Origin of the sequence: Cytobacillus sp. T106, assembly GCF_040492155.1 — a bacterium.
Classification (GTDB): Bacteria; Bacillota; Bacilli; order Bacillales; family Cytobacillaceae; genus Bacillus_AB; species Bacillus_AB infantis.
Genome location: NZ_JBEUMK010000018.1, coordinates 1 through 57,671, shown reverse-complemented (window position 1 = coordinate 57,671; position 57,671 = coordinate 1). Strand labels below are relative to the sequence as shown.

55 protein-coding genes and 2 pseudogenes (1 of these 57 running past the window's edge) are annotated in these 57,671 nt (G+C 38.1%); 47 read left to right on the top strand and 10 right to left on the bottom strand.

Annotation, left to right across the window (positions count from 1 at the left end; translation table 11 throughout):
• Positions 1 to 183: the 3' end of an AraC family transcriptional regulator gene (locus ABU165_RS22090; RefSeq protein ID WP_047957217.1), read on the top strand. Its footprint begins 663 nt before the window's first position; the window shows 183 of its 846 coding nt (coding positions 664-846); its start codon lies off the left edge, out of view; it ends in the stop codon at positions 181 to 183.
• A gap of 397 nt (positions 184 to 580) precedes the next feature.
• Here ABU165_RS22090 and ABU165_RS22085 read toward each other — a convergent pair whose 3' ends face one another.
• Entirely contained in the window at positions 581 to 1,792 is a 1,212-nt protein-coding gene (locus ABU165_RS22085; RefSeq protein ID WP_318060974.1) for an IS4 family transposase, read from the bottom strand.
• Positions 1,793 to 2,414: 622 nt separating this feature from the next.
• Here ABU165_RS22085 and ABU165_RS22080 point away from each other — a divergent pair.
• From ABU165_RS22080 to ABU165_RS22065, 4 genes are all read left to right on the top strand, one after another.
• Entirely contained in the window at positions 2,415 to 3,494 is a 1,080-nt protein-coding gene (locus ABU165_RS22080; protein WP_318060973.1) for an endospore germination permease, read from the top strand.
• A 3-nt stretch (positions 3,495 to 3,497) separates the two neighbouring features.
• Complete coding sequence (locus tag ABU165_RS22075) at positions 3,498 to 5,033, top strand: spore germination protein (protein WP_318060972.1); 1,536 nt, start codon at positions 3,498 to 3,500, stop codon at positions 5,031 to 5,033.
• On the top strand, positions 5,030 to 6,184 hold the full coding sequence (locus ABU165_RS22070; RefSeq protein WP_318060971.1) for a Ger(x)C family spore germination protein: 1,155 nt from the start codon (positions 5,030 to 5,032) through the stop codon (positions 6,182 to 6,184). The genes ABU165_RS22075 and ABU165_RS22070 overlap by 4 nt, the downstream gene beginning before the upstream one ends.
• Positions 6,185 to 6,414: 230 nt before the next feature.
• Positions 6,415 to 6,912, top strand: coding sequence for a hypothetical protein (locus ABU165_RS22065; RefSeq protein ID WP_318060970.1), 498 nt, complete (start codon positions 6,415 to 6,417; stop codon positions 6,910 to 6,912).
• 58 nt (positions 6,913 to 6,970) lie between these two features.
• Here ABU165_RS22065 and ABU165_RS22060 read toward each other — a convergent pair whose 3' ends face one another.
• A complete protein-coding gene (locus ABU165_RS22060) occupies positions 6,971 to 7,561 on the bottom strand; it encodes a PBECR4 domain-containing protein (RefSeq protein ID WP_318060969.1) in 591 nt (196 codons plus the stop codon).
• 1,001 nt (positions 7,562 to 8,562) lie between these two features.
• On the opposite strand from ABU165_RS22060, the gene ABU165_RS22055 reads away from it, so the two are divergent.
• The 14 genes and pseudogenes from ABU165_RS22055 to ABU165_RS21990 all read left to right on the top strand — a co-directional run bounded on the left by ABU165_RS22055 (position 8,563) and on the right by ABU165_RS21990 (position 18,923).
• Positions 8,563 to 9,429 (top strand): ArdC family protein, encoded by an 867-nt coding sequence (locus ABU165_RS22055; protein WP_318060968.1) that lies wholly within the window; start codon positions 8,563 to 8,565, stop codon positions 9,427 to 9,429.
• Between the two features lie 99 nt (positions 9,430 to 9,528).
• Positions 9,529 to 10,089, top strand: coding sequence for a hypothetical protein (locus tag ABU165_RS22050; RefSeq protein ID WP_318060967.1), 561 nt, complete (start codon positions 9,529 to 9,531; stop codon positions 10,087 to 10,089).
• A 143-nt stretch (positions 10,090 to 10,232) separates the two neighbouring features.
• Positions 10,233 to 10,544: pseudogene (locus ABU165_RS22045) on the top strand (ATP-binding protein); the annotation flags it as partial.
• A 520-nt stretch (positions 10,545 to 11,064) separates the two neighbouring features.
• The gene (locus ABU165_RS22040; protein WP_009336488.1) at positions 11,065 to 11,271 is read left to right on the top strand and encodes a DUF1657 domain-containing protein; all 207 of its coding nucleotides are present in this window, start codon (positions 11,065 to 11,067) and stop codon (positions 11,269 to 11,271) included.
• A gap of 82 nt (positions 11,272 to 11,353) precedes the next feature.
• The gene (locus tag ABU165_RS22035; protein WP_318060966.1) at positions 11,354 to 11,806 is read left to right on the top strand and encodes a YhcN/YlaJ family sporulation lipoprotein; all 453 of its coding nucleotides are present in this window, start codon (positions 11,354 to 11,356) and stop codon (positions 11,804 to 11,806) included.
• Between the two features lie 17 nt (positions 11,807 to 11,823).
• Positions 11,824 to 12,303, top strand: a complete 480-nt coding sequence (gene spoVAC, locus ABU165_RS22030) for a stage V sporulation protein AC (protein WP_009336486.1) — start codon at positions 11,824 to 11,826, stop codon at positions 12,301 to 12,303.
• The gene (gene spoVAD, locus ABU165_RS22025) at positions 12,303 to 13,322 is read left to right on the top strand and encodes a stage V sporulation protein AD (protein WP_306010623.1); all 1,020 of its coding nucleotides are present in this window, start codon (positions 12,303 to 12,305) and stop codon (positions 13,320 to 13,322) included. Before spoVAC ends, spoVAD begins: the two co-directional genes overlap by 1 nt.
• Entirely contained in the window at positions 13,319 to 13,669 is a 351-nt protein-coding gene (gene spoVAE / locus ABU165_RS22020) for a stage V sporulation protein AE (RefSeq protein WP_098797242.1), read from the top strand. The genes spoVAD and spoVAE overlap by 4 nt, the downstream gene beginning before the upstream one ends.
• 11 nt (positions 13,670 to 13,680) lie before the next feature.
• The gene (locus tag ABU165_RS22015) at positions 13,681 to 13,887 is read left to right on the top strand and encodes a DUF1657 domain-containing protein (RefSeq protein ID WP_009336483.1); all 207 of its coding nucleotides are present in this window, start codon (positions 13,681 to 13,683) and stop codon (positions 13,885 to 13,887) included.
• Positions 13,888 to 13,916: 29 nt separating this feature from the next.
• Complete coding sequence (locus tag ABU165_RS22010; RefSeq protein ID WP_318060964.1) at positions 13,917 to 14,777, top strand: DUF421 domain-containing protein; 861 nt, start codon at positions 13,917 to 13,919, stop codon at positions 14,775 to 14,777.
• A gap of 115 nt (positions 14,778 to 14,892) precedes the next feature.
• Positions 14,893 to 15,565, top strand: a pseudogene (locus ABU165_RS22005) (DUF421 domain-containing protein).
• Positions 15,566 to 15,917: 352 nt separating this feature from the next.
• Positions 15,918 to 17,411 carry a phospholipase D-like domain-containing protein gene (locus ABU165_RS22000; protein WP_318060963.1) on the top strand — a complete coding sequence of 498 codons (1,494 nt, stop codon included), beginning with the start codon at positions 15,918 to 15,920 and terminating at the stop codon, positions 17,409 to 17,411.
• A 232-nt stretch (positions 17,412 to 17,643) separates the two neighbouring features.
• Entirely contained in the window at positions 17,644 to 18,216 is a 573-nt protein-coding gene (locus tag ABU165_RS21995) for a CBO0543 family protein (RefSeq protein ID WP_318060962.1), read from the top strand.
• 23 nt (positions 18,217 to 18,239) lie between these two features.
• Positions 18,240 to 18,923: a DUF421 domain-containing protein gene (locus ABU165_RS21990; RefSeq protein ID WP_101552371.1), complete on the top strand. Its 684-nt coding sequence runs from the start codon at positions 18,240 to 18,242 to the stop codon at positions 18,921 to 18,923.
• A gap of 519 nt (positions 18,924 to 19,442) precedes the next feature.
• On the opposite strand, the gene ABU165_RS21985 is transcribed toward ABU165_RS21990, so the two are convergent.
• The 3 genes from ABU165_RS21985 to ABU165_RS21975 form a co-directional block, all read right to left on the bottom strand.
• Entirely contained in the window at positions 19,443 to 19,832 is a 390-nt protein-coding gene (locus ABU165_RS21985; RefSeq protein ID WP_318060961.1) for a hypothetical protein, read from the bottom strand.
• The gene (locus ABU165_RS21980) at positions 19,825 to 20,589 is read right to left on the bottom strand and encodes a ParA family protein (RefSeq protein ID WP_318060960.1); all 765 of its coding nucleotides are present in this window, start codon (positions 20,587 to 20,589) and stop codon (positions 19,825 to 19,827) included. Before ABU165_RS21980 ends, ABU165_RS21985 begins: the two co-directional genes overlap by 8 nt.
• A gap of 928 nt (positions 20,590 to 21,517) precedes the next feature.
• A complete protein-coding gene (locus ABU165_RS21975) occupies positions 21,518 to 23,362 on the bottom strand; it encodes a helix-turn-helix domain-containing protein (protein WP_318060959.1) in 1,845 nt (614 codons plus the stop codon).
• A 1,045-nt stretch (positions 23,363 to 24,407) separates the two neighbouring features.
• On the opposite strand from ABU165_RS21975, the gene ABU165_RS21970 reads away from it, so the two are divergent.
• The 23 genes from ABU165_RS21970 (at position 24,408) to ABU165_RS21860 (ending at position 49,004) form a co-directional block, all read left to right on the top strand.
• A complete protein-coding gene (locus tag ABU165_RS21970) occupies positions 24,408 to 25,691 on the top strand; it encodes a primase C-terminal domain-containing protein (protein ID WP_353762690.1) in 1,284 nt (427 codons plus the stop codon).
• Between the two features lie 837 nt (positions 25,692 to 26,528).
• On the top strand, positions 26,529 to 29,153 hold the full coding sequence (locus ABU165_RS21965; RefSeq protein ID WP_318061003.1) for an ATP-binding protein: 2,625 nt from the start codon (positions 26,529 to 26,531) through the stop codon (positions 29,151 to 29,153).
• A gap of 11 nt (positions 29,154 to 29,164) precedes the next feature.
• The gene (locus ABU165_RS21960; RefSeq protein WP_311226044.1) at positions 29,165 to 30,055 is read left to right on the top strand and encodes a replication-relaxation family protein; all 891 of its coding nucleotides are present in this window, start codon (positions 29,165 to 29,167) and stop codon (positions 30,053 to 30,055) included.
• Between the two features lie 44 nt (positions 30,056 to 30,099).
• Positions 30,100 to 30,435 carry a hypothetical protein gene (locus ABU165_RS21955; protein WP_318061002.1) on the top strand — a complete coding sequence of 112 codons (336 nt, stop codon included), beginning with the start codon at positions 30,100 to 30,102 and terminating at the stop codon, positions 30,433 to 30,435.
• A gap of 12 nt (positions 30,436 to 30,447) precedes the next feature.
• On the top strand, positions 30,448 to 31,425 hold the full coding sequence (locus ABU165_RS21950; RefSeq protein WP_318061001.1) for a conjugal transfer protein: 978 nt from the start codon (positions 30,448 to 30,450) through the stop codon (positions 31,423 to 31,425).
• A gap of 18 nt (positions 31,426 to 31,443) precedes the next feature.
• On the top strand, positions 31,444 to 31,665 hold the full coding sequence (locus ABU165_RS21945; protein ID WP_224905745.1) for a hypothetical protein: 222 nt from the start codon (positions 31,444 to 31,446) through the stop codon (positions 31,663 to 31,665).
• Positions 31,666 to 31,668: 3 nt separating this feature from the next.
• Entirely contained in the window at positions 31,669 to 32,100 is a 432-nt protein-coding gene (locus ABU165_RS21940; protein ID WP_094769639.1) for a conjugal transfer protein, read from the top strand.
• The gene (locus tag ABU165_RS21935) at positions 32,078 to 34,639 is read left to right on the top strand and encodes an ATP-binding protein (RefSeq protein WP_318061000.1); all 2,562 of its coding nucleotides are present in this window, start codon (positions 32,078 to 32,080) and stop codon (positions 34,637 to 34,639) included. Before ABU165_RS21940 ends, ABU165_RS21935 begins: the two co-directional genes overlap by 23 nt.
• Complete coding sequence (locus ABU165_RS21930) at positions 34,636 to 35,058, top strand: hypothetical protein (protein ID WP_318060999.1); 423 nt, start codon at positions 34,636 to 34,638, stop codon at positions 35,056 to 35,058. The genes ABU165_RS21935 and ABU165_RS21930 overlap by 4 nt, the downstream gene beginning before the upstream one ends.
• Entirely contained in the window at positions 35,058 to 37,451 is a 2,394-nt protein-coding gene (locus ABU165_RS21925; RefSeq protein WP_318061006.1) for a CD3337/EF1877 family mobilome membrane protein, read from the top strand. Before ABU165_RS21930 ends, ABU165_RS21925 begins: the two co-directional genes overlap by 1 nt.
• Positions 37,452 to 37,462: 11 nt before the next feature.
• Positions 37,463 to 38,092, top strand: coding sequence for a hypothetical protein (locus ABU165_RS21920; protein WP_318060998.1), 630 nt, complete (start codon positions 37,463 to 37,465; stop codon positions 38,090 to 38,092).
• Positions 38,079 to 39,275, top strand: coding sequence for a C40 family peptidase (locus ABU165_RS21915; protein ID WP_318060997.1), 1,197 nt, complete (start codon positions 38,079 to 38,081; stop codon positions 39,273 to 39,275). Before ABU165_RS21920 ends, ABU165_RS21915 begins: the two co-directional genes overlap by 14 nt.
• 39 nt (positions 39,276 to 39,314) lie before the next feature.
• Positions 39,315 to 39,590, top strand: coding sequence for an AbrB/MazE/SpoVT family DNA-binding domain-containing protein (locus tag ABU165_RS21910; protein ID WP_318060996.1), 276 nt, complete (start codon positions 39,315 to 39,317; stop codon positions 39,588 to 39,590).
• 142 nt (positions 39,591 to 39,732) lie between these two features.
• Positions 39,733 to 40,368, top strand: a complete 636-nt coding sequence (locus ABU165_RS21905) for a recombinase family protein (protein WP_318060995.1) — start codon at positions 39,733 to 39,735, stop codon at positions 40,366 to 40,368.
• Between the two features lie 561 nt (positions 40,369 to 40,929).
• Positions 40,930 to 41,649, top strand: coding sequence for a hypothetical protein (locus ABU165_RS21900; protein ID WP_318060994.1), 720 nt, complete (start codon positions 40,930 to 40,932; stop codon positions 41,647 to 41,649).
• Positions 41,650 to 41,884: 235 nt separating this feature from the next.
• On the top strand, positions 41,885 to 42,025 hold the full coding sequence (locus ABU165_RS21895) for a hypothetical protein (RefSeq protein WP_318060993.1): 141 nt from the start codon (positions 41,885 to 41,887) through the stop codon (positions 42,023 to 42,025).
• A 783-nt stretch (positions 42,026 to 42,808) separates the two neighbouring features.
• Positions 42,809 to 43,477 (top strand): hypothetical protein, encoded by a 669-nt coding sequence (locus tag ABU165_RS21890; protein ID WP_318060992.1) that lies wholly within the window; start codon positions 42,809 to 42,811, stop codon positions 43,475 to 43,477.
• A gap of 674 nt (positions 43,478 to 44,151) precedes the next feature.
• The gene (locus tag ABU165_RS21885) at positions 44,152 to 44,718 is read left to right on the top strand and encodes a hypothetical protein (protein WP_318060991.1); all 567 of its coding nucleotides are present in this window, start codon (positions 44,152 to 44,154) and stop codon (positions 44,716 to 44,718) included.
• A 1,230-nt stretch (positions 44,719 to 45,948) separates the two neighbouring features.
• On the top strand, positions 45,949 to 46,392 hold the full coding sequence (locus ABU165_RS21880) for a JAB domain-containing protein (protein ID WP_318061005.1): 444 nt from the start codon (positions 45,949 to 45,951) through the stop codon (positions 46,390 to 46,392).
• 99 nt (positions 46,393 to 46,491) lie between these two features.
• Entirely contained in the window at positions 46,492 to 46,989 is a 498-nt protein-coding gene (locus ABU165_RS21875) for a hypothetical protein (RefSeq protein ID WP_318060990.1), read from the top strand.
• Positions 46,990 to 47,171: 182 nt separating this feature from the next.
• Positions 47,172 to 47,441 carry an AbrB/MazE/SpoVT family DNA-binding domain-containing protein gene (locus ABU165_RS21870; RefSeq protein ID WP_224952284.1) on the top strand — a complete coding sequence of 90 codons (270 nt, stop codon included), beginning with the start codon at positions 47,172 to 47,174 and terminating at the stop codon, positions 47,439 to 47,441.
• Between the two features lie 2 nt (positions 47,442 to 47,443).
• A complete protein-coding gene (locus ABU165_RS21865) occupies positions 47,444 to 47,833 on the top strand; it encodes a type II toxin-antitoxin system death-on-curing family toxin (protein WP_224952286.1) in 390 nt (129 codons plus the stop codon).
• A gap of 481 nt (positions 47,834 to 48,314) precedes the next feature.
• The gene (locus tag ABU165_RS21860) at positions 48,315 to 49,004 is read left to right on the top strand and encodes an N-acetylmuramoyl-L-alanine amidase (protein WP_318060989.1); all 690 of its coding nucleotides are present in this window, start codon (positions 48,315 to 48,317) and stop codon (positions 49,002 to 49,004) included.
• A 150-nt stretch (positions 49,005 to 49,154) separates the two neighbouring features.
• Here ABU165_RS21860 and ABU165_RS21855 read toward each other — a convergent pair whose 3' ends face one another.
• The 3 genes from ABU165_RS21855 to ABU165_RS21845 all read right to left on the bottom strand — a co-directional run bounded on the left by ABU165_RS21855 (position 49,155) and on the right by ABU165_RS21845 (position 50,252).
• Positions 49,155 to 49,601 carry an RsfA family transcriptional regulator gene (locus tag ABU165_RS21855; RefSeq protein ID WP_318060988.1) on the bottom strand — a complete coding sequence of 149 codons (447 nt, stop codon included), beginning with the start codon at positions 49,599 to 49,601 and terminating at the stop codon, positions 49,155 to 49,157.
• 130 nt (positions 49,602 to 49,731) lie between these two features.
• Positions 49,732 to 49,812: an Ltp family lipoprotein gene (locus ABU165_RS21850; RefSeq protein WP_318061004.1), complete on the bottom strand. Its 81-nt coding sequence runs from the start codon at positions 49,810 to 49,812 to the stop codon at positions 49,732 to 49,734.
• A 107-nt stretch (positions 49,813 to 49,919) separates the two neighbouring features.
• On the bottom strand, positions 49,920 to 50,252 hold the full coding sequence (locus tag ABU165_RS21845; RefSeq protein WP_318060987.1) for an Ltp family lipoprotein: 333 nt from the start codon (positions 50,250 to 50,252) through the stop codon (positions 49,920 to 49,922).
• 948 nt (positions 50,253 to 51,200) lie between these two features.
• Here ABU165_RS21845 and ABU165_RS21840 point away from each other — a divergent pair.
• The 3 genes from ABU165_RS21840 to ABU165_RS21830 all read left to right on the top strand — a co-directional run bounded on the left by ABU165_RS21840 (position 51,201) and on the right by ABU165_RS21830 (position 52,722).
• Positions 51,201 to 52,064, top strand: a complete 864-nt coding sequence (locus ABU165_RS21840; protein WP_318060986.1) for an ArdC family protein — start codon at positions 51,201 to 51,203, stop codon at positions 52,062 to 52,064.
• A gap of 99 nt (positions 52,065 to 52,163) precedes the next feature.
• Positions 52,164 to 52,424: a hypothetical protein gene (locus tag ABU165_RS21835; RefSeq protein WP_318060985.1), complete on the top strand. Its 261-nt coding sequence runs from the start codon at positions 52,164 to 52,166 to the stop codon at positions 52,422 to 52,424.
• 4 nt (positions 52,425 to 52,428) lie between these two features.
• Complete coding sequence (locus ABU165_RS21830; RefSeq protein ID WP_318060984.1) at positions 52,429 to 52,722, top strand: hypothetical protein; 294 nt, start codon at positions 52,429 to 52,431, stop codon at positions 52,720 to 52,722.
• Positions 52,723 to 53,347: 625 nt separating this feature from the next.
• Here the strand turns inward: ABU165_RS21830 and ABU165_RS21825 are convergent.
• On the bottom strand, positions 53,348 to 53,779 hold the full coding sequence (locus tag ABU165_RS21825) for a hypothetical protein (RefSeq protein ID WP_318060983.1): 432 nt from the start codon (positions 53,777 to 53,779) through the stop codon (positions 53,348 to 53,350).
• Positions 53,780 to 53,958: 179 nt separating this feature from the next.
• On the opposite strand from ABU165_RS21825, the gene ABU165_RS21820 reads away from it, so the two are divergent.
• Positions 53,959 to 54,489 carry a DUF4367 domain-containing protein gene (locus tag ABU165_RS21820; protein ID WP_318060982.1) on the top strand — a complete coding sequence of 177 codons (531 nt, stop codon included), beginning with the start codon at positions 53,959 to 53,961 and terminating at the stop codon, positions 54,487 to 54,489.
• Between the two features lie 177 nt (positions 54,490 to 54,666).
• On the opposite strand, the gene ABU165_RS21815 is transcribed toward ABU165_RS21820, so the two are convergent.
• The gene (locus ABU165_RS21815; protein ID WP_318060981.1) at positions 54,667 to 55,068 is read right to left on the bottom strand and encodes a CBO0543 family protein; all 402 of its coding nucleotides are present in this window, start codon (positions 55,066 to 55,068) and stop codon (positions 54,667 to 54,669) included.
• Positions 55,069 to 56,540: 1,472 nt separating this feature from the next.
• On the opposite strand from ABU165_RS21815, the gene ABU165_RS21810 reads away from it, so the two are divergent.
• Positions 56,541 to 56,732 (top strand): DUF3231 family protein, encoded by a 192-nt coding sequence (locus ABU165_RS21810; protein WP_353762689.1) that lies wholly within the window; start codon positions 56,541 to 56,543, stop codon positions 56,730 to 56,732.
• Positions 56,733 to 57,671 lie beyond the last annotated feature (939 nt).

The following is a 57,671-nucleotide window of genomic DNA, read 5'->3' as shown; positions in this document are numbered from 1 at the left end:
CTTATAATTCCCGCAAGTACATGGGCGGTTTTTCCGAACATAGTAGATGCATGGAAACGTTTATATTCCGAGTGGGTCCCTACCTCCGAGTATGAACTTGCAAATTTACCTTGTATAGAATGTTATCACGGTCCGAAACATAAACCAAGACATGAACTATGGGTCCCTGTTATCCCAAAGTAATTTACATATTCAATAATAGAAAGCTGTTTATGGAGTACAAAAAATATCCCATTTTCTCAATTTAGTTGAGGGAAATCGGGCTTTTTATATTGCAATTTCCTTATCCATATAAATCCGCATTTTCCTGACGCAACAGCTCGAGATTTGTATGTTGCGCCAAAGAAACAATTCATTGTAGGAAATGTTTCGGAAGAAGAACTAAATTCACTTAAAGAAGAACCACACAATGAAGAGAATAGTAATGATCATGATCATCATCATTAAAAAGGCACTAGTCTTGCAAATAAGAGGTTAAAAATGGAAACTTGTTCAAACTAGCTTGAATTAGCTTGTTTTTTCGAAAATGAGGGCATGCCAAAAAAGACATGACGGTCGCATTTTTTTAAAATTTTCCTTCTTAGTTTCCGTGGATAATCTGCACTGTCTTCAATTTTTTAGGATGTTTCCTTCGTCTGCCTGGTTTTCCTTTTTTCCTTCTTCCTTTTGATGGTTTGGCAGGTTTTCGATCCAAGGCCTGGATAAACCGGTCCCAGCTATCATGCCAATAGAACCTAAGAAGCTTAAGCACCCGCCATGTTGACCGGTTGGTACCTGTCTCAATTTTAATCAGTTCGCTTATGCCATATGCAATCATTGCGAGCCATAGTTGATTCCAAACAGCTGCGGGCTTATGGTTGTAAAGCTTGACGAGTTTAAGGTGCTGTTTCACCCACTTGAAAAAAAGCTCGATTTTCCAACGCATTCTGTAAATTTCAGCCACTTGTTCGGCGGAAAGATCCCTTCGTGTGGTCAGGATTCGAAACTTATTGTCCTTTTCATCCAGGAATTCCACCAGCCTCAGAGGAAATTTTCGGTCATTCTTAATATCGTGGATTTCAACCTCCGCATCTTTAACAATTCGGCTGTTGGAAGGAACCGAGTGCTCCGTGAGGAGTTTGGTCCGTGAATTTCCTTTAATACGAACGACAAAATTGATTTTCCTCTCAATCCAATTATGGAAATGGCTGTAGTTGATATACCCGCGATCCATTACGTAAGTGGCATCCTTATCAACTACTAAATTAATGGAAACTTCCTTATCTGCAACGCCGGTTGTGGAAAGTATGGCATCTTCCGGATAATAAGTTTTTTCATCCAGAACGGCCAATTTCAAGTGGATTTTAACGCCATTTTTGGATTTGGAGGAATACGCCCATTCGCCTGCCTTTTCCGGTAAAGAGATTTCAGTCGAGTCAATTACCGAAAGCCTCCCGGCTTCCATGGTGCTTACCTTTTGTGTGTAATGGCCATCAATCCGGGAGAATAATTTCATGGCTGTATCCTGCAGAAGCCAGGTTGGAAGTTTTTCAAGTTTCCGGTACAGAGTGGAGGAGTGGATTCCCTCAAGTTCTGTCAGTTCCTGCAGTTTATCCTTAGCCTTAAGGTTTTCCTCCAAATCCCAAAGGGAACCTCTTTGGTGAAGAAAAGCTTCTACGAATAAAAGAATGGCTTTACCCGATAACAATTTCTTGGCTCCGTGGTCAAGATAAGGATCTCGAAAATTTTCGAGTTTTAAAAGGCACAAACACTTTTCAACGACAGTAGAATTGGGTAAATGATCAATGAGCATTTTACCATCTCCTAATTGTTGAAGTGTATTAAGGTGTTGCGACCGCCTTAATTGCCTTACTTCTTCAATTAGGAGATTTTTTATTATCTAAACCTTTAATGATCAGGAAATATATACCAAACATTTGCAAAGCTAGTGTTAAAAAGGTATAAAAATCCGGTTTTCAATTGAAGACTGGATTTTTATATGAATATTTATTTATCGATAAATAAAGTTGATTTTTAATTCCAAATAATGTATTAAAATAGTTTTTATATAAAAAAAAGGGTGAACCCGATGTGTAGAAAAGTATAGGTTTAGACATTCTTCTTTCCATGGTTGCGGAAAGAATCGTCAATATCAATGATCTTCAGCGTTTAATGGAATTAGATTTATTACACTTGGACCAAAACCTTGGGAAGGTGACCGTTGCCTATCCTTATTCAGGATTTCCGAAACCAATGTTTAATGGATTGGAAAGTCACCGGATTATTCCATATATGCAATTAATGCCCTTGTTATTCTATCGATTTATGGATAATTCATTAATAAATGGAAATAATACCGTTTAATACCCTAGAAATTCATTTGATTTTATTAGTTCATTCTTTATCGAATCAAAATAAGTTAGTAGGTTGAAACAATGCAAAAACATAAAGCGAATTTTTCACAAGCATTTGTTCTGTTTATGATGAGTATAGGTTTAATGAATCATGTTATGGTAATTCCTATGTTATTAGCTATCTCAAGGAGGGATTCATGGATTTCTGTCCTCTTATCTGGAGTATTCATTCTCGTTTGGTTACTTTTTATTCGATTTATAATGAAAAAATTAGACCACACACATCTGTATTCATGGTTAACTAACCATTTTGGGAATATTATTACAAGAGGATTATGTTTATTAATGTTTATGTTTATCCTCTTATTTATTGGAGTTACCTTAAAGGATATGATTGTATGGACAGTTACATCCTATTTTCCACAAAGTCCTGCGCCTATTTTAGCAATGGTATTTTTAGTTATCTGTTTTTTTGCTGCAACTTCTAATTTTACGACCTTATCTATTTTGTCAGGTTTTTTATTAGTATTTGTTGTTGCTTTGGGCTTTTTCGTTATGAGTCTTAATGTTCCGCATAAGGATTATTCTCAAATATTTCCTATCCTTGAGAATGGATTGACACCCGTTATTAAAGGAACCGTCTATAGTTTAGGTTCTCTGCTAGAAGTGACTTTAATATTTTTAATTCAACATAAATTAAAAGTGAATATCAAGTCACGGAGTTTTATTATGCTCGGTTTAGTGTTGATAGGCTTAACGCTTGGACCTTTATTGGGTTCTATTGCTATTTTTGGACCTGAAGAGGCTGCTAATCAGAGGTATCCTGCTTACGAAGAATGGAGATTATTGAAGATAGGAAAGTATATCGAACATGTAGATTTCTTTTCAGTTTACCAATGGTTATCAGGTGGATTTATTAGGATAAGTTTTGGTTTATATATGATTGGACAATTATTTTCATTTAATAACGAGAAAAAAAGGAAGGTCTTAATAGGAATCAGTTCACTAATTTCACTTATCGCTGTTCTTCTACCTATTAGTGATATCGAATTTGTTCGTTTTTTACAGAATGTTTATTTTCATTTATCTTTTTTATTTTTACTTTTCTTTACTGTAGTATTAGGATTTTTAGTTTTTCTAAAAAGAGGAAAGGAGAGATAAACCTTGAGAAGAGGGAATCAAAATAAAAAAATTGACGGTAATGGAAAATATTCTATCTATAAACCTAATCCAACGTTAAATGAGGAAAAAATACGTTCAACATATCAAGATAGTGAAGATGTTAAAGTTGTTCTCCATAAAATTGGAAGTGAAGAAAAAGATTTTGAGACCTTTTTCATTTATTGCGAAAGTTTAGTGGACAAAAAACAAATAAATCAGATTGTTATTCCACAATTAGAAAAAATAGCTCAAAAACATAAATATCTTTTCTTAAAAGAAGAAATTGATAAGTATCAACAAGAACTAGAGTGGACACCTTTAGAAGTGGAAGAAGGATTAGAGTCTATCTCTTTGGAAATATTTAACGGAAATTTAGTTCTGTATTTTCCTAAGTCGCTTACCTATTTTTCTGTCAGTGCTTCAAATAAACCAAACCGTTCGACCGAACAATCTAATTACGAAATATCCGTTCGTGGGCCGAGAGACAATTTTATTGAAGATATTTCAACAAACGTGGCACTTATTCGTAAAAGATTAAGACATCCCACTTTGTCTTATCAAACATTAACGTTAGGTAAACGAACTCAAACTCAAATAGGATTATTATATTTAAAAGATTTAGTTAATTTAGAGATTCTTAATAACATTCGAGAATGTCTAGCGTTAATTGAAATTGATGGCGTAATTAGTTCAACTCAAATACAAGAGTTGATATCGAAACAATCTTTATCTATTTTTCCTCTTTGTGGTGATACAGCTAGACCTGATTTTTCTGTGGAATGCTTATTGCAAGGTAGAGTAGTGATTATAATTGATGGGTCCCCTATTGTTATTATCGCTCCTGTTACTATTACTTTTTTAATAAAAGCAGCAGAAGATTCCCACTTTAATTTTATAACTGTGTCATTTGCGCGCTTTTATAGGTGGATAGGGTTTCTTTTAGCTGTATTCTTACCTGGATTTTGGATGGCATTACTTGCTTATCACCAAGATCAAATTCCTTTCCCTCTTCTTGCGACTGTGACTGTTGCAAGATCAGGTCTACCATTTCCAGCACCACTAGAGCTTATGATTGTTTTATTTCTTTTTGAGATGTTCCGTGAAGCCGGTCAAAGATTACCTTCCCCCCTTGGTCAAACCCTTTCAGTGGTAGGCGGACTAATCATTGGGGATGCAGCAATCCGTTCGGGTTTTATTTCCCCTTCTGTCATTGTTATTACTGCTTTATCTGCTATTGCGGGGTATACTCTAGTAAACCAACTATTAGCAGGAGCAGTATCCATACTCAGGGGCTTTGTACTAGTATGTTCAATTTTGATGGGGTTATATGGATTTATACTTGCCGGATTTGTAATCTTTCTTTATACCTCAAGATTGCGTTCCTTTGGAATCCCTTACTTAGCTTTAGTTTTCCCAAAATCTAGTTCAGATTTTTTCAAGGCATTATTTCGCTTACCGTGGAGAAGTTATGGACATAGAGTTGGTTATCTCCGAACCAATGATAGTTCTAAAACGGACGAAGGAGAAGGAAAACAGTGAAGCTGCACAAAATAAAACTAATAATTATGATGCTTATCACTAGTGCAATGTTATCTGGATGTTGGAATATTAAAGAAGTTCAAGATATTTATTATGTTGCAGCTCTTGGTATAGATTTTAAAGAAGGAAAATATATAGCTTATGCTCAGTTACTTGACTTTTCTAACGTTGCTAAGTTAGAGGGGGCTAGACCTGATAAACAACCACCCGTGTGGATAGGAAGAGGTGAAGGTATTACCATTACGGAAGCATTAAATCAATTATATAAAGACGCTCAACAAAGCCTTTTTTGGGGACATGTTTCTACGCTAGTGTTGAGTGAACAACTCCTAAAAGAAGATATTAAAGATTCAATCGATTTTATTAATCGTTACCGAGAAATACGCTATAATATTCTCTTATACGCTACAAAGGAACCCATTGATGATATACTTAAAACAAAAGCCTTTCTTACATTATCGGGGTTGTCTACCATTCTCCATGAACCAAAGGAAAGTTATAAACAACGATCTTACATACAACCTAAACAATTTTATCAATTTATTAGAGATAGTGATCCGATGGGGCAAACTGCTTATATCCCATCACTTAAAATTTCAACAGAAAATTGGAAAGAAGAATCCAAAAAAGCACCATTATTAAGAATTGATGGAGCATTTTTTGTAAGAAATAATCGCCTAGAAGGCTGGCTTTCTGAGACTGATTTAAACGGTCTAAGATGGATGGATGAAAAAACCGTTCGATCTCCTGTGTGGATTATTGAGAATGATAGCGCTGTTGTTTCCGTAGTGATAGAGAAACCTAAGATTACAATTTCCCCTATTATGAGTAGTAAGCCCATACTTTTTAATATTCGAGTTGAGGTTCAAGCTGGAATAAATGAGAAGATCAAGGAAATTAGTGATAAAGAGTTGATTACAAAAACTGAAGATATTATCAAATTAGAAATTCTAAAATCCTTTGAAAAAGGAATAGAAATAAATGCAGATATCTACAAATTAGGTGAATCATTATACCGTCAGAATCCAAGAAAATGGAAAGAAGAAGTAAAAACAGACTCGTTTTACTTAAATGAACACAGTATAAAGAATTTAAAAGTTAAAGTTAATTTAGTTAACTCCGGAAAGTTGAAGTACCAAGATGGATCCTAATATTAATTCAAACGGTACTTATAGTTTTTTAAAAAGGCCTAAGCTCTTGCAACACCGAGAAATTAGGCTTTTTTATATTGAATTCCTTAACGTTGTAAATCCGCATTTTCCTGACGCTACCCCAAATGTAGCAGAAAGGGAGAGAAATCTCCCTTTTTTTGGTTAAAAGTGTATACATTGTATACACCAGATGTTATATTTTGTATACAATGTATACAGGAGGAGTTAATATGAAAAAGGCAACCCGGAAGATCGTTGAGAAGTTTCCCATGCTGGAAGAAAGATTGAATGATTATGAAAACCTTTTTCTGTCTGAACAATCCCTTATGCAGCTGGATGAAGTACAAGCTACTTTCCTTAAGTTAGCCTGGTTTTTTGAAGCTCCCGACAAAGAAGAGTTTGATTTGGGGCATCTGTATAAACGGTTGGATAATGATTGGCTGGAATTTGCTCTTGAATTGATAACAGATTATTTTCGAGAAGATACCTATTTGATAAAACATCCGTCCTATTGTCTGATTAAAAACGGATCTGAATATTTAAGTCTAAGTCAATTTGCTGATTATTTAACGCAGAAAGGGCTTAATTATGGCAGGCAAAAGCTCAATCTTTACTTTGAACGCGGAAAAGTCCCTAAACCAGATCTATTTGTCGGTGGAGTTAAATATTGGTCCTTGAGATCTGTGGAAAATTATTGTGAAGAAGAAAAAGTACGATTGGGAATATAAACAAGGAGGAGAAGGATGATCAAATCAAAAAGCCTCTTTACAGGAGGACTTTTTTGATTTAGTCGGTTTGAATTTTAACAGCTTTTACATTTAACTGTTTTCTTCCGGCTATGTGATCATCTTTTTTACGATCATAAAAGCTTTTTGGGTAATAAAAGCTTGAATCAGCGTCTTTATCAACCCCTAAGTGCAAATAAGTATTATCTTGGTGACTATAGAGAATAATATCTACATCGAGGTTAGTATTAAGATTTTCTGCAGAAAAAACGATTACACTAGGGGAATGAACAATTTGATATATAAACGGCAGGTATAACATGCGGTTCCGTTTAGATTTAAACCACACTTTGTTTGTGGTCTTTAAAAAGTCAAAAGAGACTGTACCATCCTTTAGCTTCCTATATCCCTTTTCACCTGAATAATCGTATTTGTTCTTTAATTTTTGAACGACGTAATGAATTCCAAGTAAATGACATAGATCTTTTTCATGAAAACGTAAATTTACCAAAGGTCTTTCTTCATCATCCAATTCAAAAGTGAAGAGACGGTCACATAAATGTTCTTTATAAAATTGCTGTATTGTTTGAAGGGTTATATCTTTTTCTAAAGGCTTTGACTGCAAAGAGAGTAAATCCGTTACTGATAACATTAGTATGATTCCCCTAAAATAAAAATTAACCTTGGTAAATGTTTACCAAGGTTAATTATACTATACTTTGCTCTCGCTGAAATTTTAAATTAAAAATGTGGACGGCATCAGGAAGGAATCCCTGAGCTGGATATATCGAGGTATCTTTAACGTCCCCCAAGCGGGAATGTAGGGCCACACACCTACATAGGAGTTAGTAACTAACCACACTTATAGTATACCCGAGTGCAACATAATAAACAAGGGTGTGCACTCATTTCTTTAGCTTTTGCGTACACTTTCCGGCATTTTATAACTTAATTCTGCTTCAATTTAAAATATAGCTTTGCGGAGAAGGTTGAATCCTTCTCCTTTTTTGCATGAAGCAAAAGATACGTCTGCGTAGTTAAGTTGTCATTTGTTTAGTCAGATCAGGTTGTACTTAATAAATAATCTAGGGCTTCTAGAACTCTTTTTTGGGGCGGGCTGCACTACAAGCTGTAAGAAAGGGAAGAGCGCCCTTTCTTACAGCCTGTACGTGTCGCTGTGCTACTAAATGGCCCGATAACCACGGCTTGTACGGCTCATGCCTCGCCTACATTCCGTAGGTTCCTGTTCCATTTGCCTGCGGCCGTACCCCACGAGCCGAAGATCTGAAAACCCCGAGACCTTAAAACCCTAAAAAACAAAGCGGAAAGCAGCCCGCCGGCTGCTATTAAATGAGGATTTTGCCCTTTGCCTTCCGAATCGTACAATCACGCAATCCGAACTAACCTTGCAGCAACCGGAGCCACCTAGGCTTCGCCCTCCCATTGCTGCAAGGTAAGTCGGATAGAGAAGCAGTCAAGGGGCAAAAAACTTTTTTGTTACATACGCTGCGCAACACAAAAAACTTTTCCGCTAAGAGCTCCCTTGACTCCTTCTCTATGCTCATTGTTCGTTTCTCCTGTCAAAGGGGCAAAATCCTTCCCTTTGGGAAAGGAAACGCTTCAGAAGGCAAAGAACAAAAGGAGGAACAGACAATGCCAAAAACAAAAGAGAAGAACTTAGAAGGAAAAAAGAACGTATATGAAATGATTACAGAAAGAATCATTGAGCAGTTAGAGGAGGGTGTCATCCCTTGGCGTAAGCCGTGGATCAATGGAGGAGCTGTTAACTGGAAAACCCAAAAACCATACAGGGGAATCAATACCTTTCTTTTACAATCCGGAGAATATGCAACGTTTAAGCAAATTAAGGAAGCCGGGGGGAAGGTTAAAAAGGGAGAAAAATCGCATATTGTTGTATTCTGGAAATGGTTAGAGAAAGAGAATGAAGAAAACGGGGAAATCGAAAAAATCCCGTACCTGCTATACTATCGGGTATTTGAAATTAATTCGCAGGTAGAAGGGTTGGAAAGTAAAAGAAAAGAAGTATCATTTAATCACGATCCAATTGAAAAAGCTGAAGAAATATACAAAGGATATCTAAACTGCCCGGATTACACCTTTTATTCTGGAAGGGCCGTCTACTATCCAACACTCGATAAAATTAACTGCCCACCCATTAAGGACTTTGTGAAAGCTGAAGAATATTACAGCACTCTATTTCATGAAATGATCCATAGTACAGGCCATAAAAGCAGGCTTGCCCGTTCCGGAGTAACTACAGCGAGTGTAGCATTTGGGGATGAAGTTTATTCCAAAGAAGAATTAGTAGCAGAATTGGGAGCATCAATGCTTTGTGGAGTAGCAGGAATTGATAACAGCACGATTGAAAATAGCGCGAGTTACATCAACTCTTGGCTTCGCTCTTTAAAGGATGATAGCCGACTTGTCGTTCAAGCAGCTGCACAAGCTCAAAAAGCCTCAGACTATATTTTAGGTGAAGGAGAAAAGGACGAAGAATAAGAGAGTAATAACATACAATATCGCAAGCACAAGGCAAGCCGCCTTTCTTTCAGGAAAGGCGGCCCCGTTAAAGGAGAAGGGAAGCGAGGAGGTATTCACATGGATAAACAAAGTGTTATAACATGTCCGTATTGTGGCAGTGAGTTGATGCAGCATGGTTCAAAATATTATTGTGATTTTTGCATTATGGTATTAGGGGGGCACCAGGTGCAACGGGATCATCAGCCCCTTTCAGTCAGAGTGCGTGACTTTGCGCTGGATGCTTATCTGGAGAAAACCACACCGGAGTTAATGAGACTTTCAACATTTGAAATGCTCAGTCTTCTCAAGTATGCACGCACAGAGAGAACTAATATATATAACTACATGAATATATTTTATAAGGCCCGGAAACACGGAGAGTTAGACGATTATCGGGAAACAGAAGAAGAAACAGGGGTAAATTATGAAAGAATAACACGCAAAATGTTTGTTCTTGAAAATCTAATTCGGCAGCGATTAGGGTATGTGCCCCGTCGTATTACTGATGCTTATTTAGCCCGGTATTTAGAAGAAATGAAAAGGGATAAGAATAAGCCGATGACTATTCGACAGGAGCGCCAGGCTGATTTAAAGGACAGGGAACCTGTTTCTAAAGGGGCCACTGATTCCGTAAAGTAAGAGAACTCTTTGTGCTTGAGTATTGTATGTTATAAAAGGTCCCCTCCGAAGGCGTTAGATAGCCAGGTCTTCTTTATCTGTTTGTTAAGAATGTTTTAAAAATGCCTAATACAGGCTTGTCCTCAATTCCACAAAGTGAATATGAAGCGGACGGAAGTTTTCGAAAGTTGATTCAGAAATACAGAACGATTGATTTATTGATATTGGACGAATGGCTTCTGACGGAGCTTTCTCAAGACCAGGTGCTCCACCTCTTGGAGATTGTGGAAGCGAGACTGAAGAGAACGTCAACTATCTTCTGTTAACAGTTTGCTCCCGAAGGGTGGCATTCCAAGCTTGGGCAGGCACAAGTGGCTGATGCAATACTGGACCGGATAGTGCACGATTCCTACAAGATTCTTATTGATGGGAATATGTCCATGCGCGAACGGCACAGTTTAGTGGCCACACGTTAATTAAGTAACAAGAGAGCCGCTGGTTAATATAGGTCAGCGGCTCTCTAATATGCATTCATTGGCCACATAATCCGCAAATAGTGGCTCAAAACTCCGCACAAGTGGCTTTTCGTTTCGCAATACTCAACAAATGCATGCGTTTATCTTTGTTATTACATTTTCAATGTTAAATACCCATAAATAGGATGATTAAGAGGGAGAAACTCTTAAAACTTTGGGATAATATCCGAAAAATGGGAAAAATATTAGTCCTTTCAGGAAATACAATCATCTTATTTTATAAAGGTAGGGGTGTAAAAGAAATTGAAGTTGAGAAAAGAAAAAATGAAAAGTTATAAGAGCTATTGCTGTCAACGAGAAATAGAAGAAATGATGGGGATATGGAAAAGGGGTTATTATCGAAAAAATGGAGCTATACGTCAAAAATAATTTAGATTTAAATTTCCCAAAAATCATTGAATAAAAAAATTCTCCATAAAGCAAAATAAAAGAGTAAAAAAAATTCAAGGAGGAAATTATCATGACAGTAATAAATGACGTTAAAACAGCTCTAGCAGGATTGAAAAGTGCTCAAGCAAGTTTTGAAACATTTGCTCTTGGTACAGATAATCAACAAGCTAAGCAACTTTACCAAGATGCAGCTAAGCAAACCCAATCCGTTGTAGACAGCATTGAACCACGTGTTCAACAAATCGAACAAGAAGAACCTCAATACAAACAACAGTAATTAGTAAGGCGAAAAAAGGTTGGCCTCTTAACCAACCTTTTTTCAGCTGTTCAAATAATGAAAAAAAATGGAGGTGATTTTTTTGAAAGATAAAATAACCACATTGAAAAACCTACTTTTTATTATAATGGTCATTGGTTTCGCATCAGGATGTAATGGTAATCAAAATGAATTTGGTATTTCACAAGTACATACAAGTAAGCCAATTGATCAATCCGTTGCCAATCATGCGAAAGAAAAGATAATTGCCAAGGAAGATATTACAGACGTAAAAGCTGTGAATACTGATAAAGAGCTTATGGCAGCGATTAAAGTTGAGAATTTTGATCGATTTCGATTAAAGAGTATCGAGAAGTCAGTAAAATCCGACTTAGAAAAAAAATATCCCGACTATAAAGTTTTTGTTTCGACTGATAAAAAAATATTCTGGGAGCTTGAAAAGGTCGAGCAAAGACTGAAAAAAAACGATATGAATAAGAAGAACTTAAAAAATGATTTGAACAAACTGAAAAGTCTTATGAAGGAACAAACCTAAAGAGGAAGGATCGAGTTATGTCTAACAATCAAAAGAAACAACTTACTCCTGTGCAACAGGAATATCAAAAATTGCAAAAACAACGAGAGATCAAAAGACCGGTTGTTAAAAATTGTATTAAGGCCTTTTTAACCGGTGGACTTATTTGTTTGATTGGTCAGCTTATTTCAGACTTTTACATTTATTATTTCGATTTTACTGAGCAAACGGCCGGAAATCCGACGGTGGGTACGTTAATTTTTATTACAATGCTTCTTACTGGTTTTGGCGTATATGATCGAATGGCCCAATTTGGTGGGGCTGGAACAGCTGTACCTGTAACAGGTTTTGGCAATGCGGTTATATCGCCTGCCATTGAGCATCGAACCGAAGGATTTGTACTGGGCGTAGGTGGCAACATGTTTAAATTAGCGGGGGCGGTTATTTTATTTGGTGTTTTTTCTGCTTTTGTCATTGCCTTAATTAAAACCACTTTAATCCAGTGGGGTGGTTTATAATGCTAGCAGGTCATCGTACATGGATCTTCGAACAAAAGCCTGTCATTATCTCCACTGGAACCGTTGGTGGACCATTTGAAGCCAATGGTGCTATCCAAGATGATTTCGATACTCTTCATGCTGATTTATGGCTTGGGCAGGATTCCTATGAGAAAGCACATAAAATCCTTTTTGAAGAGGCTTGCCAAAAAGCCATGGAAAAAGGGGGCATACAAAAGGATCAAGTTCAATTTATCCTAGCTGGGGACTTAATCAATCAAATCACCCCAACAAGTTTCGCTAGCAGAACGATTGGAGCGCCTTATTTTGGCTTATTCGGTGCTTGCTCTACCTCGATGGAAGGACTGGCTCTAGGTGCTTATATTGTAAATACAAAAGGAGCGAAATATTTGTTAACAGGAGCTTCCAGTCATGATACAGCTGTTGAAAAACAATTTCGGTATCCAACTGAGTATGGTGGACAAAAGCCACCTACGGCACAATGGACGGTTACTGGTGCAGGTGCAGCCCTATTAAGTGATTCTGGGGAAGGACCTCATGTCACATCTGCCACAATTGGTCGTGTAATCGATATGGGATTGACAGATCCATTTAACATGGGAGGAGCTATGGCGCCAGCTGCGGTTGATACCATTGAAGCCCATTTAAAGGAACGAAATGTTGAGCCATCTTATTACGATTTAATTGTAACCGGTGACCTTGGCCAAATCGGACAGGAAGTGTCCATGGATCTATTTAAAAAGCATGGAACTCCTATTAGTGAAGAACAATACCAAGATTGTGGCCTTATGATTTATCGGGAAGGACAACCCGTTCTTGCAGGAGCAAGCGGTGCAGGCTGTTCAGCAACGGTAGTTTATGGGCATTTATTAAACCGCATGAAAAAAGGTGAATTTAAACGAATGTTAGTTGTGGCTACAGGTGCTTTGCTTTCACCGTTGTCCTTTCAGCAAAATGAAACAATTCCTTGTATCGCCCATGCAGTGTCAATTGAATACGGAGGTGAACAATTAACATGATCTATTTTTGGGCTTTTGTCGTAGGCGGTTTAATTTGTATCATTGGGCAAATTATGTTTGATGTATTTAAATTGACACCAGGTCATACCTTAAGTGCTCTTGTAGTGATTGGGGCGCTTTTAGATGGATTTGGACTATACGAGCCTTTGATTGATTTTGCTGGGGCAGGGGCTACCGTTCCGATTACAAGTTTTGGGAATTCGCTTGTTCATGGTGCGATGCAGGAAGCAGAAAAACATGGGTTAGTTGGTGTACTGACAGGAATGTTTGAAGTAACTAGTTCTGGTATTTCAGCTGCCATTGTTTTCGGCATGATAGGAGCTTTAATTTTTAAGCCAAAAGGATAAGGAGAATTAGGATGACAGTAGGATCAGATGTTAAACAGTGTTTTGCCAGTCTAAAAGGGGTAGAAGCAAGTCTCTCAAGTTTAGCATTACGGACTCTTGATGATGAATCGAAGCGAACTTTGCATGAGGCTATGATGGTAGTACACGAAGTAACAAAAGATTTAAAAAAAAGAGTAGGAGAACTAGAAGGAGAGGAACTTCAGTACAAAGGTTTCTAGAAAAACTATATTTACAGGGGGTGTAAGCAGTGCCTGAATGGTTAGATATAGCTGTACGCTCAGCATTATTTGTTGCTGTTTTATTTTTCATTACAAAATGGTTAGGGAAAAAGCAAATTTCAGAACTATCTTTCTTTGAATATGTCACCGGTATGTGTATTGGAAGTATTGGTGCAGAAGTGGCTATGGGACTTGAACGGAACATTTTTCACGGAATTATTGGAATTGTCATTTTTGCGGCTATTCCCTTTTTCACTGGTTTAATTTCATTAAAAAGTAAACGTTTTCGCAATTTTATAGAAGGAAAAGCAACTGTATTTATCAAAGATGGGAAGATTATGGAAGATAATTTAAAAAAGGAAAGATATACGACAGATGAACTGTTAGAGCTACTTCGCAGGAAGGATGTCTTTCAAGTCTCTGATGTAGAATTTGCTGTTTTAGAGGCAACAGGTGATTTATCTGTGATGCTAAAGAAAGAAAATCAACCTTTAACAGCAAAGGATATAAACTTGAAGGTTGCTTCAATCAAGGAGCCTCAGACCATTATTATGGATGGTGCAATAATGGATGAACCACTAGCCACGATTGGACGAAGTCGGGCTTGGCTACATACTGAATTAGAAAAACTAGGGGTAACGATTGAAAATGTATTTCTTGGACAGGTTAATTCTTACGGAGAGTTAACGATTGATCTGTTTGACGATAAATTACAAGTCGCACCCCCTCAAGAAAGACCCTTAATTCTTTCAACCTTGAAAAAATGTCAAGCAGACTTAGAACTATTTGCTCTTGGAACGGAATCAAAAGAGGCCAAACAAATGTATAGGTTAAACAGTGAAAAATTACAAGAAGCCATTGATAAAGTGACCGCTATTTTAAAAGGATAAGGATTTAGCTTAGATTCATACATGACGAAAAAAAGATACCATTTTTAATTGGAAAAAGTTTAAAAACCTTAGTCCAATTTCGGACTAAGGTGAATTTTTTTACGAGGTGTTAGAAGTGTCTATTTTTTTAGTTAAAGTTATTTTTATCTACATTGTGTTTATTGTAGCAGTAAAAATTTTAGGGAAATCAGCTCTAGCCCAACTTACCCCTCATGATTTTGGAGCGATTCTTTTTTTATCTTATTTAGCTTTTGGTTCTATTAAAGTAACGGAGTGATGGAGGGGATTATTGGAATCATTGTAATAACATGAATTCATCTATTTATATCAAAGTTAAGTTTATTAAATAAGTTAAACCCTTTTATTATCGGAAAACCGACTATTCTAATTAAACACGGGAAAATTATCTATCGAAATTTAAAGGAAAGTAGATATCCTTTACCTGAGCTGTTGTCTAATTTAAGAACATCAGGATATCCGGATATTCACGATATTGAATATGCGATTTTGGAAGCAACAGGTGAAATTAGCATTTTTCCAAGAAAAGAATTAGTTCCTATTACTCCAAAAGATTTACATATGAAAGTGGAATACCGCGGATTACCCATAGCCGTTGTCATTGAAGGGAAAGTGCAAAAGCGTAATTTAAAATTAATCAACAAAAATGAAAAGTGGTTAAAGGAAGAACTAAAGGCAAAGGGATATCTTCAAATCAAAGATATTTTTATGCTGCTGTTAGAGATACCGATCATTCATTAACCATTAACAAAAAAGATGTTAACGACTAATTTTAAGACGATTTCCTCCCAATATAAATTAATGTTTTCTCTTATTTACTCCTTATTGCATTTACCACTTTCATTTTCCAAATTTATAAAAAATTATACCTATATTTAGGAATTTACCAGATGGTAATTTTCAAAATCACTAAGTCTCTAGTTAGGACAGTGCCCAGATCATTACTCCTTTCTTGATGTCAGAACTTTCCCAACCTTAATTCTCTTTTTTTCGTTCTTAATATCTTATACAAGTTCTTATAAAGGTAGTCCATAATATATAACAGACAATCCCTTCATATTCCATACGTATACTGGTTACATAGTTTGTACATATTAAGAGAAACAGAAGGAGGGATTCCAGTTGGAGTGGATTTTTTATCTATACCTGTTAAATACGTTCTTTATCTTATTCATAGCAATTTGGGAAGTTCGTCGGCCTGCCAAGGCTTTGAATTGGATAATAATCGTCCTTTTTTTACCTGTCATTGGTTTCTGGCTATATCTTAGCATATCAAACCCTAAGTTTATTCATCGAAAAAGATTGACCTGTTCTAAAAATGAATCTAACAAATTACCTGAGACATTCGGTGCTTCAGCATCGGTAATTGCCAATGCTTTACGGCATTTCACTGTGAATGGGCTTCGAATGGGCCAAGTCCAAGTGTTTAACAATGGGATAGCAAAATATGATCAACTCCTTGTATCCCTGCAAAAAGCCCAAGAAACCATTGATCTGGAATATTTCATCTATCGGAACGACCAAATTGGTAATCGAATCACAGAACTGCTAATCGAAAAAGCATTAAATGGAGTGCAGGTTCGTTTTATGAGAGATAGCTTGGGGAGTTATAAATTCCCGCGTGAAAAAATCCGGCAGATGGTTGAAGCAGGGATAGAATGCAGGACAATATTTCCTCTGCGATTTCCCTGGATTTTGTCCAATTGGAATTATCGGGATCATTGTAAGATTGTGACGATTGACAGAAAGGAATCCTTTACTGGCGGTATGAACGTTGGGTATGAATATACAGGATTAAAGCCAGACGTAGGATTTTGGAGGGACACTCATTTGCAAATTATAGGGGAAGCAACAGGCGACTTGCAGACTGTTTTTGATGTTCATTGGGAAATCGCTGTGCCGGAAAGAATAAAATCAAAAACAAATTTGAAAACAAAATCAGAGGTAACGAAAATCAATTCAATCGGCAGAGCAGATCATTCCAAATGGTCAGCCGAATTGGGATCAGAGTTGAGCACCCTTGATGATAAAGAAATGGACATATCCGGAAAAACTAGGACATTGCATAAAGCGTATATCCATACGTTGGAAGGAAACCCTGGAATTCCTACCCCAGTCATTCGGCAAGCTTACTTTATAGGTATAACACAGGCGATCAAGACTATTGATTTAACAACACCCTATTTTGTACCAGAAACGGATATTATCATGGCATTAAAGACAGCAGTAACTCGTGGTGTCCGTGTAAGATTGCTGGTTCCTCGCCACAATAATCAAAAAATCGTGGGTCTTGCAAGCCGTACTTATTACGGAGAACTTATAGAAGCTGGAGTTCAAATCTACCAGTACGACAAAGGAATGATACATGCGAAGGTGTTGATCATCGATGAGGAGATTGCAGAAGTAGGCTCAGCAAACTATGATATGAGAAGTTTTCGCCTGAATTATGAGGTGTGTCAAGTCGTGTACAGTGCTGATGTGGCAAGGGAACTCACAGAGCAGTTCGAGAGGGATCTTACTGATTCTGTACCATTAAGAATTGAAGACTTGTTGCAACGATCCCTGACCGAGCGCATTGTTGAACAGGGTGCTCGCGTGCTTTCTCCATTATTATAAGTTGATGTATCCTGTTTTTATTGTTCTATGTTAAATCTAGATTTAAAAAATTTCATTGTTTTTAAAATATTTCTGATTCATTTGAAAAGAGTCGAAAACCCGTGTTAGAAGAACTTTCAATATGGTTTTTTTTACGATGGAAATTCATTACTAAAAAACGGTAATACTAAACAGGCAGCTCAAAGTGTTTGAATTCAAAAATATCTGTTACTTTTTAATTTAAATATAAGGGATGATATCAATAGATAATATATTTGATAAGGAAATACGTTTATTAGAGGATAAACTGTACCTTTTAGAATTAAATAATTGGCTAAAGAATGAATTTTTAACTTGGGAATGGTGGATATTAGTTGGTTTTTTAGTTGTACCTTGGATTATATGGTCTAAACTCGTTAAACGAGACATTATTTTAGAAATTTTGTTGTTTGGTACCATAATTATCATAACAACAACCTTATTAGATGTAGTTGGTGCACAATACAGTTTTTGGGATTACCCCATTGCATTCCTACCTTTTATTCCCAGGGCCTTTCCTTTTGATTTTTCAATGGTACCTGTAGCTTACATGTTGTTATATCAATATTTTAGAACATGGAAATCTTTTATTTTAGCCCAGATCATTGTGGCACTAACATATGCCTATATAGGTGAACCCTTTTGCGAGTGGGTCAAACTTGTTAATTATTTAGAGTGGAGATACAGATATTCATTCATATATTACATCATTGTTGGAATTGTAACTCGAGCTTTAATACTAAAACTAGCCTCTTTATCTAAACCTCAAGATCTTACAACTAAGTAAAATTTAAATTGGAGGAAAAAACTTTGGAAGAAGTTAATATTGGTTTACTGACGATCAAAGTCATCGTTGGTTTTGCAACTTTATTTTTTATCATTATCATAACAGGCAGAACATCCATCTATCAGTTAACCCCGTTTCACTTAGTTTTTGTGTTAGTACTGGGAGATTTTTTAGGAAATAACATTTATGAAGATAAGGTAGGGATTTTTCATTTTTTATATGCCATCGGATTGTGGACGTTTCTTATGTTGGGAATAGAGTTTATGACTCTAAAAAATAAATCGACACGTTCTCTCTTATTAGGCAATCCTAACATCATCATTCGAGATGGTGTTATGGACAGAAAGTTACTTACAAAGAACAAATTGGATGTAAATCAAGTATTGAGTATACTCCGTCAAAATAATGTCTTTTCAGTTCGCGAAGTCAAATACGGTATATTGGAAGCTAATGGGCAAATAAGTTTATTATTAAAATCCAAGTATCAAAAACCAGACAAGCAAGATCTCAATCTTCCAGAAAGTCCAGTAGACCTCCCAACATCGTTAATTATAGATGGGGAAATTTTATGGGATAATTTACATGAACTCGGATTTGATCAACAGTGGTTAGATAACCAATTAACTACCAATGGATATGATAATGTAAAGCGTATACTTTACGCAGATTGGCGAGAGAGTGAAGGCATACATGTAAGTCCTAAATAAAATTTGTTAGGATAAGAGCACATCAATTTTCTTGGTGAATATAAACTTTAGTCTTCAACAATCAGGCGCTTTAATGAAGTAACTAAAGCCTAATTTTTCACTTATAACACCGAGAAATTAGACTTTTTATATTTTGGTTTCCTTAACGTTGTAAATCCGCATTTTCCTGACGCTACCCCAGTTAGTAGCTTTTCGCTGGTATTTTATATTTGTAGAAAGAAAATTTAAAATTGCTGGAGCATATAAAAGGCTTCGCCATTCTGGCGCAGCCCTTTATATATATTAATGTGTACATTAATGTTAATGTAATTATATATATCACAGAAAAAGAACTTAGTATTTATATGTCTTTTAAAGCTAAATTCTTTGTGAGATTTCCTATGAAAGGCTATACAATACATGCAAGATTAAGAATGCAGGTACACTCTCGTTAAGGATGTTTTGAGCCAAAAAGAGTTTGGTAATTTAAGCAGAATCACTTCATTTGGAATTATTACATTCCATTAAAAGTATTTCGTGTTATGCCAATGTGTGTTTATCTTTTTTTGGAAGTAGATTAGCAGCAATAAACTCTTTCCGCAATGATTCATTTACGATCCTGGACTTTGCCCCGCGTCCACCCTTTTTGGCGAGTGACTGGAGAACTTCATAAACATCAGGCTCGAAATAGATTCCGGAATTGATTAGTGTGTCAGATTTCTTTTTTGTCTTTTTCCCGGATACTAGCTCACTCAGCAAGCTTCCATCTTCATTATTATTTACATGTACATTATTGTTAATGTTAATGGTATCATTAACATCAACCTTTTTATTCTCTTCCTCAATTGGAGCAGGACCCATAAGACTTCCACGTGGGTCTCTCCTTTTAGTATTTTGAATCTTACTTTTGATATCATCTGCTCTAGACACGTTGCAACAACTCCTTATAAAATTCTTGATATTGATCCAGTGCCTGATTAAGCTCTTTGTTATCAAAAAGCCCTTCTAATGAGATTCTCCCTGTGGAAGCTTTCCTTCTGATGACTACATCAAAGCATAACTCTGGATATTCCTCTCCAATGACCTCAACAAACGCTTTTGAGTCTGCGCGCCTTACATCATTCATGGTGCGGAGTATCCCGGCCACCTTTAGTTTTGGATTGATGTTCTGCTGGCTAAATTCGACCGTTTCCAGAAATCGAGGGATTGCGTTAAATGCCCACTTGGAGCTTTCAGCCAATACTACAACATAATCAGAGGCACAGATGGCATTGACCATTGGTTCTGATAGCGATGGAGGCGTATCAATGATAATATAATCATATTTATCTCGTACCTGATCCAACAGCTCACGTAGAGCGAGCGATTGATTTCTTCCTTTCCATTCGGTGTAAAGAAACTTGGCTAAAGTTGCCAGATAATCATCTGAAGGCAGCACATGGAGATTTTCAGTCACTTTATATATGTACGGTTCTACTTCTCCGTCTTCGATTGCCTCCAGTACAGTGCTTCCTTCAAAATAAGTATCGTCGTGCTGCGTGAGTAAATTGGAAAGGTTGCTCTGTGAATCCATATCTACCCCAAGGACCTTATAGCCATCCTCTGCCAACAAGTAGCAAAGCGTTCCAGCTGTGGTCGTTTTTCCGACCCCGCCCTTTTGAAGCCCGATTGTTATTATCTTGGCCATATTATTCCACCTCTAATCGTTTTATAAACATTTACATATATATTAACATATATATGAGTATGTGTTGCAAATAAAATCTTAAATCTGTAGTATATACCTTCTAATCTATTAATGTATATATATATATTTACATATTTATTAATAGGTTTGTAAAATGTAACATTAAAAAAGATAGATAGTTTAACACGGTAGTACAAACCTTCTAACCTGTGAACATCAACTAAAATTATTTACATTTACATTAATATATACATTGGTGTTTATGTAAAGGTAATCATAAAAAAACACACAGGTTAAATTTGTAGTATATCCTTCTAATATATCAATATTAATATTTATATAAATATTAATATACACATACATATATACGTGTATGTGTGATTTGGTAATGAAAAAAAGTTTAAATCGATATTATTGCCTTCTAATTTTTAAATAAAAACATATTAATTTTATATACATACATATAATTATATACATAAATATTTATATGAACAATTATATATACATTAACATATATATATTTATGTTCAAATAAGGGAGAATAAAAAAAGACAGATTGTATGAATCTGCCCTTGGTTGTTTTGTATTCAAAGTTGGCTTCCTAATACAATAAAATTGGAAGTGTATGGCTTGTCATTGAAAGCCACAAATAAGCTTTGCATTCCTATACTAGCCCTTTAGAAAGGCCAATGGACTAAAGGTATTCTAAACGGTTTAATACGGGTATCAGTTCCTATTGTTTTCGGAACCCCTTCCGAAAAGATTGCGAGAACCTTTTGTTAATCTTAAAAATATCGTATTCCTAGAAGTCTTTTAAATGATTTTGGGAATACCTTTATCTCAGAGATACACTTAGCAAATTTTGATATGAAAGATTTTAGTTCTTTAATTTCAGAAATTGTCGGTTATGATGAGTGTGAAACATTATCTATACCGGAATCTTTTCTTTTAACCAAATAAGCATCTTAGTGTCATTATTTTTATTCTGACGCTTGCTTTCTTTTCGTATATAACGAGAAAGGGTTGTATGGGCAATGCCTATTTCGCTGGCTGCCTGACGGATGCTAATGCCTAAAGAGTCGATTGTTTCTTTCATTGTTTCAGGGTCCAAGGTAATATTTTGCTGATTATCTATAAAGTGAAAGGACTGCTGTTCAAATTTTGCATCAAATTTAATTTCATTATTTAAGTCTGCAGCCTCCATCTTTGTTTCTATTTCTTCAAGGTATTGTTCTTTGCTGTCAGAATGAATGGAGGAACTATAGAACGCAGGGAAAGAATCCGATTGGCTTATCTGATTCATTTTTTGGATGATTCGCTCATCAACCTGTTGGTGTTGATTTTTATAAAGCCCTAGGTTTTTTTGGTTTTCCTCCACTACCAAATCTGTTGGCAAAATGGTGACATTGAGTTTAGACCAGTATTGGTTGAGCCATCCTTTTTTTCCAACCTTGGTTTCATTAACTTCTTCCGAGTAAGACCAGGTCTTAATGACCTCATCTTTTTGCAGCTCATCTAATATGGTTTCAAATTTATCCCTAATTTGCACGCCATTATAACGTGATGAAATGTCCATTACTTTTAGCAGCGTCGATACTTTAAATGGCTGCTGGAGAGATCGCTTAATGGTTCTGATTTTCCACTGGAAGTTTAGATACCTTGCCAGACGCTTCTGTTCTCGTTGAGTAAAATGGCTGTATTGAAAGACTTTAAGGTCCAAAATACCAATGGATTGGTTAGGGCCGACTAAGTAAGGAGTAAGGATAGATGTCGGTTTTACCTGAACGGCATAGATTCCTTTTCCTTCACCTGTCTTTTTATCGTAAGCTACTCTAATCTTCCCAATTTCAAACATCTTTTGAAAGTCTTTGAACTTATAAAGTTCATTATCTTGTATTTCTGCAGTATTAATAACCTTGACTTTTTGCTCACCTAAAGAAACCCATATGCTAGAAAGGGCAGCCACACGTTTCATAATATTAAAACGGTCCTCTTCCCGGAAATCTAATTCTCTTCCTTTAGAGGTTCGTTTTTTAACGTTCCTGAGGCGTAAAGCATCGTTGCTGTGGAATTCTATAAATCCATCACTGGTTTTGGGAGACACCATCCAAAGGTATGTAATCAAATCGAACAAATCGGCTGTCATTTCATCCAAGGAGCTTAAAGTGGATTCTATCATTTCAAGCCACATCGCTTGCTGATCTTTGCCTACTCCAGCCAATTGCGATTCAAACGGCCTGAGTTCAGCGAGTCCTCTGACATTGCCTCTATTATCAATAATTTCACTTGTCAAAAATCCCGGTTCGACTTCTTTAAATTCTTTTTTTTTCGTCACGATGTCTCTCATCAAGTGATAGTCAATATCCATGCTGCCATAAATAAAATCCCGTTCGAGAGCCTCATCAATTTTTTCTTTGTTCATGCTTATTTTAATTTCATATTCGGGAAAGTCAGTTATCAAATGCTCTGTCAGCAAGATTTTTATGGTCTCCTTGTATCGACTGACTGCTTCCTGAATCATTTTTTTGGTGATTAGCTTTTCTGAGTATAGAGTCTGTGTAAAAAGAAAGAACAAAGCCCGCAAACTCGCTTTCATGGATTTACCAGGAGCCTGCTTTATCATCTCTTCTTCCGTCATTCCATATGCTTCTTTTTTCCATTCGGTCAGTATGTAGGGACGATCTTTAAATAGATATTTCACTTCTTCGAAAATAGATATTTTTAAATATTCATAGTTCAGAGTCAGATGGTCAGGTAAATCCTCATATTTCATTAGCGAGACATCCTTTCTGAAATAAGATAACGGAATAAAACCCATATTTAAATGCACCATATGATAATCATTATAACAATAAATCATGCTTATTTGGGATGAAATGCACCAAATACTACACAGGTTACGCACAGTATTAGAAAATGCACCATTCAGTAGTACTAATTTCATTTTCTAATAAACACAGAACTAATAATAATATAAATTCCGCGCATTATTAGTAGGAGCCTTTAAAAATATAAATGCACCAATATTTATTTTGGTGCAAAATATGTGCAGAACCTGTGGAGGATGAAATACTATGGCTTTCAACTTTTAATTGGATTCTACGAGGTAATACCATATTGATGTTGCAGTTTAGAAGGAAAATTCAAAGTTGAGCGGAACCTGTATATCAAAAATGCACCAGAAAACACTTAGTTGAGCGGAACCTGCCTACTATCACTAAACATATGTCTTCTTATTAACCTTGATATCAGTGGGTTTGTTTTAAATTCTTATAAATATGAGAGCAGATAAAATGCACCATTATGTGATTTTCGGAATGAAAGTTGAGCGGAACCTGCATAATAAAAAAAATGGAACTTTTTTTTCAGCCCTTGAAGCTCTAGGCTTCGAGTGCCTTTTTTTTTTGGTGCATTTCTCTTAGAGAGCATCCTTTTTCAAAAAACGATTTCGATATACTAGTTTCAACAAAATCTAACACATAGGATGTTTCGAATATTTCGGAAGACTGACATGGGCTGTTACGAATCGAATGAAAAAGAAGGTGTGACACTTGAGCATTTCTACGGATAGCATGGCTGCAAAGACCGTTATTTCTCCTGTCGAAATTATGCAATTCATGACACATAACAGTCTGCACATGTATAAGCAGAGAGGATCCAGAGAACCTATACATAGAATACAAGCCTGCAAGACAGAGCAAGATATGAATCCGGGCCGAAAAGGAGCGGTCTTTGTATCACCTTCAAAAGCCGAACTTGCAGAAGGAAAAGGATATATCATTACTTCGTATGAAGCGCTAAGGGATAAATACCGGCATTTGACTCACTGGACGCCTAATACATACCGCGGAGGCACCTATTATGATTTTAAGAAGCGCATCATTAAAGGACATGTGCGAGAAAATCTTAAGCAGATCAATGTCATAGGTTTTGACATCGATACAAAAGAAGTTGATCTTTATGCACTGTATTTAGGCTGCGAGGAGATAGGTCTTCCCCGGCCCAACCTTCTTTTGGAAACACCAAGAGGGTTTCAATGCTTTTTTGTCCTGGAATCGCCTTTTTATATTCATAAACAAAAAGATTACAAGTCTTTAAGGGTAGCAGAACGCTTGACTGATAATATCCGAAAAGCTTTATTGAAGTATATACCGCTTGATTTGAATTGCACACCATTCGGCTTTTATCGTATACCATCAGAAGACAATATTTTGGACTTCTACGATCAGCCAGCCAATACCGTACAGCTGATTTCCTGGTCGAAACAATTTGAAGAACAGGAAAAGGGTGCCTTCCTGCAGCTGGTGCAAAACCCGAACGGTAAGGAATTGGCTTATACGCAAACAGACTGGTATCATGCCCTCATTAACGCTCGAGACATTCAACAAGGTTACCACGGTGCGAGCCGAAACAATGCCATTATGACACTTGCCTTGGCCAACTATGCCAGTGGAAGGGCATTTGAAGAGGCCTATGATGAACTGGATGAATTCAATAGCCGCTTGTCCCAACCTTTGTTGAAACGCGAATTTGAACGGATATTAAAAAGTGCCTATTCCGGCAAGTACAAAGGCGTAAAGCGCTCATATGCCGAAAACTTGCTTACTCTATGGACAGATGGAAAGGCGAAATTCCAAGGCCGGGAAGGGTGGTATAAATTTAAAAAAGACCGGGAGGTTCGTGAGAGGTCCCATTACGAAGAATGGGAAGAAGACATTCTAACCTATATCCAAAAACACCTAAGCCCTGAAACGCCGTTTTTAGAGGCTTCTTTGACGACGCTTGCCAAAACCTTCGGACTGGCCGTTTCTTCTCTTAAAGAAGTGATTAAACGCTCTAAAAGTATTGTAAAACGCACCAGTGGACGAGGAAGGGGAGCGATTACGAAAATTAGCAGCCGGAGCATGATTTTCAAGTATTTACTTCATTTGCGGAGGAAGCAGATCCAGCAGGTCCAACTGTCATTTGCTGAACTGCTGCCTAATCCTTTTCATTTCCCTGCAGGCAAGCCATTAGAATTCCCTGCGCTCGATAGTTTGCTGCACGCTGAAATGGACAAGCTGCTCCGGTCTGAATCGCAGCCTTTATCAAGGTCCGGTTAATGAGCCAGTCTGCCAATACATGTCTATAGTATCCTTTTCCTGGCTCTGACATTGTAACTGCTTAATGTTTCTATTTTAGAATTACTATTATTAGTTTTTTTATGCATGGGAGTTCTGGATGTATTTTAATGTTTTACTATTCTTTTGATCATCCTTATAGGTGATGGATATAAATCTTATTTTTTTGAGTAACAAAGATTCAATTAATACTTTTCTTCGCCAGGTTTTTGTAGTTGTATTAGTTTTCAATATTAGTACGAATGTATATCATTAACCTCCTAAAAAATGGGACCTGCGTCCTGTTGTATATTATTCCCAAACTGTTAGTATAGAGACAAATAGACATTTAATTAATTGTTAATTAATACTATTCCTTACTTTTAACATCTAATTTACTTTTTTGGGTGCTCAAACCGGGGCCGGTCCTGCCAAATGGTCACGGATCGATAGAGCGTTAATCCGTGACCATTTGGCAGGACCTTAGATAATTAACCCACTTACCTGATTTCAAATGATATTAGTAGTGGGGGGAGTGGTGAGTAGTAAGTTAGAGAGTAAGTGAGTGTGTGTGTGTGTGTGTGTGTTAAGTGTGAGTGTGAGTAGAGAGTAGTGAGTAAGTAAGTGAGTGTAAGAGAGAGTAAGTAAGTTCAAGAGAGTGAGTTCAAGTGAGTAAAAGAGTAAAGTTCAAGGGATAAGTTCCAGGGATTTTGAGTGGGTAGAGAATAAGGTTTATGGTGTAGATCGGAGTTAGAAAGATGGTTTTAGTTTTTTGGGGGCAATAATGTAATTGATAATTTGATGATTTTATTGAGAATATCTAGAGGAGGGTGAGGCTGTTTGAGGTTCCATTTGTTGCCGTTTTTGATACCTAGCGAGGGGAAAGTTTATGAGCTTAAGACAACGATGGATTCTAAGATCTTGTATTTTAAAGATGAAACTGCCTGGGCCACAATGCTGAGCTTTTTGCAGCGGCCATGGTACAGGAGAATTATTAAGCAGGAATGGATTAGTTGGGAGATCGTTGCCACTAAGAATGATATCCGGTTCTTTGTTTGGGTTCCGGATGAACATATTGGAAAGGCGTTTAAAAGTAAGTTTTACGCAGAGCATCCGGGAGTAGAAATTTTTGAAGTTCAGGACCATACCATTGATTTCTCTCGTCCTCATGCTGGAACCAAGCTGTTCACTGAAAGCCACTGGACTGTCCCGATTAAAACTTATCATAACGAAGTGGTTGATACGCAAGCAGAGTTAATAGAGTTTCTTGATAGTCTGGAGGATGACCAGGAGATTCATATGCAATTTCTGGTCAAGCCAGCTTATGGAACAGAGAAGAGTTTTAGAGGTATTGTTCGCCAGTTTCATAAGCAGGGGGAAAGGGATGAAACTCTTCAAAAGGATAATGAGCTTTATTTGTCAGCTATTGAGGGCAAATCGACTAGAACATTGTCGCGGCTTGGAATAAAGGTCGTTGCATTTGGCCGGGATCAGAAGGATGCAAAGCTGTTAATAAAAAGCACGAAAGGTTCCATTGGTACATTCTCCAGTGGGCGCTTGAATCAGCTATATGGTCGTGAGTGGTGGTGGTTCCGTATTATCCGTCCTTTGTTTAGGTGGGAGTTTCGTAAACGGATTTATTCAATGGAGAGAAAGAAAAAGCATGTTGTTTTAGGAACTGAAGAAATGGCTGCCATCATGCGGCTACCCAGTGAAAGGGTTCAAAATAATAAGTTAAACAGGCTGAAAATGCGATTTACCCCTTTGCCCAAAGAAGTGAAACAGGCATCATTTGATCCTAATCTGGCCATTCCACTTGGTACGCACAGTTATCATGGCCAGAACTATCCTGTCATGTTTGATCTTGGTACATTACGATATCATGCAGCTTTTATTGGAATGTCGGGGATGGGAAAATCGACAGCTATGTATAACTTGGTGGAGGATTTAATTAATCTTGATGGCGCAGGAAATGCAATCGGTGGGACAGTGATAGATCCTCACGGTGATTTATGCCAGGACATTGCAGCTAGGATTCCTCCTGAAAAACAGCATCTGGTCCGATATATAAAGTTTTCAGAAGGTGAGATTCCCTTCAATGTTTATGATGTGGACTTTACGACAAGTGAGGATAAAATTGCTCAAACAGTTGCAGATGTTTTAAAACGGACATGGAAGGATTTTTGGGGTCCGAACATAGATGATAACTTTCTTAATGGCGGCATTGCGCTGCAGCGAATAGGGGAAGCGAGTTTGCCGAATCTACAGAGGTTATTGAGCGACCCGGATTATCGTGAAAGTGTGCTTGAAAGATTGAATAGAGAAGATCCTATAGAAAACGATCTATATCTGTATTTCTCGAATTTACAGGGGCTTCAGGACCGGGAGCTTCAGCAAAAAACCAATTCCACGCTTAATAAGTTAAGGAAGATCACTTTATCGGGAGTTTTGGGGGAAATGCTGCGGGCTCAAACCAATGGATTGCGCTTCCGCGAAAGTATGGATCAGGGCCGAATCACTCTTTTGGATTTGTCTGAACTAACAAGTGATGAAAAGAAGCTAATTGGATCTATGTGTCTGACTTTTGCAGAGCTTGCAGGAAAAAGCAGGGCTGATACCCCTGCAGCAGAACGAGATCAATTACCTTATCATTTTGTAATGGTTGATGAAGCCCCAACTTTGATGGAACATAGCACAGATGCAATAGAATCCTTTGCCTCCGAACTCCGGAAATATAAAACGTCTATCATACTTGGTATGCAAGGCTTGAAAGGGCAAGTGCCTTCCGAAGTATCGGATGCCATCTTTCGGAACTTCGGAACCTTTGTTTCACTAAGGTTAGGAAACCCGGAGGATGCCCAGGCTGTCAATCGCTCGATGCCTTCAGAGGTTTTAAATGATAGTGATTATCTTAATATTGAGCCGTTTCATGGTTATATGAGAATGCAGGTGGCCAATGAGCGTACACGTCCTTTCTTACTTCGGATGAAGGCTCCTGGAGCTGCCCTTTATGAAAGCTCTATCCCCGAAATGAAAAAACGGACGATTGATGAAGCCATGGAGTATGAAAAGAAAGATCTCTCCTCTGGTTCAGAACTTAAATCAGCCGAGGAAGAAAGAGAAATTATGCATGATATTGATTCTGTATTGGTCTCCGATGAAGTTGCCGAGGCGGAAATAGAAGAAGCTGCGGCTGCTATTGAAACTATTGAGGATGAACCTAAAGAGGGTCATGTATTGATAGGAAAAGAACATTTGAGTAAAGTGAAAGGAGTGGAAAATGAAGAATCCGAAGAAACAGCAGGAAAAAACACAGTGGAACATTCCTTGTTAAACGAAGATCAGGTGCAAGCGGAAGTTGAAAAAGAACCTAATGAAATTTTAAATCAGCTTGATGATCGAGAAGAGAGGGATTCGGATGATGAAAAGAAAAAAGAAATCAGCATTGATGATTTGTTGGTGTAGGGGGATTTTTTATGGTCAAAAGAATTGGAGAAATAGAGGAACAACTATTCGTTTCATTACATGATCTTGTATTTGCAGATGTGGAGTATCTTGAAAAATATATATTTGTTCATGCTGACGGAAAACCATACTCCAGAGCGTGGATATCGCGTCAAATGAAGGCATTAGAAGGAGAGGGGTATATAAAGTCCTTCCCGGTAGCTAAAGCGTCTACAAGAGGAAATGACAGGCTGGTGTACACCTTGGATACCAAAGGGGTCCAAGAGGTGAAAGAGATTTTAGGCGAAGCTGATTGGGATGCGCGCTGGACGCAGCGAACCCCAACCTATGTTTTTCATTCACTCAGGATGTCACATATTCAGGCAGCTTACGCTTCCAGTGAAGATGAATTGTTTACTTTCAAAGAATATTTCTCTGAAAGGAGAGCCTTTCGGAATTATGGTGAAGTTTCGAAGGATAAACAGGGGAAGGATCGCCAGTCTTCAACAACTGTGATTCGTCCGGATGGAGCTTTTGTTTTGGAGCGTACAGTGAATGAACAGAAAGTACAAATTCTATTTTTAGTTGAGCTAGAAAGAAGCCGGCAGCGAATTGATGTGACCATGAATAAGGTACGGCGTTACAACGAGTATGTGAGAAAAGGAACCTTCAAAAATGATGCTATATTCGGGGAAGCTATCAGAATCGTTCGTGTGCTCTTTGTTTCAAACAATGAGACAGAACGAAATCAGTTAATGCTCAATGCGAAAAAAGCTGATTCGAGAGAGTTAGAAAAGATTGGCGGATCACTACTTTTTGCCACGTATGATGATGTTATATCCACTCCGTATGGTACTATTTGGAAATCGTCTAATTCTAGTGATCCAGAGAAACTTTACAGCTTGTATAAACGTATAGAATAGAATAATGTAATTTTTTGTAAATCCATGAAAGGAGGTGATAAAGTTTGGGCTATAAGGTTAAGCGTGGTTCCCCATCATCTGATAGTACCCTTAAAGAAATGTTGCTCTCTTTTGGCAAAAGACTGCTTGGATTTTTCTTAATATTCGCATTAATTATATTGCTGGGCTATTTTCTGTTTCAATTTGCGTACAATCAGTATCCTCCGTTTGCAGAAGCGGCAGACGATGTAATCGGGTGGGTGAAATATTTTTACGCTGAACATGGAATCTGGGCCACTATCGGCCTATTCATCTTCGTTTGCATTGCCGTTTGGGCGCTAGGAGAAGAAGCCAAGAAAAAAGAGCGCAGGAAACAGACGATGAACGAGATGATGAAGTAAAGGAGGGCAAGCATGAAAAAGCGTGAATATCCGAAAACGGTATTCAGGAAGAAGTTGATAAAGGGTGCTTTTTGGACAGGATTTACGCTCGTGTTGTTCCTTTCCGTTGTTGCCATTGTTCGAGTAGGCAATGCTGGGGCTGGATCGACTGAGGCAGATGCGCAGCCAAAAGAAGAAGTAAAGAAAGTTAATCTTGCAGCTGGCGAAGGTGGCCAGACATTCGCCGAGAATTTTGCGGTCCATTATTTTGATTGGGAAAACACGGATAAAGCCAGACAGAGCAGGGTGGAACGTTTATCGCCATTCCTTGCCAGTGGATTAGATGAACAAGCTGGGGTAGCTTTTGAAGGCATGCAATGGAATAGTAAGCTGGCAAAGTCTCAAATTTGGAAAGTAGAAGAGACTGGTGGAGATTCAGCGCTAGTCACGCTTCGCATTCTGCACGGATTGTCAAAAGTAACACCTCCAGACCCAAAGGCTGTAGAGGTAGCGAAAAAGGAAAAGAAGGAGCCGCCAAAAGCAAAGGAAGAGAAAGCAGGACCATATGAAAAATATTTTGTCGTTCCTGTTAAGACCGATGGCCAATCGTTTGTCGTTAATAAGGTTCCATACTTTGTTTCTAAGCCAACAAAGCCCGTGTTAGCTGCTGACATAAACCTTAATGAAGAGGGGGAGGTTAGTGATTCAGAACTTCAGGAGGAAGTAAAAACCTTCCTCGACACCTTCTTTAAAGTTTATACAACCGGTACTCCTCAAGAGTTGTCTTATTATGTTAAAGAAAATGATGTTCAATCCTTGAATGGCATCATGACTTTTCAAGATGTGAAAAAATTCATAGTCAAAGAAAGCCAGGATAAGAGCAATTTTGATATTTTTGCGGATGTTGTCTTTGTTGAGAATCAATCGAAAGCCCAAGTTGTCTATCCTTATCATATAACTGCCACCAAGGAAGAGGATCGCTGGTTAGTAAAAGAGATTGATCACCAATAATCAGGAGGATGATAGAGAATGAATTTCGGAGAAAATATTCAAGAATGGTTTTCTACTCAAATTGGTGCTTTGTTCTTGGTCATTATCGGGGCTGTCGCAATTTATTTTTTGGTGAAAAGGGAGTTTTCTAAGTTTGTAGGATTTGCCGTATTTGCAATGGTTGTAGGGGTTTTCGTGTTCACGCCGGATAGTGTAAAAGATCTTGGGAGTAAGCTCTGGGAAACCGTTTTTGGAGCGTAATCTATGAAGCCTAAAATTCTAAGAACCTACAACAGTGTCTGGAAAGTAGAAAAAGTATTGTATGGGATTCAAGATATCCCTCTGCCGATACCTCTCACGTATCGACAGATAGGATTCTTTGCAGGAGGATTCATTTTAGTTTGGTGCCTAAACCGTATCCCCCCTCTAAGTTTAATTGATTTAGGGTTGATTGAGTACATCTTTTTGCCGGGCTTGTTTTCCTGGTTTTTCACGAAACAATTACTTGATGGTAAAGCGCCGCACCGATTCTTTTTGCGGGTGGCGCAATACCACTTAGATCCGCATTACCGTAATCGCTATAAAGAGATAACCAGCAGCAAAAAGCCTTACAAGTATGCGAGTCCTATAAGTTACCGTGAGTTAAGCTATCACGAAAAGGAAGGTGAAGCTGATGAACATCGAATTTCCGGTTAAATACTTTGAAGACAACCTTGTATTTGCTCAAGATGGATCTTGCTGGTCGTACTATCAGCTTGCTGGATATAATTATGATTTTCTTGCTGATGATGAAAAAGACTATATTTTCACTAAGATAAAAGCCTTTTTTTGGCAAATCAATATGGATACACATATGCTTGTTGTTCCGAATTTTCAATCCATTCAAGAAAAGCATGAGAGATTTAAAAGCAGATTATCTGGACCATTAAAAGAAGCAGCTAAAAAACATACTGATGATGCAGCCATTCAATTAGAACGGCTGCTCGGAAAGGAAGGGACAGAGTACCGTTTCTATATCGGTGTGAAACTCCCAAAACCTGAGAATACAAAGAAAAATTCGTTTCTGAAGGATCTAAAAGAAGCCTGGCAAGAATTTATTGGTGGTGTCAATGCAGCATCTGGACTTGATACGCCAGATATTATAGAAGGTGAGATTGATCGTTACAGAAAAGCAGAGCGCCGAGTGTATAACAAGGTCCATTCTCGCCTTAAAGCCGAGCCGGTTAATGAAGAATCCATTCAGTGGCTGATTAGGCGTAACTTCTACCGAGGGATTGGAAAGGCGCCTCTTATTAAAAATTGGAGCCCGGCATACACTGTCCATCATAAAGAGTTTGAAGATGGAAACATAACGGTACGTCGCCCCTTATATCATGATGTGCTTCGGTTGACAGAAGGGTTTGTTGACGATTCTCCTAAACGCAGTCTGATCTTAAAGCAAATTCATGAAGGTGATGAAAAAGAAGGGCATGTTGCATTTTTGACCATTTCAAATGTTCCTTATGAGATGGAGTTTCCTAATGAGGAATGGATTTATAGTATTCAGAGCCTAGATTTCCCTGTAGAAATCAGCATCCGTACAGAGACCTTAGAGAATCGAAAGGCTTTGTCTGCCGTTCGCAACAAACAAAAGGAGTTAAAGGATCAAGATCGACATGCGCGAGAGACAGGGAATGATACGGGGCTAAATGTTCTTGAGGGGAGACAGGAAGCTCATGAGTTAGAGGCGCACTTACAGAAGTCAAGAATGCCCCTTATTAAAACATCAATTATTCTCTCTGTTTCGGCTCAAGATGAAGATGAACTTAAGCGCCGTTGCGATACGATTAAAGATCATTATCAAGATATGATGTTTCAGGTCGAGCAGCCCTACGGGGATCAGTGGTTGGCCTTCAATGAATTTCTTCCTGGGGCCAAGCGATATGTGAAAGATTACATTCATTATATGGAGCCAGCAGCTGTTTCAGGCGGTATGTTTGGAGCGACTAAACAGCTAGGGGATGGTGAAGGTTTCTTTGTTGGAACGACAGGTATTCTCGATCAACCTGTCTATATTATGCCAAACCGCGCGGCTCAAGGAATTAGAGGAACAAAGACTAATGCACTTTCAGCTGCATTCTTAGGTTCATTAGGAGGAGGGAAATCATTTAGCTCCAACTTAATTACCTATCTTTCTGTTCTGTCGGGCGGTAAAGCATTAGTGATTGACCCTAAGGGTGAGCGTGGTAACTGGGGGGATGATCTGTATGATTTATCGGGGCATGTTAACATCATTTCCCTTTCTACTAAGCTAGAAGATAAAGGGCGTTTGGACCCCTTCTCAATACATGAGGACATTAAAGAATCTATCACACTGGCATTGGATATTCTGACATTCCTTACAGGTGTGCGGTTGGATGATTCTCAAAGATTCCCTAAACTGACACATGCAGTCCGGACAGTTGCAGAAGCTGAAAAGCCTTCTTTGACAAAGGTTATGAACGAGTTGTTAAACAGTGAAGATGAAATAGCGAGACAGCTAGGAGAGCATATTCGGTCATTTAGCGAATTATCGTTTGCACAGCTGCTTTTCGGAGATGGGGACCGCCATTCGGCCATCAGTCTTGAGACAGCATTAAATGTACTGCAGATACAAAACTTAGAGCTTCCTGCGCCAGACACTAACCCGGAGAAGTACAGTCTATCTGAAATGCTGTCCGTGGCCATGATGCTTCCTATTTCATCTTTCGCATTAAAATTCATTTATTCAAACCGCAGCGTTTTCAAGGTTGTGCTGTTGGATGAAGCATGGGCCGTTTTAAATACCAGCCAGGGAAGCCATTTGGCTACACGAATGGTCCGGGCGGGGCGCTCAATGAATGCAGGTATTTACTTTGTTACTCAGAATGCGAATGACTTATTGGATGAAAAGATGAAAAACAATATTGGTATGAAGTTTGCTTTTCGCAGTACCGATCCGAAAGAAATTGAAAATGTTCTTTCCTTATTAAATCTGAAACATACTGAATATAATGCTTCCACGTTAAGGGAGCTTCAAAATGGGCAATGTCTATTCCAGGACATTACGGGCCGTGTTGGGGTCGTATCTGTTAACGCATTATTCACAGACTTGTTCGATGCCTTTGATACACGACCACCATCTGAAAAACAGGAAGAAGAAAAGTTGAGTCATTATGCTGGGCAGATTGCTCTTGAAAAAGAGGACGATGAGACAGAGACGGAGGTGTTTATATGAGGAAAGCTTGGTTGCCCGTCGTTTTGTCAATCGTCTTTATTGTTGCTGTAGCTTGCAGCAACAACGGCCAAGGGCCGTCTAATATTCCAATCGAATGGGTTAAAGCGGAAGTTCAAAAAGATCAATCTAAAATGCTGAAACTTCTTAATGAAAAATCTAAAGCTCTCGATCCCGAGGATAAGGCAGATAATGAACTCGTGATAGAAAACTATAAGTTAACCGAGTGGAAAGTTAATAAAGATCGCTATTTTTACGAAGTGATTTATGAGCATCCAGAAAAAGAGAGTATGGTTACTGAACGGATGGAAGTAATCAATACTGATAGTGGTTGGAAAAGGACTTCGTATAGTGACCTTCGGAACTTTGAAACATTGATCGGTGACCTTAAGCCTGAAGTGCTAAAGGAGTTGCATAAGTGATGAAAAAAGCACTGAGAGCATTGGTTGTTGCTGTCTTTGTGCTTGTTTCAGTGCAAATACCTGCTTCAGCTGATAGCTTGCAAGATAATCTTGTTCCTCAAGATCGTGAAACAGGAGCGATTGGTGAAGTTCAACTTGAGTATAACGAATATCCTCAACATCATTACGAATTAGACACCTATGTAGATACTGCTGGAGATTGGATGCCTTGGAATTGGGCTGATGGAGCAGGTAAGCAAATTTATATTGCACTGATGGAGATCGTTAACGCTATTTGGCAGCTCAATATTTTACTGGCGAATTTTACGATGGTGATTGTACAAGAAGCTTTTCAGCTAGATTTTGTTTCAAACGTAGTCGATGAAATTGGAACATCTATACAAAGCATTGCGGGCTTTGGTTCAGGTGGTTTTTTATCAAATGGACTTTGGCCATTGCTGATTACTTTTATCTTATGTCTTGTAGGAACATGGGCTACCTATGTTGGAATGGTTAAACGAGAGAGCAGTAGGGCGTGGGGTGGTTTAATTTCTGCTTTAGTTATATTTGTTTTCTCACTAGGGTTCTTTTCAAACGCAGGTAAAGTATTAGGGGGCTTAAACGAATGGTCTAGCCAACTTCAAAGCGATATTTTGGGTGTTTCTGCAAGTATCGTTAATCCTGGTTCTTCTTATTCTTCAGAGGAAGGGATTGCGACTGTCCGCAATCAGATGTTTGACCTGATGGTCAAGAAGCCATATATGCTAATGCAATATGGTACTACATCAGTAGATGAGGGACGGGTTGATAAGCTGCTTAACATCGATCCGATTCTAAATGCTGAAGACAGAGAACAGCAAGCTAAAGAAGAAGTTGAAAATCAAGAAAATACTATGATGTCGATTGATGGAATTGGTCAGCGTTCAGCCTTTGTTCCGTTATTGTTCATCGGCAATACAATCATAGGTGTTTTCCTTTTAATGATTTCTGGTTCTATTATATTGTTCCAGCTTGTTTTCTTGGCACTAGCGCTTTTTGCGCCAGTCCCACTTTTAATGGCCCTAGTGCCGCGTTGGCAACAGACTGCCGTAGATTGGGCAATGAAATTACTTCATGCGCAGTTGATGAAAATAGCCATTGCCTTGCTTCTCACTATCTTGTTTGGGATTTCTGCCATTCTTTATCGTGCGACAGAATCGTCAGATTTAGGTTACTTAGGGATGATGATCCTTCAAATTATATGTTTTGTAGGTATTTGGGCAAAGCGAAAAGATTTGTTTAGTATGGTGTCTACAGCTGCAAATAATGTTCAAAGTAGCACTGGCCAGACGCTTCAGAGCTATAAGCAAAAATATAGTCAGGCCCGGAACAAGATGCGCCAGGGTAAAGACTGGATTGACGGAAAGAATGGACGAGTACACAATCAACCATTGACTAATCGGAATAATGGTCCTAAACCTCAAGGGAAAATTGGACTTGCGGATCGCAAAAATCAGCTGGGTCAAAACAAGGAGCAATTAGCTTCAGCAGCTGCAGGAGCAGCTGCGCTGATGGATCGGGGAGGTTCAGAATTTCAGGAAGGCCAAGAAGGATATAAGAATCAATTGCATAATCGCGCAAATATAGAAAATGCCCCTAACAGCAATAATCTTATGGAACGGCAAAACGGTTCGGGTACTCCGGAAAGTCAAAGGGAATCAGGTAATACCAATGTGACGAACATTGATGATTTACGCCGACGCCGTTTAGGGACCGATAACGTATCAAATGCTCCTTTGGTCGATCGTCAGTCATTAAGGGATGCACAACGTGAATCAGCAGCATCTACGGAGCGTCCAAACTTCCAGGATGCCGACCTTGTTGAACGTCAGCAGTCTGACCGTAATGTTAATCTATTAAATCAGCACTCTCACCAAGATAAATTAAATCAGCGACAAGAAAATCAGCTTACAGAGCGCAGGGGATTCGAGAATACAACGGAACAAAGAACTTCGCAAGATAACATTAATCGTAATGTCGCCAATAACCAAAATTCAGAGAGAAATGTTCAGGAAACAGTGAACAGAAATCAGGCATCCAATGAAAATTCGGAAAGAAATATTCAGGAGACAGTAAACAGAAATCGAGCATCGAATGAAAGTTCAGAGAGAAACATCCAGGAAACCGTGAATAGAAGTCACACTTCCAATGAAAATAACAGCAGAATCACCAATGAAGTTACAGAAAGAAATGATAGAGTGACAGAAAACAATGTTACTCAAAGAAATGAAGAAACCACTCGTCAGAACCGCGAGCAGGTAAATGTTAATCGGATAATAGAAAATGCCAGACAAAATGATAGGCCGATAACCCAATGGGAGGCCGAGCAACAGATTAATGCTAATAGGAATAGGGAGAATCGAAACGAGGAATAAGGAGGAATCTTATGTTTGGTTGGGATATTCACAACAGTAAATCAGATCGGATCAAACTGTTTTGCTTCATCCTTGTAGTGTTTCTTGTTATCGGTTTTACCGCAACTTTTATATTCCGCAGCTTAGGTACAGAAGAAGCCGGAGCAGAGAAAAATGAATCTCGTAATGGCGCGGAATCGGCACATACCGTCGATTCCGTAACTTCAAGTGAAACTGTAGATACGACCGCGATGGATAAGAATGAGTATGATCAAAATGAGAATTTTTCCGAAGAGGAATTGGCTAAGACGCAAGAAGTCGGAGTTGCTTTTGTAAAAGCATTCCATGCCTATAATGCAGATGATCCGATGAAATATTTAGAAGATGCAAAGCCTTTTATGACAGATTCTTTATTTGAAAAAATGAAAACAAATATGAGAAGGGAGCCTTTAGACCGGTCCTATTTAACAGTCACTGAAACAAAGGTTACGCCTGTTGTTAATTCCAGCAGTTCAGTTGTGCGCTGGAACGTCATTGTAAAGGGAAGCGCAAAAGCAACGGATGGCACAAGTACAAATATAGAAGATTGGTATTTGCTTGGTGTCCGTCAGGTCAATGGAGAATGGAAAGTAGAGGATGTGAGAGTGAATGTCCCAAACTAATGATCCAAATGACAACTATGAAACTGACGGGAGTTCTGCCTTAAAAAATGCTGCAGGCGCTGCAGGGAAGGCAGCTGCAAAACAAGCTGGAAAAAAAGTTGTTAAAAAGGCTGCACAGAAAGCTGGTACAGCAGCAACTATAAAATTGGGTTGGCCAGTCATATTAGGGGGGGCCGCCGTTTTGGTCCTAGTGGCGGGTATAATCCTAGCAATGGTACTTATCGTTGCTTCAAGTGGGGAAGAATCGAAGCCTGAAGGCGGGGGATTTTGGGGTGGAGATATTTCTGAAATTGGTTTGAATGAAATCCCGGCTATATTCATTCCTATCTATATGGCTGCTCAAGAAAAATATGGTGTTCCGTGGAATCTCCTTGCAGCCCACCATCGTGTAGAGACCCGTTTTTCCACCATCCAGCCGATGATCTCACCAGCAGGGGCAACTGGGCATTTGCAGTTCATGCCTTGCACATGGGTTGGCTGGGGCCATCCCTCTTGTGGTGGATTAGGAAGAGGGAATATATCACAGTCTGAATTAACCAACCCTTCTGTAATTGCGAAGTATGGGGGCTATGGCGTTGACGGTGACGGAGACGGAAAAGCAGATCCCAATGATTTAGAAGATGCGATATTTGCCGCAGCAAAATACTTGGCTGCAAACGGGGCAGCTGAAGGGCGTATTCGGGAAGCAGTCTTTGCTTACAATCATGCAGATTGGTATGTAGAAGAAGTGTTGGGCTTTGCCGATTCTTATGTGAAAGGGTATGTCGCAATTGGTGGTACAGAAGGGCTTAGTGGTGTAGAAGTCGTGGACGTTGGGCGTAAGTGGATAGGAAACTCAGTATATGTCTTTGGTGGGGGAAGGAATCAAAATGACATATCAAGAGGACGCTTTGATTGTTCTAGCTTCGTCCATTGGGCGTTTGCTCAAGTAGGTGTCAACTTAGGTCCGTTATCTTCCACCAGCACTGAAACTTTAAAACATCTAGGGAAACCTGTTTCTCCGAATGATATGAAGCCTGGTGACCTAGTATTCTTTGACACTTATAAAACGGATGGACATGTTGGTATTTATGTCGGTAATGGGAAGTTTATAGGGGCTCAAGATTCTACAGGAGTGGCAATTGCTGATATGACAAATGAATATTGGAAAAATACCTTCAATGGTCGAGTTAGGCGTATTTGATGTCTAAATTAGAAAAATTAAGAGCGAGGATGGTTGAGCATGAAAAGTATAGGCGTTGTGAGGAGAACGGATCCCCTTGGAAGGATCGTAATTCCAAAAGAGCTTCGTAGAGCCTTGGATATAAAGGAAAGAGATCGTGTTGAGATTTTTGTTGAAGGTGACCTTATCATTCTGCAGAAATTTAAAGATGAAATGGCTTGTGCTATCACAGGAGAAGTCACAGACAAAAATAAACGATTTGGAAACATTGTATTAAGTCCCAATGGAATCAAAGTATTGTTGAAAGAGGTACAAAAAGAGATTGTTCATTCTTGATTACAAGACCGCCTTAAGGCGGCTTTTTATTTTTTCAGAAATTGTTCATTTTAAGTAGACTATATGAGAACAAATAAGAATGTAGTAAAATCAATGGAATAGCTGTTCAAACAGGGTTGTTCATTGTGGGGTGAAGTGAAAGTTGATATTTGGGTATGCACGGGTAAGTTCGGATGATCAAAACTTAGATCAATACCTAAAGGAATTGAGAGCATATGGATGCGAAAGAATTTACTGTGATAAGCAATCGGGAAAAGATTTTTCTCTTTCAGCTTATCGAGAAATGCGGTCCAATATGCGTTTTGGCGATGTATTTGTTGTTCATAATCTAAGTCGATTCGGACGAAATAAGAAAGAAATTCTGAATGAATGGAAGAGTATGATTGATGAAGATATTGATATTGTTGTATTAAACATGCCAATCCTTGACACCCGCATATATAAGGAACTAGAAGGTGTAGGGCAGCTTGTTTCTGATTTAGTGTTAACACTTCTTTCTTGGATGGTGGATGAAGACAGGAACCGTATAAAGACGGCACAAAGGGAAGGTATTGAAATTGCAAAAGAACGTGGTACTTACAAAGGTGGTCAAAAACGATACCATGCCGGTGCTAAAGGGAAAGACAAGGTAATTTATGACCGTGTTGTGGAATTACTCAATAAGGGGACAACTGTGATGAACATTCATCGTGAAGTAGGTCTTTCACGAAATACAATCTACTCAATTAAAAGAGAAACAAGAGGAGAATGCGATATTGAAAAAATTACCGTTAAATGATGAAATCGCGGTTGCGATTTCCCAAATAGTAGATGACTCAAGATCAGATACCAAACGTAAACCTAGCCATGCAGACCTTGACATGGTTATTCAACGACACTCATTCAAGGTGACCCAACGCTAAATGGACAAAAGTCAAATTGGGGAAAAGCAAAAAGAATTAATTCTGTCTTAAATTGGGCTTTGGAATCTGACCAGGAAGCCGGTGGAGACCACCAAAAAATACTATTATCCCTAGGGTTAATAAAGGTTCGGCAGTTAACATAGACCATAGTAAGTCCAACCCCATTTTAAAGCCTTCAAAAAAACCGAAATCCATACCTACCTACTCCTATTACTCTATTATTTATATGATGTCTTTCACTAGATGCATCTTCCAATACTTTACATAACTCTTTAACATTATATCAAACTATTCACAGCATACATTTTATCTTTTCCTAAAAAACCCTATTTTGATTCTTTATTAGCGGGATAACTATCTATTACTTAGATAATTTTAAAATGGATAGTTATACTAGAATAAAAGGTACTAAAGATATTTATTAACGGAGGATAAGTATGGAAAGTGTAAAAGGCTTCTTAAACAGAATTGAGAAGAAAGACTATATCTATTGGATAGCGTTTTTGTTATTTGCGTTAATATTAAGCTGGACCATCAGGATTGATACATCTACGGAATTACTCGATAAAATAAGTTTTGCTATGGGATTAAGTTCTTTGTTCTTATCAGTAATAGCTATTTTTTATTCTATAGTTAAGGGGGAGCAATCATCACAGCAGTCAATAATAGTAACTGAAACTCTTCATAAAATCAGTAAAAGCGCAGAAGAAATAAACACTATAAAACAAGAAATTAAAGACACTCGTTTTACCATGGATAGTGGATTTTCAAACTTGATTGAAATTTTATATAAAGTTGAAGATACACAAACTAATAACACAACAGACACAAATCCTACACCTGAATTAATGCACTCATTAAAATCAGCTTTATTTTCTGATTTAATAAAAGGAAAAGATCATGATATTTATTATGATACACGTTTCAAGTTGATCAATAACTATTTTCCTGAATCTATAGTGCAAAGCTTTGTAAAATCCAGATCCCAGGAACTTGGCCTCAGGATGTTGGGGTTTTATAGAGGAAAAGAAGATATTATTTATGCAGCTTTTGATGGACCTGTTATTTTTGATTTTGAGAAGAAATTTTTTGAAAATCAACCTGAATTGGTCGAAATTCTTAAGTTAACCCAAGTTGAAGAAATTTCTATTGTTTAACATGAGCTTTTTAGACATAAATAATAAGCCGTCATTGGATAACTTGGCGGCTTATGAATATTGGGGTCAGACCCAAATTTAGATTAGGCTTGGAAGCATTTGAAAAAGGTTCATGCTCTCATTCTTAAATAAGGGAGAGCTCGTTCAAGTGTTAAAAACACAGGAGTATTTAACGTAGACTCAAAGGCAGCTAAAAAGAATCATTGAATCCGATTTAGTGATTGCTGATAACCTTATGTATCTGGCTATGGACCAGCGAGAGGCAAATCTGGTCTTTCTACTTGTGAACAGCCTTTGTGAACGAGGTTCAACCATTTTGGCACCAATAAAGGCCCTGAACAATGGGACGATAATGGGAGACTATGGCGATTTTTGATCGACTCGTCCATAGGTTGGAAATGATTCAATTTAATGATCCCATTTACAGAATCAAACACAGCAGCACAATTTTTTGGGCGAAATGTGTTCAATCTTAATGTGCAAAAAGTGTTCAAAAATAATTGACCGTTATAAGTGGTAAACAGCAAGTCATTTGCTGGGACATTTTTTGTCATTAGGTGGTAAATAGAATGTCATTGAAGGTACTTTTCATTGGCCGTAATCAATTAAGGTCCAGTAAAGAGTAAGATACCTTATCCTGTCAGTAATCTTATTCTTCGTCCTTTGAATATTTAGAAGCAGGAATAGGGAAAGAGGCTGTAGCCTCTTTCCCTTAAATATTCTATCAATATAAAAAAATGCAAAAAAAGCCCACAAACGTATTGACGAATGTTGACGATTGAAATATAGTATATATTGGAGATATAGCCCGAAATAGAAATTTATCTCGGACCTCATGTTTTGGGTGAGAGCAAAACATGTAGTTTTACTGGGTTTCTCTTTAAGTCTAGTTAAAGTAGCATAACTAATAACATAGGTTAGTAGTTATTGTGCAAATTTGTTTACGGCGTATGAGTACACAATATATTAATACACAACTCTTAGCAACGTCTTTTCTAAAATTGTCACATAAATGTAACTTTATGTTCGGTTTTGTTCGCTTTTTTTAAAAGAGATACCTTGTTCCAGATAACCACGAACGGAGGAATGTTTGAATCAAGGTCTCTATTTCTCTATACCTCCTTAAACGAAAACCAAACAATAATCGGAGGTAATAGTTATGAATCTTATTACGCAAGATATGACTGTACTAGTAAACCCTAATTCTCGTTATAATGGAAACCAATATGATGAGGTTTATGTAAGAACCACAATTGTAACAAATGGTCCGGTGCCAGAAGAGTATTATGTACCAAATGGAGAATCGCTACCGTTAGCAGCTTTGAATCTAATTAAATCCATCGGCCTTGAATACCGACCTTATAGAGCTGATAAACTTCTAGAAGGAACAGAAAATATCCGGGAGAGTGCATTATCCGGTGATCCTGTAGATACAGTTTCAGATTCTGCGAAACTAATTTTGCTCTCAGCTTTAAGGAAGCAGCACCTTACGCTTATGGCTCAAGTAGGAGATAAATTTGTTTATGATCTAACTTATACCTACAAAATATTTCCGCAGCCAAATGGAGCATATCGTTTTGAGGTTAGGTTGCCGTTTGATGGAATTGAAATGGTGAACGGCAGCAAAGTAAAACTTACTGTGGTGACACCGGACCAGGCGACAGTAGATCCAAATGCAACAATTGGAATAGACGAGCAAAATCAAGAGATTCAGGAAACACTAAATGTCCTTGCATCTTCAGGAAAATCAGTGACTGAATTCACTTATCAGTTAGACCCATTCTTTGTGGTTGAGTATAACTATAATCCTGGAAGCCAACTCGTATAACATTAAGAAACCGGACAAGAGTTTATTAACTCTTGTCCGGTTTTTCATTATCTAGCTTTCCAATTTTATCAATCAATTTTTTTCTATCCTGCAGCTGGTGGAAATTCCTTAAAACCTTTGAAAAATACTTTTTTGTCAATGGTTATCCAAGTTAACCAATTATCTATATCCATTTTACTTTTTTAGTTGGATACTAATGAGATGATTTGATGAAATTTATTCGGCCAATGCAACTCTCACATTCCAACCTCTTCGCTGATATTGACTGGATATTATGAATGGAAAGCAGATGGTACAAGGTTTGAACTTATATCCACTAACGAACAAGGAATCCAAGGATATACATGGGACAGGACAATTATACCAAAGCTTTTCAGCCTGGATTGAATACGCTTTCCTTTTCGGAAAACCTAATATTAGACTGTGAACTAATCTTTGACGAATCAGAAGAGAGGCGAGATAGCTAGGAATTGTCCAGTAAAGAGTAAGATATTAAGTTTTGAACGCTCTTAATGCCTTAGCGTACAAAAACTTATGAATTTGATTGTCGAATTTTGCTTAGCATATGTTTTACGCGAAACGTTGATGAAATCCCTTAGTATACTTGAAATAATACAACAATTGTTTTATTATGTTTTTATAAAACAATCGTTGTTTAAGAGGAGTGCTTGAATATGTACAATTTGGATGAAGTATTTGAGATACTCAAGAAAAATAAAATTACAAGCCACAAAGAGAGCGTTCGCCGTTGGCTGCGGCAAGGAGTCATTAAAGGAGTTTCTCCTTCTTCCCGGAAAGAGGGCTGGAAGATTCCAATTGAAAGTGTAGAGTCTTTTTTGTCTGATAGGCTTCCGGATGTTATTAAAACAGATGTTGCAATAGAAAGTGCAGAAATAAATGAAACAGATGTTGTAAAAGAAGCAAAAGAACGAGCCCGCGTTGAAATGTGGTACGAAATCACTAACAAAAACATATGGGAAGGGTATATAGAAATTAAGAAAACCCAACTCCGCGAATGTATCTCACATAGGCGATATTCAAAAGAGCTGGAGCAATCCGTTTGGGAAGCTTGTGTGGCCAATAGCAAAGCCTATAGTAAACCCCGTGTCTCTTATTTGCTCGAAGCATTTAAATTTGATGGGAAACGGCTGCTATTTGATCAAAGCTTTGCAGAGAAGGAAGAACAAGTCATTTTTGCAATCATTGAATATGTGAGAGCTTCTCGTAAACAGGTGAACTAAGTGTTAAGGATCTGTTTCCCAATTAGCCAGGCATTATGGAAATAAGAAGACTGTTATGTGTGGGGGGATTATTAAATGCAGCGCTGTACATATTGCAACAGATCTTTTCCGGAGCATGAATTAAAAAGTCTGCCTTTGGATGATAGCCCTCATTTAAATAGAAAGTATTGCCCCCGGTGTTTTCCGGGAGTGGAAAAGGATCATTTTAGCTTGCCATGGATTAAAGAGAAATTCATCAGACGAGACCATTAGAAATCCTATGTGATTGATGACTAGATTCGCCTTAAGGCGAATTTTTTTTCTTTAGAAACAATTTCAGGGCACTTAAAGACATTTTCGGGCGGCAGCACTACAAGCTGTAAGAAAGGGAAAAGCGCCCTTTCCAACAGCCTGTACGTGTCGCTGTGCTACTAAATGGTCCGATAACCACGGATTGTACGGCTCATGCTTCGCCTACATTCCGTAGGTTCCTGTTCCATTTGCCTCCGGCCGTACCCCACGAGCCGAAAACCTAAATACCTTGGGCTGCGCGCCCAACACCCCGCCAACGGTAGCCCGTTGGATCGCTTCAAATGAAAGGTCGGGTTGCTGCAGGCATCGAGCCTTTGCAACCCGATGGCAAGCAGCTGTGCTTCTTGCCATACGCCATTTCTCTGCTGCTTTCTAAGAGCGAAAGCATCTTATCGAAATGGCTTTGCAAACCTTCTGTACTGACGGATTCCAGAGGGCATCGAGCCTCCTGAAATCCGATTGTATCAGGCTCCGCCGTGATACAATACGCAACCTTCAGAACCCCTTCGGAAGTTCCGAATGGGTTCTGAAGGTTGCTTTGTTATAACGGCTGCGGGCATCGAACCCTTGCCGTTAGGCGGCTGCATACCTCACGGTATGCTTTTAGCCGCCCTTAGTGTAGTTCCCTTCTCCTTCCTTCGTTCTCCTCATTGTAACCATTCGCTTATGACGGCGGGAAGGGCGGGCGTTCGGGGAAAGAAAACGGCAAAGCCAAGTAGGCTAAGGGGCAGTAAGGAAACAAAAAACGCTTCCTAACTGCCCCTAAGTCATTGGGCTTCACTCGTTTTCTAACGGCCCATCCCGTAAAGCATGGGATGGGCCTACCCCTCTCTGGCAAGTTCGCTTCTTCGTAAGCGAACCCTTCCCCCCGTTTGCGCGAATGGTTCAGGTGGATCCGAACAAAGAAAGGAGAGAGGCGAAATGAAAAAGGAAATGAAGCTGGAAACCATTTATGAAGTGGTAAGGATCAAGCAGGTCATCACAGAGGTTGAAGCTGACGAAAAGTTTATCATTCGTTCCCCAGAAGATGGTGCAAAGGCAGCCGCGCATTTCATTGGTGAGGATGACCGTGAGGTGTTCTTCGTCATGTGTCTGAATACGAAAAATCAAGTGGTTGCCGTCCATCGCTGCCATGTTGGAGGATTGAACGCAAGCCTAGTTATGCCACGGGAGGTATTCAAGAGTGCCATCTTGAATAACAGCGCATCCATCATCGTATCGCATCAGCATCCCAGCCAGGACATTTCTCCCTCAAGAGAAGATATAGATGTCACAAGGCGATTGGTTGAATGCGGCAAGCATCTGGGGATTGAGGTTTTAGATCATCTGATTGTCAATGCAAAAGCTGATTTCTACAGCATGAAAGAGAAAGGTCAAATGTAGCAGAAAGGGAGAGGAATCTCCCTTTTTTTGGTCGAAATGTATACATTGTATACATCGTGTGTTATATTTTGTATACAATGTATACAAGGAGGAGTTAATATGAAAAAGGCAACCCGGAAGATTGTTGAGAAGTTCCCCTTGCTGGAAGAAAGATTGAATGATTATGAAAACCTTTTTCTGTCAGAACAATCGCTTATGAAGCTGGATGAAGTACAAGCTACTTTCCTTAAGTTAGCCTGGTTTTTTGAAGCCCCTGACAAAGAAGGGTTTGATTTAGGGCATCTGTATAAACGGTTGGATAATGATTGGCTGGAATTAGCTCTTGAGTTGATAACGGATTATTTTCGAGAAGATACCTATTTGATTAAACATCCGTCCTATTGTCTGGTTAAAAACGGATCTGAATATTTAAGTCTAAGTCAGTTTGCTGATTATTTAACACAGAAAGGGCTTAATTATGGGAGGCAAAAGCTCAATCTTTACTTTGAACGCGGAAAAGTCCCTACACCGGATCTATTTGTCGGTGGCGTTAAATATTGGAACTTAAGGACAGTTGAAGACTTTTGTGAAAAAGAAAAATTGCGATCAGAAATTTAACTATTTCTAAAAAAATATGAATGATTAACAGAGTAGGCTGTTTTTGGCTTTTTTACTGTAAAACGTTTTAAAAGGAAGCTTTTGTGTTATAATATGATTATATATTATAACGTTTATAACATTATGAATTGTTGGTACAGTTATAAAAATAGCCGCATACGCTAAGAATAGGAGGTAATAACATGGTGACGGCGGTGAAAGATGTGGAAAGAAAAGTGACAAGTGTAGGAAACAGCCTGGGCGTGACATTCCCGGCTGAAGTGCTGGCCCATCTAAAATTAAAGAAAGGCGACAAGATCGCCTTCGATTTGGAAGATGGTGTTGTAAAAATACAGAAGGCCAGGAAGAAGGCTCCCTCCCTTCCAAAAGGCATTGATGATGAGTTCCTGGATATGATGGGCGATATGATGGAAAAATACGACGAGACATTTAAGGGTCTGGCCAAAAGATAATAATGGAAGTTAGATATTTAACGGTTAAAGAAGTTATTTTCTTGAACCACCATCAGATAAAGACATACACACCGGGGGAAATAATGGGTGTGAAAGATGTGGGCTTGCTGGAAAGTGCTGTAGAGAGACCAAAACAAACTGTTTTTGGAAAAGATGCCTATGATACTCTAGAGTTAAAAGCCGCCGCATTATATGAGAGTCTGGCCAAAAATCATCCTTTTCATAATGCAAACAAGCGGACAGCTTTCGCGTCCCTGTACATGTTCCTACGATTGAATGGCAAGGAACTCGATGTCCCTCCGAAAATTGCAGAAAACTTCACGGTCGATATGGTGAAAGACAAAAGCATCAACTTGATTGACATCGCGGTTTGGATAGAGGATTTTATATAAGAAAGACTATGGGCGATGACGGTCGCCTATTTTTTTTTGAGCTAAAATAAAAGCATTGGACATGGATTCCTATTTTATCCTTGCAAACATATTAATTTCTAGGCATTTTAATGTGTTTAACGATGTATTGAGTCTGTACAGTTGAATAAATAAGACCGCCCAAAGTGAGGACTAGTCCACTGTAGAGAAGTCTTTTTCGATCTCTCTTTTGGTCAAGGCGATAGACAGCGTAATCATTAACTAAACTAATAATAAGTATGATTATTTGTGGCAAGAGTTTCATAAGATAGCCCTCCTTTATAAAATGTAGTTTAAACACTTCATATAAATAAATGTATGTATTAGAAGAATTTCGCTGCCTTTAGGCGGCTTTTTATTTGGCTTGAAGGGAGTGGTTATTAAGTAATTATCAGATGGAAGCTGGTTTCTTGTACAAGCAGTTTTTGGATAGCAGCATAAAAATATTTAGAGGTGATTTTAAATGGTAAGGATTTTTATTGATCCAGGACATGGCGGTACAGATCCGGGTGCAGTTGGAAACGGTCTTCAGGAGAAGAATCTCACGTTACAAATTGGAACAAGAATTAAAAATATCCTGATAGCTGAATACGATAACGTTTCCATCCTAATGAGCCGTACAGGCGACCAATCCTTGACCCTGACACAGCGTACTAAAGCAGCCAACTTTTGGGGAGCTGATTTCCTATTGTCCGTTCACATTAATGCAGGTGGTGGGACAGGCTATGAGGATTATGTTTATCCGGGAGTAGGTGCTCCAACAACTACTTATCAGAGCAGTATTCATGCTGAGGTCATGAAACTCGTGGACTTCAATGATCGTGGCAAGAAGTCAGCTAACTTCCACATGCTGCGGGAATCGAACATGCCGGCAATCTTGACCGAAAATGGATTTATTGACAATGTCAATGATGCAGCTAAATTGAAGTCAGCATCTTTCATTGAAGCTCTGGCACGTGGCCATGTGAATGGAATCGTGAAGAGCTTCAATTTGCCTAAGAAGTCTACAGCTGTTTATCACACAGTTGTTTCAGGAGATACGGTGTATTCACTGAGCAGGACATACGGCAGCACTGTTCAACAAATCAGAGATTGGAATAACCTTGATGAAGACTATACGATCTATGTTGGTCAGCTCCTGCGGGTAAAATAATTTTTAATACACCAAGAAATAGGATACAGAATAAAATAAAAGGAAATTAAAAAAAGTCCAATTTCACCCCACCCTTTTATAGGGTTGGGGCATTTATTTATTTGATGAAGACATGCTACTTTATGAGGCGAACGATTAATTAAAAGTTTCTTATAATAATTGTTTAATTTTGCATACGAGTTCTTGTCTTCTTAATAGTAACTTTTCATGTTCACTTTTCAGATCTTTGAGCTTCTTCTCTAAGTTACTTCTTTTAGCTGTGTTATCGGCAAAATTTAATTTTTCGTATAACCGGGTAACAGAATTTATTATAATGGAAAGTTCATAGGTTGATAGGGGGAGCTGTTCCTTGTTTGTTTCATGGGGGGATAAGGAATTTTCATATTTTATTCTCTTTGCCAAAGCAATTTCGTGTAAATGTTGTTTTCTGACTTCTGAATTCCAACGGAATCCACAAGCTGAAGCTGTTCGACCAATCCGCCGACTTACATCTTCAAATGCTTGTAGTTGGGTTCGCCCTTCACGGATATAGCTTAGAATTGTATCAGTGAGTATCGTATCCTCTTCTTTAGACCAAGCATCTGCACGTGTTCTCATTACATTCACTCTCCTCGATAGGTTACTATAATATATATATTAGAAAGTAGGAAATGCGTTCACGATATTTTTTACTTTAGTTCGTAATGTTTTCTGGATAAAAAAAGCCTTCTCAATCGTGAGGGGTTTTTTATAAATGAAAAATGAAAAATGATAAATTATCAAAAGCGTATTTCCCTTCTTCTGGAGTGAATTTTTCTCCGTATTCCAAAATCAATTGGTCGTAGATTGCTGAATCATATTCTTAGTTTCTACATAAGATTGCGCCTTCAATAACGTATTTTCTTTCCAATTCCACACAATATTATCAAAAGCATATTAAGCAGCTTCCTGAGGGAAATTCTCTCCGTACTCAGAAGTCAACTGATCGTAAATCCCCGCCTTGGACATAGGCTTCAGCTTTTGCCGAAGCTTTTTCCTTGGCTTACTTTTTAGCCTGCCATTAATAAAGTTAATCTCAATTTTCGATATGATCTTATCAATAAGATTCTTCTTCTGCATGTCGTTTAGCTTGTCCCAATTTTTCTTGATTTTCTTTAGTGCATCCATAACATCAACCATACTATATTTAGAGGTATTTACCTCATCATCACCTCTAACTTTATCTAATTGCAGCATTAATCGTTCTTCCTCAAAAGCAGTTTCCTTCATCCGCTTTTTTTCCAGTTGATGCTTCAGCTCCTTCCAGTCGCCCCTTGAGTACTTTAAGTCCCCTTTTTTAGCTGGCACCTTTTAGCTTGTATCTTGAAGTTTATGGTCCATATGAGAGACTTAACTATTTCAAAACATAAATGTATATATTATTATATACGTTTATGTTCATGTAATTGTAAATGATATATTTTTTCTTACTGTTTAATAATAATTCTTGTTATTTCAAAATTAAACGCATTATTTTCATCTCGTTAAAAGATGAATTCTTTATGAGGTTTCCGATGAAAGTCTTTACTTGAAAGTTAAAGATTATAAAAGCAGGTCAGCATTTTCTATTTAAATATTCCTAACACTTCTTGGTTCAAATCATCCTAAAAGAAGATGAATTGGTCGGCAGCACTACAAGCTGTAAGAAAGGGAATAGCACCCTTTCTAACAGCCTGTACGTGTCGCTGTGCTACTAAATGGCCCGATAACCACGGCTTGTACGGCTCATGCTTCGCCTACATTCCGTAGGTTCCTGTTCCATTTGCCTTCGGCCGTACCCCACGAGCCAAAGTCCTGGAAAAACCAAGACCTCAAAACCTCAAAACCTCAAAATCTAAAAACAAAGCGGAAAGCAGCCCGCCGGCTGCTATGAAGTGAGAATTTTGCCCTTTGCCTTCCGAATCGTACAATCACGCAATCCGAGCTAACCTTGCAGCAACCGGAGCCTCCTAGGCTTCGCCCTCCCATTGCTGCAAGCTAAGTCGGATAGAGAAGCAGTCAAGGGGCATAAAACTTTTTTGTTACATACGCTGCGCAACACAAAAAACTTTTCCGCTAAAAACTCCCTTGACTCCTTCTCTATGCTCATTGTTCGTTTCTCCTGTCAAAGGGGCAAAATCCTTCCCTTTGGGGAAAGGAAACGCTTCAGAAGGCAAAGAACAAAAGGAGGAACAGACAATGCCAAAAACAAAAGAGAAGAACCTAGAAGGAAAAAAGAACGTGTATGAAATGATTACAGAAAGGATCATTGAGCAATTGGAGGAGGGGGTCATCCCTTGGCGTAAGCCGTGGATCAATGGGGGAGCTGTTAACTGGAAAACACAAAAGCCATACAGGGGAATCAATACCTTCCTCTTAGAAGCTGGAGAATATGCAACGTTTAAGCAAATCAAGGAAGCCGGGGGCAAGGTTAAAAAGGGAGAAAAATCGCACATTGTGGTATTTTGGAAATGGTTAGAGAAAGAGAATGAAGAAAACGGAGAAGTCGAAAAAATCCCGTACCTGCGATACTATCGGGTATTTGAAATTAATTCGCAGGTTGAGGGGGTGGAAAGTAAAAGAAAGGAAGTATCATTTGAACACGATCCAATTGAAAAAGCTGAAGAGATATATAAGGGATATATAAACTGTCCGGATTATACCTTCTATTCTGGAAGGGCCGTCTACTATCCGACACTCGATAAAATTAACTGCCCGCCCATTAAGGAATTTGTGAAAGCTGAAGAATATTACAGCACCCTATTTCATGAAATGATCCATAGTACAGGCCATAAATGCAGGCTTGCCCGGTCCGGAGTAACTACAGCGAATGTAGCATTTGGGGATGAAGTTTATTCCAAAGAAGAATTAGTGGCAGAATTGGGAGCAGCAATGCTTTGCGGAGTAGCAGGGATTGATAACAGCACTATTGAAAATAGCGCGAGTTACATCAAATCCTGGCTTCGCTCTTTAAAGGATGATAACCGCCTTGTCGTTCAAGCAGCTGCACAAGCTCAAAAAGCCTCAGACTACATTTTAGGTGAAGAAAAGGACGAAGAATAAGAGAGTAATAACATACAATATTGCAAGCACAAGGCAAGCCGCCTTTCCAGAAAGAAAGGCGGCCCTGTTAAAAGGAGAAGAGAAGCGAGGAGGTATCACATGGATAAACAAAGTGTCATAACATGTCCGTATTGTGGCAGCGAGTTGATGCCGCAGGGTCCAAAATATTATTGTGATTTTTGCATGATGATATTAGGGGAGCATCAAGTGCAACGGGATCATGAGCGACTTTCAGTCAGAGTGCGCGACTTTGCGCTGGATGCTTATCTGGAGAAGACCACGAAGGAGTTAATGAGACTTTCAACATTTGAACTGCTCAGTCTTCTCAAGTATGCACGCACAGAGAGAACCCATATATAACTACATGAATATATTTTATAAGGCCCGGAAACACGGAGAGTTAGACGATTTCCGGGAAACAGAAGAAGAAACAGGAGAAAATTATGAGAGAATAACACGCAAAATGTTTGTTCTTGAAAATCTAATTCGGCAGCGATTAGGGTATGTACCCCGTCGTATTACCGATGCTTATTTAGCCCGGTATTTAGAAGAAATGAAAAGGGATAAGAATAAGCCGATGACTATTCGTCAGGAGCGCCAAGCTGATTTAAAGGACAGGGAACCTATTTCTAAAGGGGCCGCTGATTCCGTAAAGTAAGAGAACTCTTTGTGCTTGAGTGTTGTATGTTATAAAAGGTCCCCTTTCGGGGTTAGGGCTAAAGGGAACGACAGGAGAAAGCAATGTATGCACTAATAGCAAGCAATCTCTGCCCTTTGCTTTGCCGTGTATTCTGTGCAAGTGCGCTATTACAGCTGGATGGAAAGGCTCTAAAAAAGTCTGGTTACAATGTGGACTATGAGGATTTCTGGAGCAGATAAAAAGCCGTATCTTGGGGTGCGTCTTTTTGTATTAATATATACAATAATGTAAATGTTAACACACACATATATATATATATATATGTTAATGCTAATTGATTCCGCGCAAATTCCTCCACCCCAATTTTTTCTTCAAACAATAACTTGGAAGCTTAACCACCTAAGCTAGACAAAATAATGGGTGGCTTGTTGAAGAGCACCAGTGGCAAGAAGACTCCCTGTTAGTCCTTCTGAGATATTTCTTACAGGTTATAGTGCTTGCAGCTTTTCTTATATGACTAACGGGGCAGGTTTGTTGAAGAGAATGCAACTTTCGTAAGTGGCGTTTGACACAACGGGCCACATTAAATTAAAACAAGTTTATAATGGCGTATTGAAAAGCACCAAGTAGACAGTAAGGTATATTAAAGCGATACCCCTAAAATCTGTAATAACTCATTGATTTTTGTGTTAATGGTGAAAAATTGAGGATTGTTTTCATCATCATAGGTTACCAAATAGGGATCATCACCTATAGGAATTATTATAATGACTTCATCAATATAAGCGTTTATCCATTTGTTTTCTAATAAGTAAGGCTGTTCTAATGGGATTTTAATCATATAGCCCTTGGTTGGAATAGGGTTGAATTTTTTTACAACACCGTCGATTCCTTTTATTATAGCTTGGATTTCAATTTGAACATTAGGATTTGAGGGAATAGTATTTATAACTTGGTTCTTTTCAATATCAAAGATTTTAACGATGTTATTTCCTTCGGCTACGGTTTCAGCTTGAACGGGTGAACATGAAAAAAGTGTGAAGCAGGTAATTAATATTAAAATGCTTTTCTTCATAAGAATCCTCCATTTATTTGCTTATTATGAACAATTAAAGGAATTCTATTACTAATGGGTGCTATATTCCTGATCAGCTGTTAGAGCTTTCCTTATCGCATAAAAGGGGCAGGTTATCTTAATAAGAAGTCATAAATAAAGAAACCTTGGTGAGGGCAGACTTACATCGAGGTGTATATATGAAAAGACAACTAGGAATATTACTCGTTTTTTGCTTTATGGTACTTGCTGCTGCCAATCATCCTAAAGCCCTTGATGTACCACTTAAAGAAGAAATCAAATATAACCATAACAGTATGGCTATTTCCGAAATTAAAAAGCACGTTCCTTTTAATGTCATTGTACCTGAAAATGTACCAGACGATTGGACACTAGAAATCAAAACTTACCCTTGTGGAACAAAGACCGATTTCACCAGCTTTAGTCTGCATTATATGGATAGAAATGATGAAAAAATGATGGTTAGCGTTACTCAGAAGAAGAGTATAGCGAAACAAACAAAAGAGTATATCCCTAATGCCAAAACAATATCGATAAATGGACATTTAGGCAGATTAACTAAATGGGGTAATGACGGTGAAGTTGACCGTAAAGGAGAAATTGTTACTGGAGGATTACTTCAATGGTCGCAAAAAGGAACTGATATTGAAATACATAGTTCAAGGATACCAATGGAGGAGATGGTAGAGATTGCACATTCAATGAAATAATCATTAAAAGCAAAATAAGCAAGAGCGTTAGTCTAAGCAGGACTGACGCTTTTTTTGTGGGATTCCATATCAGGCCAAAGGGGCAAGTATGTTTTAGTAAATTTCTATGTAAATAAATCTAACCTTTCTTGCAGCTCAAACGATTAATATATGAGGACTTTCAATTATTTTATGAACTTAATAGAAAAAAATAAGATAATAGTTAAGATTCTTATTTAAGCTCCATTGATATAAAATCATATAAATGACTGGAATCAATGCAGCGTCAAGTCCAAAACTTACAGGCAATTGCGGAATTGCCTGAAAAGGATAAAACCAAAAAGAATAGCGTACACCCATGGTATCAATATAGGTAAACCAGACATGAACGTTGAATCCGAAAAAGCCGATTCTGAATGCCTTCTTCCTATCCAGAACAAACCAGAAAACGATTAAAGGGATAATGATGAGGAGTAGGTGAAACCAAAACTGCCATGTGTCCCAACTAGAGTATTGTCCCCAGTAGTCCATAAATGTTTGTACAGCTTGCTCCTGTGACCGATTTACCTGTTCAATTGCGTTTCTCTGATCTTGATTCACACAACTCCTCCTGCAACAATTAAAGTTCTGAGTTATTTTGAATAGGCACTAAGCTATAGGCATCCCTGAGGTTCACGTCCTTCAGTGCATGACACTATATGGTGTCAGCGCCAGCTTTCAGCCACAAGGATTTTTGACAAGTTTGTGTGCTTTTTTAATGGAAGAGAGATCACAATAATTATGTATTATGTATAGCATGCCCTATTTTTTTGAAAATTATTCCAATGGGTGATTCCTTTATATAAAGTTGTGTAATCACGAAGTTAACCATAGGGACATTAATTGACTAATTGAAGCAGAATGTGTCGAATGTGTTTCTTTTATTACCTATAAGAGGTACGATGTAATGGAGTTGAAATAAGCCAAGACCTAAGGGGCATTAATAATGATACCAACTAAATTCGATCAAGAAAATCTTTTATTTGAGAGAAACTTGGAAATATACATTTCACAATATCTAGATTCTGATGATGCCAAAATGAAAGAACAAATCCTATTAGATTGTTTGGAACTTATCGCCGCATTAATGCTTAATAATTCATAGAGCCCAATTTAGATGGGACCTAACCCTCTGAAACCACTAAAACCACTAAAACCACTAAAACCTACGGTGGTTATACAGCAAATAATGACTTCATCAGTAGAACTATACCACTCTCCTGACCTTTATCATGCAGAAAACCATGATACACATCCGTACGATTTATTAACAATACGAATAAATGGACTAAATAGCCCCCATCCTAAGCAAGCAGCCACCTCCATCCGAAAAACCTTATTGCAAATGGTACAGATTATTGCCCACCCAAAAATAATTATCCTAGAATCAGTAATATATAGTCTGCTGGATTAAACTCTAAGAGTAAAAGCGTTAACCGATACATAGAGACTGTCGATTAATTAAAATGTGAAACTTTTACTTGACCTCAAGGAAGCTCAACTGCTATTTTAATGAACTAGAGAGTCACGATTGTTTACAAAAGTCCCCTTTGAGACGTATTTAAATCGATTTTAAGATGGTTGAGGCTAAATAAGGGATCAAGATACTCTGGGTAATACTAAATTGAGCAATGAAACCTAACGAAATTTAAAATTTTTACCTGTCTAAAATATGGGGCATTTATTAAAAGTAGTTAATCGACAGTCTCACATAACCCCTTATTATTAATGGATATGCTGATCAAATTACAAAACACACAAAATAAAAGAGTTACTGTGGAGGCTTTCTTTGTATGAGAAATATTAACCAGTATGTTCCTATTAGCACTTCTAAAATAACCAACCTTTGGACTCAAATGCACTATCCATTTGTATATTGAGTCATTCAAACATGCATGCGCGCGATGAGAAAATCAAGGAAGTACTGATATTTGCACTCAGTCCTGGAAAGAACATAATTCAGCGAATAACTATAATTAAGCACACTATAAATGTTGCTATCGGTAATGATAAAAACTACTTAACCGGCTGTTTTGGCCAGACAGCGTCCTTTAAACGCTATGGAAATTAGCGGTATTTGCTTTAATATGATAAAAGTTATCGTAAAAGTCGTATTGAAAATTGGGTTCGGGCAAATCAGCCAGACTAAGGAAGTGCAGCTATATTTCCAGGAAGGAAAAAAGCTTTGCGAAAAACAGTTTAGCCTGCTAAGTTCAATTTCTTAAATGAGGATTTGGTCTGAAGTGCAAATTCGACTGTTTCGCCCTTTTCGGAAAAGTTAATGCTTAACCAGATTTATATTAGTTTCTTCAGCAGTTGGCTATAATAGTGCGGGTTTATCTGTTACAAAAAGGAGAGATATTGTCATATGAGCATGCCAATCTAAAGGCAGATGTAGGGTTGTATGCAGAATACAGCTCTCGAATGCTCATAAAACACGGATGACTGAAGCAGCCTCCAATTGTGGATGACCGAAAGAATTTGGCAAGTAAAAGACAGTAAAGGGATTCAAGATGTTCATTTTCTAATAGGTAATAATTGGAAATAACTAAACGGCTGATTACCACCATTCTTACTTTAATACAAATGATAACCATTAAAGCCATTGTCAAATGACAATGGCCTTAACTAGTGGGTCCATTTAGCATTCTATATTGACGGAAGTTCTTATAACAATTCCTCATATCCTTCATCTATTTTTTAGCTGACCTTTGTGCATGCCAAAAATAAAAGAATGAAAACTGCTATTGCTTGTGAAGGAGTACCGTTGAGAGAAAAATGTAATACAAGAGAGAATAGTTTTTTGTCTATAATACTTGATCCGAATGCTTAGAATCTGTTTCCAAGCATCTTTTAGAGAATATCAACTGAATCTGACTTTTTCTGTTAGTGCATGAAAAAAAGCATCACACCGAAGTATTGAGCATTGGTGCCATTCATTTTTTCATAATCACAATACTAAAACATCTATCCATGTATTGTCTTACACATTTATCAAAGGAGATATACAGATTATTACCGTAAATAGAAAAATCCCTCGTCGGTTAATAGAACCCCATGGCTCCTCATTAAAGCCTGCCTTAATGAATCGGAAAGACGATCCGCCGCATAAGCACAAACAGATAGTAAACCTTTTTCTTCAATTACTTTGTTAACTTCCCTTT

What these genes read in the sequence shown, in the direction of transcription:
- ABU165_RS22085 (WP_318060974.1), bottom strand. Translation starts at nt 1,792, where the DNA reads ATGCTCATTGATCATTTACCCAATTCTACTGTCGTTGAAAAGTGTTTG.
- ABU165_RS22080 (WP_318060973.1), top strand. Translation starts at nt 2,415, where the DNA reads ATGCAAAAACATAAAGCGAATTTTTCACAAGCATTTGTTCTGTTTATG.
- ABU165_RS22065 (WP_318060970.1), top strand. Translation starts at nt 6,415, where the DNA reads ATGAAAAAGGCAACCCGGAAGATCGTTGAGAAGTTTCCCATGCTGGAA.
- ABU165_RS22060 (WP_318060969.1), bottom strand. Translation starts at nt 7,561, where the DNA reads ATGTTATCAGTAACGGATTTACTCTCTTTGCAGTCAAAGCCTTTAGAA.
- ABU165_RS22055 (WP_318060968.1), top strand. Translation starts at nt 8,563, where the DNA reads ATGCCAAAAACAAAAGAGAAGAACTTAGAAGGAAAAAAGAACGTATAT.
- ABU165_RS22050 (WP_318060967.1), top strand. Translation starts at nt 9,529, where the DNA reads ATGGATAAACAAAGTGTTATAACATGTCCGTATTGTGGCAGTGAGTTG.
- ABU165_RS22040 (WP_009336488.1), top strand. Translation starts at nt 11,065, where the DNA reads ATGACAGTAATAAATGACGTTAAAACAGCTCTAGCAGGATTGAAAAGT.
- spoVAC (WP_009336486.1), top strand. Translation starts at nt 11,824, where the DNA reads ATGTCTAACAATCAAAAGAAACAACTTACTCCTGTGCAACAGGAATAT.
- spoVAD (WP_306010623.1), top strand. Translation starts at nt 12,303, where the DNA reads ATGCTAGCAGGTCATCGTACATGGATCTTCGAACAAAAGCCTGTCATT.
- spoVAE (WP_098797242.1), top strand. Translation starts at nt 13,319, where the DNA reads ATGATCTATTTTTGGGCTTTTGTCGTAGGCGGTTTAATTTGTATCATT.
- ABU165_RS22015 (WP_009336483.1), top strand. Translation starts at nt 13,681, where the DNA reads ATGACAGTAGGATCAGATGTTAAACAGTGTTTTGCCAGTCTAAAAGGG.
- ABU165_RS21995 (WP_318060962.1), top strand. Translation starts at nt 17,644, where the DNA reads ATGATATCAATAGATAATATATTTGATAAGGAAATACGTTTATTAGAG.
- ABU165_RS21980 (WP_318060960.1), bottom strand. Translation starts at nt 20,589, where the DNA reads ATGGCCAAGATAATAACAATCGGGCTTCAAAAGGGCGGGGTCGGAAAA.
- ABU165_RS21975 (WP_318060959.1), bottom strand. Translation starts at nt 23,362, where the DNA reads ATGAAATATGAGGATTTACCTGACCATCTGACTCTGAACTATGAATAT.
- ABU165_RS21960 (WP_311226044.1), top strand. Translation starts at nt 29,165, where the DNA reads ATGGTCAAAAGAATTGGAGAAATAGAGGAACAACTATTCGTTTCATTA.
- ABU165_RS21950 (WP_318061001.1), top strand. Translation starts at nt 30,448, where the DNA reads ATGAAAAAGCGTGAATATCCGAAAACGGTATTCAGGAAGAAGTTGATA.
- ABU165_RS21945 (WP_224905745.1), top strand. Translation starts at nt 31,444, where the DNA reads ATGAATTTCGGAGAAAATATTCAAGAATGGTTTTCTACTCAAATTGGT.
- ABU165_RS21940 (WP_094769639.1), top strand. Translation starts at nt 31,669, where the DNA reads ATGAAGCCTAAAATTCTAAGAACCTACAACAGTGTCTGGAAAGTAGAA.
- ABU165_RS21935 (WP_318061000.1), top strand. Translation starts at nt 32,078, where the DNA reads ATGAACATCGAATTTCCGGTTAAATACTTTGAAGACAACCTTGTATTT.
- ABU165_RS21930 (WP_318060999.1), top strand. Translation starts at nt 34,636, where the DNA reads ATGAGGAAAGCTTGGTTGCCCGTCGTTTTGTCAATCGTCTTTATTGTT.
- ABU165_RS21925 (WP_318061006.1), top strand. Translation starts at nt 35,058, where the DNA reads ATGAAAAAAGCACTGAGAGCATTGGTTGTTGCTGTCTTTGTGCTTGTT.
- ABU165_RS21920 (WP_318060998.1), top strand. Translation starts at nt 37,463, where the DNA reads ATGTTTGGTTGGGATATTCACAACAGTAAATCAGATCGGATCAAACTG.
- ABU165_RS21915 (WP_318060997.1), top strand. Translation starts at nt 38,079, where the DNA reads ATGTCCCAAACTAATGATCCAAATGACAACTATGAAACTGACGGGAGT.
- ABU165_RS21910 (WP_318060996.1), top strand. Translation starts at nt 39,315, where the DNA reads ATGAAAAGTATAGGCGTTGTGAGGAGAACGGATCCCCTTGGAAGGATC.
- ABU165_RS21900 (WP_318060994.1), top strand. Translation starts at nt 40,930, where the DNA reads ATGGAAAGTGTAAAAGGCTTCTTAAACAGAATTGAGAAGAAAGACTAT.
- ABU165_RS21895 (WP_318060993.1), top strand. Translation starts at nt 41,885, where the DNA reads ATGTATCTGGCTATGGACCAGCGAGAGGCAAATCTGGTCTTTCTACTT.
- ABU165_RS21890 (WP_318060992.1), top strand. Translation starts at nt 42,809, where the DNA reads ATGAATCTTATTACGCAAGATATGACTGTACTAGTAAACCCTAATTCT.
- ABU165_RS21885 (WP_318060991.1), top strand. Translation starts at nt 44,152, where the DNA reads ATGTACAATTTGGATGAAGTATTTGAGATACTCAAGAAAAATAAAATT.
- ABU165_RS21875 (WP_318060990.1), top strand. Translation starts at nt 46,492, where the DNA reads ATGAAAAAGGCAACCCGGAAGATTGTTGAGAAGTTCCCCTTGCTGGAA.
- ABU165_RS21870 (WP_224952284.1), top strand. Translation starts at nt 47,172, where the DNA reads ATGGTGACGGCGGTGAAAGATGTGGAAAGAAAAGTGACAAGTGTAGGA.
- ABU165_RS21865 (WP_224952286.1), top strand. Translation starts at nt 47,444, where the DNA reads ATGGAAGTTAGATATTTAACGGTTAAAGAAGTTATTTTCTTGAACCAC.
- ABU165_RS21860 (WP_318060989.1), top strand. Translation starts at nt 48,315, where the DNA reads ATGGTAAGGATTTTTATTGATCCAGGACATGGCGGTACAGATCCGGGT.
- ABU165_RS21855 (WP_318060988.1), bottom strand. Translation starts at nt 49,601, where the DNA reads ATGAGAACACGTGCAGATGCTTGGTCTAAAGAAGAGGATACGATACTC.
- ABU165_RS21845 (WP_318060987.1), bottom strand. Translation starts at nt 50,252, where the DNA reads ATGAAGGAAACTGCTTTTGAGGAAGAACGATTAATGCTGCAATTAGAT.
- ABU165_RS21840 (WP_318060986.1), top strand. Translation starts at nt 51,201, where the DNA reads ATGCCAAAAACAAAAGAGAAGAACCTAGAAGGAAAAAAGAACGTGTAT.
- ABU165_RS21835 (WP_318060985.1), top strand. Translation starts at nt 52,164, where the DNA reads ATGGATAAACAAAGTGTCATAACATGTCCGTATTGTGGCAGCGAGTTG.
- ABU165_RS21830 (WP_318060984.1), top strand. Translation starts at nt 52,429, where the DNA reads ATGAATATATTTTATAAGGCCCGGAAACACGGAGAGTTAGACGATTTC.
- ABU165_RS21825 (WP_318060983.1), bottom strand. Translation starts at nt 53,779, where the DNA reads ATGAAGAAAAGCATTTTAATATTAATTACCTGCTTCACACTTTTTTCA.
- ABU165_RS21820 (WP_318060982.1), top strand. Translation starts at nt 53,959, where the DNA reads ATGAAAAGACAACTAGGAATATTACTCGTTTTTTGCTTTATGGTACTT.